The sequence below is a fragment of the Leptolyngbya sp. BC1307 genome (assembly GCF_002286735.1).
Taxonomy (GTDB): domain Bacteria; phylum Cyanobacteriota; class Cyanobacteriia; order Phormidesmidales; family Phormidesmidaceae; genus Phormidesmis.
In genome coordinates, this window is the sequence record NZ_NRTA01000009.1 from 57672 (window position 1) to 114233 (window position 56562).

The window sequence follows — 56562 nt, forward strand, 5'->3', positions numbered from 1 at the left end:
ATCGCGCGGGTTAGTCACCTGTACCGCTGCGATTTGCCGCTTGAGTGCACGCCCTAAGAGCCCAGAACTCAGCGGCGAGGTAAAAAAGTCAGGAAACAAGCTGACAATATCAAATCGCAGCGGCGTAGGCAGAGCGTCCATGAGCAATTTATCCGGGTGCGAAGCCCCTTAAACCCTCAGGATAATACCGCATGGGCTGAGCTAACGAAACCCGGTAAACGGCTCAATCTACCGTTAGCAGTGCTCAGTTGTTCATACGAGCGGATAGCGACAGCAGGCGGTTGGTGAGTTCTGCCTGAACCTGCTTGCGCTCCAGGGTGTGAGCAAGTGTTAGCGCCCGTTGAAAAGCGTCATAGGCAGCCGCTAGATCGCCATTGTCCTGATAGATCTCACCTAACGTGCGCAGGGTGAGCAGGTGCTGCCAATCGTCGCCAGTGCGCAGCGTCAGCGCAATCCGGTCATTGAGATAGGCTGATAGCTGAGCAGGCTCATCGCGCTGACGGTAGATGGCGATCAGCCCGTCAATTGCCCGTAGCTGAATGTAAGGATCGTCAATATCGCGGGCCAGGGAGAGCGAAAGGCGGTAGGCTCCAATCGCTGATCGAATTTCGCCAGTGGCGAGGTAGACATCGCCTAAGTTGCTATCGGTGTTGGCTTGCCCGGCGTAGTCGCGGGCTCTGGCCCGGTAGTTTGCGGCTATCTCGTAGTATTTGCGGGCGTCGCTAGTCTGCCCTTGGGCAGCGGCCACTAGGCCCAAGTTGCTCATGGATAGGCCGATGCCGCTCTCGCTGTTGATAGATTGAGCGATCGCCAGCCCTTCGGTAAAGGAAGCTTGAGCAACCGTTAGGTCACCACTTTGGAGGACGAGGGTGCCAAGGTTGTTGAGCGCTAGGATCTGATCGCTAAAGTTCAAGTTGCTGCGAGCAACCCCTAGCTGCTGCCGCACAATTCGCTCAGCTGCGTCATATTCGCCGAGGCGACTGTAGATTTTAACGAGCTGCTCATAAGCCTCGCCCATGCCGACAAAATCACCCAGGTAGTGATAGGCCTCGGCAGCTGACTGTAGGGCGGTAATTGCCGTCGGGTACTCCCCCTGGTTAATCTGCTCCCGGCCCAGCAGCAGAAACTGGTCAGCAATATCACGCTGCTCGCGGACTTCCTGTCGCGGACTGTGGAGTTGCTCAGTGAGGCTACTCGCAGCTTTTGCAGGAATGCCTGCGCTCAGTGACACTGCCAGCGCTATCGCAGACAGCGGCCCCAGACAATACCAGCGATCCGTATGCCAGCGATCCATCGTTAATTCCTCATCAGCCCAGCGATGTTGCCCGGTGGTGCCAGGCGGTGATGAGCCTAAGGTACCCAAATTAGCTGACGGGCAAATTCATCTCGTCAAATTCAATCGTCATCAGTCCTGTGAGAGCTGCTGAGGGCACTGGTGAGGGAGTTGGCGCGATCGCTGCCGGGCGGTCTAAATAGATAGACTTGATATCTGCGGGAATAGCCTGCTCCAGAGCGCTATAGGCCACTTCTAGCTCTGCCTGCACGGTTTGGGGAGAGATCTGCGATCCTTCTGCCTGCAGATAAGCTGCAATGCGAGTTTCGCTCCAGTGAAAGGTTTGGGCCATCAGCACCATCAGCCGGTGCGAGGGAGAGAGGCTTTCGAGGGCGCGCTCGGTGTAGCACCACAGCGGCGGCGGCGCGGCGCTCAGGGCGTAGTGAATAGATTCCACATCGGGCAGTATCGCCTGATTGATATGGGCGGCTGTAAGGTTGATTAGCCACTTTTGTAAAGAAAAATCGGCGCTGGGGCGATCGCTCGTAGCGGCAACTGGGTCATTCCAAAGTGACAGCTCAAGCCCGCCTAACTCGTTGAGAATATGCCGCCAGGTCAGTGCGAATAAATAGTCCGCTTGCACAGGCGATCGCGCTGAATGCCGAATCAGCGAATACACTACCGAGCTGTAGCGACAAAAAATCGCTGTGAAAAACCGTCCATCAGAGGGCGACTTTTGCAGTTTGTTTACCAGTTCGCGATCGCTGCAGTGAGCTAGCTTTTTAACCAAATCGCGATCGCATTCAGGAAAAGTAGGGATGTTCACAGGCTTTTCAATCAGCTTTTGTTGATATCTATCGTTGATTCAGCTTGCCCGCCTCTGGCCTCTGGCTATCATTGCGCATTATCTAGCGGGCATTCTGCTGGCCGACATACTCACAGGCATGTCGTTCTGTCAACGCACTTGGTAAACTAGGAGGCGAGCTGTTTGATTAGGCAAACCAAGCCTAGCTTTCCGCCCTCGTAGATATCACCCTTCACTGCTGCCTCACCATGATGACGAGTTTTTTCACCCAAATGCTAGCCGCCAGCATTTTTCAGGGGCTGCCTTTGGACGCGCTAGTGTCTACTCAAGGCATTATGGTGATGCTATTGGTTGCCTATGCCGGGGCAATGTGGGCGTTTTTGAGCAGTGCGCCCAAGGTGCATACGGTGATGGTGTCCGATCTAGATCTGGCGCGGCGCTTTTACGAGGGCGTGCTCAATCTATCGGCAGCAGAGGTGCCGCTGCACTACTACTACAACTATGAGCAAACCCTGGGGACGGCTGGCATGGACCCGATATTTGGCTCTCTCGGAACGATGGGGTCTGCTGGTTTGAGCGGTCCCGGTGGCGCTTACAGCAGCCCGGATGGTTTGTGGTATCAGCTCAAGAAAAATACCCAGATGCATGTCATTGCTGGCGCTAGCTTGGGCAACCGCGACCGGCAGCGCCACGTGTGTTTTGATCACAGCTGCCTGGAATATTTGCTCATGCAGATCCAAACTAGAGGCATTCGTCATAAGCTGAGGCGCGATCGCCCCCTGAACTTCTTGGTCAAAGACTTTGAAGGTGAAGTGATTGAGATGGCCGAAGTCGAAAACTAAAACCCTTACAGACACGCTAATGAATCAGTCTGTAATCAGTCTGCTAAGCGGGTTAGGCCATAAACGACTGATCTCGACTGATTTAAATAGATAGCATCTAGGTAAATCTCCCTATCGGTGCTGACTCAAATAGCGGATAATTTCGAGCATGAACATTTTGACAGCAGGTACGCCAGCCATCGGCGTCTTTCGATCTCCGGGGCCAGAAATTGTCAGCATCGGCCCTCTGACCCTGCGCTGGTACGGCCTGCTGATCGCCTCGGCGGTGCTAATTGGCGTAGCGCTCTCTCAATACATTGCCAAAAAGCGCGGTGTCGACCCTGAAAAAGTAGGCGACCTGGTCATTTGGCTGGTGGTGGCCGCTATTCCCTGTGCCCGCCTGTACTACGTACTGTTTGAGTGGCAAAACTATGTAGGGCGACCCGCTGATATCTTTGCTATTTGGAAAGGCGGGATTGCCATCCATGGCGCAGTCTTAGGAGGCACCCTGGCCACCTGGCTATTCGCCCGATTTAACCGGCTCTCCTTCTGGCAAATGGCCGACATCATTGCGCCATCGCTGATTTTGGGGCAGGCGATTGGCCGCTGGGGCAACTTTTTTAACTCCGAAGCCTTTGGTGACCCGACCAATCTGCCCTGGAAGTTGTTTATTCCGCTGGCTAATCGACCTGCTATCTATCGAGAGTTTGAGTATTTTCACCCGACCTTTTTGTATGAGTCGCTGTGGAATCTAGGCGTTTTTGCGCTGCTGATGGGTCTGTTCTTTTGGGGGCTTAAGCGACCGGGTCGGCTGCGAGTAGGGACCTTGTTTTTGGTCTATATGATTGCCTATGGGGCAGGCCGGGTGTGGATCGAAGGACTGCGCACCGATAGCCTGATGATTGGCCCCTTGCGCATTGCTCAGATCATCAGTCTGGGCGGTATCACACTGGGCGGGCTGGGGTTGATCTGGACCTACGGCCTGGGCAAGCGGTTGCCAGATACACGGGCAGAGAATAAGTCTTTGAGGCAGACAGAGCAACTTGGGCCGGGCGGATCCGGTCAGCAGCCCAATCGCGATACCAAAAAAGAGGACGGTGACTATTAGAAACGCGCTTACAAAGATAAAAAAAGCCCCGAGGACCTTGCGACCTCGGGGCTTGGAATCAGGGTGCATCTACATACCAAGATGCAGCATTTTTGCGACCTATTGGCAGATTCACTGGCCCCTTTATTCACTCTTCAAAAAGCAACCAGTGATAATAGTGAATTGATGAATATTAAAGTCTCATATCAATTTTGTTTGATCATTTTAGCGGCCTATTAATCCATCCTTAGCCTCTTCTTAGACCCCATTCTATTAAAGCCTTTATGAATTCCAGTAAATCCCCCGATGCTATCTCTTCCGAGCTTTCTGCAACTTTTTCTGCGAGGCTTTCCCCAGCGGTATACATTGTCGGTGCTGGCCCTGGGGATCCTGACTTATTAACAGTAAAGGCGCTGAAATTGATTCAGCAAGCAGATGTTTTGATCTACGCCAATTCGCTGATCCCTAAACAGATTCTTTCTGCTATGAGGGCAGACTCAGAAAAGATAGCGACGGCAAACATGACTTTAGAAGAGATTGTGCCGCTGATGGTTGATCGAGTGCGATCTGGGCAGTCGGTGGTGCGCTTACAGTCAGGCGACCCTAGTTTGTATAGCGCTATTCATGAGCAGATGCGGCAACTGAGTGAAGCCGCCGTGCCGTTTGAGGTGGTGCCGGGTATCAGTGCTTTTCAGGCTGCTGCTGCCAAGCTTCAGGTGGAGCTGACAATCCCGGGGCTGGTGCAGAGCATTATCTTGACGCGCATCAGTGGCCGCACTCAGGTGCCCCCAGCTGAAGAATTGGCCGGTCTCGCAGCACATCAGGCGAGCCTGTGCCTTTACCTGAGTGCCCGCCACGTGGAGGAATCTCAGACCCAACTGCTTGCTCACTATCCGCCGGAGACGCCGGTCGCTATCTGCTTTCGGGTAGGGTGGCCCGATGAACAAATTTTGGTAGTACCGCTCGCCCAAATGGCGCAAACTAGCGAGGCTGAGAACCTGGTGCGGACTACGCTATACATCATCTCACCGGCATTGGCTGCAGACGGCGGGCGATCGCGCCTCTATAACCCCGCCCACACCCACCTATTTAGGCCGAAAGGCGCAACTGCAAATTCTTTAGAATCGTTACCGGCAGCAGCTACGCCGGGCGATGCGCAGGATACTGCAAAGACGATACCCTCAACAGCGGGGCAAACGACCAGTCAACTTAAGCAAGAACGGGAGCAGGCCAGAAGATGAACTATTTAGTGGCTGTATTGGGCGATCGCATTCAAGCAGAAGAAGTATACTCCGCGCTAGAAGCCGCTAACCTGACAATGGATAAGGTGTCTATATTAGGCAGGGGCTTCAAATCCGCCGACGAATATGGCCTGATTGACCCTAACGAAGAAGCCTGGAAGCAAATCAAAAGACTGGTCTTTTGGACGATTCCGTTTGGCTTTGTTGGCGGCTTCGCTTTTAACTTCATTACCGAACTCAACACCTTTCCCTGGGCCGGAACTGTGGGGAACCAGATTATTGGGGGGCTGTTAGGGGCCGGGGCCGGTGCGATGGGCGGTTTCTTTATCGGCGGTGGCGTAGGTGTGGGTATTGGCAGCGGCGATGCGGTTCCCTATCGCAACCGGCTGAATGACGGCAAATATCTCATTGTTGTCAAAGGGTCAGAAGCCATAATTTCTCAAGCTACCCGAATCATCCGACCGTTTCGCCCCGAAAATATTCAGGGCTATACCGAGCCTCTCTCTTGAGCTATCGCTTGATCCGAATGAATTTTTAGGGCTATGCCAGCCAGGGAGACCCCTGTTGAGCAGCCGAGTCTAACTGTTTGAAGCTATGATAAATGTCTAACTCATAGTCATTGTGAGTTAGGTGCCAAGCTTGATGTCCGTCAATTGGGCAAGCCGCTTTTCTCTTCACTTTCGCCCCCACAGGTTTATCTATGAGCGCCATTTCTTCACCTGCTAAAGCCACCCCGATTAGCAATCCTCTACTCATAGGTGACGGCCTGCCGCCCTTTGGCGAGATTGAAGCTACGCATGTGGTTCCTGGTATTGAGCAACTGCTTAAAGAGCTGTCTCAGGCACTGGCACGGCTAGAAGAAACCCTGGCAGACAAGCTTCAATCCACAACCCCAATCACCTGGGAAGACACGGTGACGCCGCTGACGGCTATTACTGAGCGGCTGAGCTGGAGCTGGGGCATTGTTGGCCATTTGATGGGGGTAAAAAACAGCGCTGAGCTGCGATCTGCCTATGAGCGCGTTCAGCCACAGCTAGTTCAGTTTTCTAACCAGGTTGGGCAGAGTCAAACCGTTTATCAGGCGCTAAAGCAGCTACGCTCAGGCGCTGACTGGTCTCATTTAGCGTCCGCTCAGCAGCGAATTGTCGAAGCGGCGCTGCGAGACGCCGAGCTTTCGGGTGTGGGCCTCTCTGGTGAGCCAAAAGAAAAGTTCAATCAGATTCAGCAGTCTTTAGCAGAGCTGTCTACCCAGTTTTCTAACCATGTGTTAGATGCGACCAAAGCCTTTAGCCTGATGCTGACACAGCCGGAAGAGATTGCCGGACTGCCGCCGAGTTTGCTCAGCCTGACGGCCCAATCCGCTCGCGATGCGGGTGAACCCAACGCCACGGCTGAGGCTGGCCCCTGGCGAATCACGCTAGACATGCCGAGCTACGTGCCTTTTTTGCGCCACAGTCAGCGACGCGACCTCAGAGAGCAGCTCTACCGCGCTTCTATTACCCGCGCTTCGAGCGGAGACCTCGACAATACGCCGCTGATCGAAAAGATTTTAGATTTGCGACAGCAGCAGGCAGTGCTGTTGGGGTTTGAAAACTATGCTGAGCTGAGCCTAGCTCGCAAGATGGCCCCTTCCGTGGCAGCAGTTGAAGCGCTGATGGAAGAACTGCGCTCGGCCAGCTACGACGCGGCGGTAAGCGAATTGGAGGAGATCAAAGCCTTTGCCCAGGCGCAGGCCGCTTCAGAAGCGTCAGAAGAGACAGAGATTAAGCAGTGGGATCTGCCCTTCTGGACAGAGCGGATGCGAGAGACTCAGTTTGACCTGAACGACGAGGCGCTGCGGCCTTATTTTCCGCTGCCTCGGGTGTTAGAAGGACTGTTCGATTTGGCAGAGCGGCTGTTTGGTGTGAGCATCTCCGCAGCAGATGGTCAGGCTCCGGTTTGGCATGCGGACGTGCGCTACTTTCAGGTGGCCGATGCTGGCGGTGGTCGGGCGATCGCTCACTTTTACCTCGATCCCTACAGCCGCCCGGCAGAAAAACGCGGCGGTGCCTGGATGGATGAATGCATCGTCCGCGCCCGAGATGCTGATTCGGTGCGTCTGCCCGTAGCCTATCTGGTGTGTAATCAGTCGCCCCCGGTGGACGGCAAGCCCAGCCTGATGACCTTCCGTGAGGTAGAAACACTCTTTCACGAATTTGGCCACGGCTTGCAGCACATGCTCACCCAGGTAGACTACGCTGGCGCGGCTGGCATTAACAACGTGGAATGGGATGCGGTGGAATTGCCCAGTCAGTTTATGGAGAACTGGTGCTATGACCGTGACACCCTCTTTGGCATCGCCCGGCACTACGAAACTGGTGAGCCTTTGCCAGAAGCAGACTATCAAAAACTGCTGGCTGCCCGGCACTTTATGACTGGCAGTGCGATCTTGCGTCAGGTAAACTTTGGCTCGCTGGACATGGCGCTACATGCTCAATATCAGCCAGGGGGCAGTGAGTCGATTTGGGCGATACGCGATCGCATTGCAAAAACGACAGCGGTGATGGAGCCTTTGCCCGAAGACGCGACTCTGTGCAGCTTTGGCCATATTTTTTCAGGCGGCTACGCAGCGGGCTACTACAGCTACTTTTGGGCAGAGGTGCTCAGCGCCGATGCCTTCTCTGCCTTTGAAGAAGCTGGTCTTGACGACGAAGAAAAGGTAGCGGCTATCGGTCGCCGCTTTCGAGAGACTGTCCTTGCCCTCGGTGGGAGCCGCCATCCGATGATAGTCTTCAAAGCGTTTAGAGGGCGCGAGCCTAGTACGCAAGCCTTGCTACGCCACCGGGGGCTAGTCACAGCGGCTTGATCTTTAGCTGCGTCCTAAATGGGTAGGCGGTCTCGGGTCAGTTAGCCATCTGATGGCCAGTTAGCCGTTAAGATCGGTAAACTAGGCCGCTGCGCTAGTAGACTGTAAGCGTCGCATGGGGGGATCTAGCTTTGCCAAATAGCGAATCTACCGCTAAGTCTCAGACGGTCTCTCGTCATGAGCTGAGGGAGCTGGTGCGATCGCAGCTACAGGCCCTGCTAGAGCAAGAAAATCTGCGTGGGGCGAAGGCGCTATTGGTACCGGTGCAGCCCGCCGACATTGCTGAAGCGATTGAGGGACTGCCGGAGACCATGCAGGCGATCGCCTTCCGGCTGCTCTCTAAAAATGAAGCCATCGAAGTTTATGAAAACCTCGACTCTCCCGTTCAGCAAGCGCTAATTGAAGAATTTAAGCGGCAAGACCTGATCGACATTGTCGATAAAATGTCGCCAGATGACCGGGCGCGGCTGTTTGATGAACTACCGGCCAAAATCGTGCGGCGGCTGCTAGAGCAGCTCAGCCTCCAAGAGCGTCAGGCCACTGCCCTGCTGCTGGGCTACGAAGCGCAGACGGCAGGCCGGATCATGACGCCGGAGTACGTCTCACTTAAAGAAAACTGGACGGTCGCCAGAGCCCTAGAGCATATCCGCGCCCAGGCTGACCTGAGCGAAACGGTTTACTACCTGTTTGTCACCAACTTTGCCCGCCAGCTAACTGGCATTCTCTCGCTGCGGCAGCTTGTAGTAGGGCAAACTGAGCAGACCATTGGCGAAATCATGACCCGTGAGGTGGTCTCTGTACAAACCGGCGCAGATCAAGAAGAAGTGGCCCGAATCATCCAGCGCTACGACTTTTTAGCGGTGCCGGTCGTCGATACCGAAGATCGGCTGGTCGGCATTATCACCGTAGACGATGTGATCGATATTTTAGAAGCTGAAGCTACTGAAGATATCTATACGCTGGGCGGGGTACAGTCGGGCGGTGACAGCTACTTTCAGAGCAATCTGCTCGATGTTGCCCGCAAGCGGGTGGTCTGGCTCTCGGTACTGCTGATTACCAATACCGTCACCGCCGCTGTGATTACCAGTCAAAAAGACGTGTTAGAAAAGGTAGTAGCGCTGACGGCCTTTATTCCGCTGCTGATTGGCACTGGCGGCAATGTGGGAGCCCAGTCTTCAACGGTCGTTATTCGCGGGCTGAATACTGACGAGCTGAAGATCAAAAATGCCTTTCGGGTGATTCGGCGAGAGGCGATCGCTGGCGCATTCTTAGGCATGATGCTGGGCATTGTCGTGACCGTTTGGGCCTACTTTCTACAAGGGGGCTCACCCGCCGATCTGCCGGTAGCGATCACCGTCGGAATTTCTCTGGTCGGCATCTCAATTTTGGCCTCTAGCGCCGGGGCAGGGCTGCCTTTTTTGTTTCAGTCCTTCGGGTTAGATCCAGCGCTGATGTCAGCACCCTTTATCACTACGATTGTGGATGTACTGGGCGTTTTGATCTATCTCAACTTAGCCCGGCAGATTTTAAACATCTAAGTTTGGCTAGCTTCGGCTGAGCAGTGTGAAGGCGACAGACTGGATTTGTTAAACTTGATATAATCCCCGTAAAAGCAAGACAAAAGTTAGGGACTGTCACAAGGAGTGTAGAACCCGTCAATTGCCCAATCTAGCCCGTGAACTGCCCAACGGCTGGCAGGCTGACTGCGTTATAAATCGGCCCTTTATGGTCCTTTAATATAGCTGTCGCTAGAAGCGAGATCTGCCGCTAGACTGCCGGTAATCCGAAGCCAGGCATACGCGCTTTAGCACAAAGAAATTGTTTAAAATAGACGTTAATCTTAGCCAGTGTCTGTACTGGCAAATGGGAGCCTGTGCTGCAAAAATTTAAGCAAGATCTCAAAAACGACTTGATCGCCGGGCTGGTGGTCATCATTCCGCTAGCAACGACTATTTGGCTAACGCTGAATGTGGCCAACTGGGTAATTCGGTTTCTCACCAAGTTTCCGAAGCAGCTCAACCCCTTTACCGGGTTGAATCCCTTTTTAGTGGCGCTAATCAATCTGGGCATCGGCTTTGCCGTGCCGCTGCTGTCGATTCTGCTGATCGGTTTAATGGCTCGCAACATTGCCGGGCGCTGGCTGCTAGATGTGGGTGAGCGCATCGTCCAGTCGATTCCGCTGGCTGGCTCGGTCTACAAGACGATTCAGCAGCTTTTACAGACTGTTTTTCAAGATTCTAAAACCCGGTTTCGGCGCGTGGTACTGATCGAATATCCTCGGCGCGGGCTGTGGGCGATCGCCTTTGTCACAGGCGCAGCGGTCACCGGTTCCTCTAACAAAATGCTCAGCGTCTTCATTCCTACTACGCCCAACCCAACTAGCGGCTGGTATTCCATCGTTTCTGAAGACGACATTCTCAATCTTTCTATCTCTATTGAAGAAGCCTTTAAGGTGCTGCTGTCTGGCGGTATTGTCGGCCCTAATCTAGCGGTCGAAATTCCTATGCACAGGGCGGGTAGCGGCTCACTCAAGGCAGGTCAGCCCGGCGAAGAGACCTATACGCCTTCGGAACTGCCAGCTGATAAGATGGCTGAACCCCACGCTGACGGTATTGCATGAAGGCGCGTTCTATTGCCCGCGAATTGGCTCTTTTGGGCGCTAGCCAGCTCACCGATAGTCTGGATACAAAGACTGCTGCTGAGCGCGAGCCGCTCTCGAATAAACAGCTAGACGCGCTGCTGCTAAAGGCGCTAACGGCTCTGAGTGCCGATGCGCAAGAATCGATAGAAACCGCTGAGGGCGAACTGCAGCGCGGCGAGCGGCTGATATTAGAAAGTGAAACCCGCACAATTGAAACCGATAAGGTGCGATCGCGCATTCAGCTTACTGTGCCGCTCATAGAGACCGCCATCAACCGGGTAGGCAGTAATCTAGAGCTGCTAGTATTCGCCCGACAAGGCGGGAAAAGATCGGTCATGGCCGCGCAAAATGCCTTAGAATCTGCCGCTAGCCTGTTAGAAAAGGGCGATCAGCTGCTGCTCGACAATGAGCGCCGGGCGGCTGATATTAGCGAGGCTCGTCAGCAGATTCAGCAGGCGATCGCCGCTGTCAAAACAGCCATTGCCGAATTGAAACAGTCTCTAGAGCCCGCTACCTTCGCCAAATTTATCAGCCAGACAGACATCCGGGGCTATGCGGGCGATTTGCTGTATAGCTGGACCCGCTACTGGCAAGCAGTCGATGTCCGCCTAGATGAAGCCATGGAAAAATGGAACATCCGCCGGCTCGCCCGAGTAGACCGCGATATTTTACGGCTGGCGATGATCGAAATTATGCATCTGAGCGTACCCAAGCGGGTTGCAATTGACGAAGCGATTGAAATGGCTAAGCGCTACAGCGACGAAGAGGGCTATCGCTTTATCAACGGGGTTTTACGCCGCGCGACTGATAAGCTAGAGTCGACCAGCGCCGAAAACTAACTCGCTCAGATCTAGCCATTCGCCGTTAGTCACCTTAGTCGTCTGTAGAGTTATCAATAGCCACGCGCTAATCTTTATCAAGCAGTGAAGTCGAATCAAGTGAGTTTAGGGTAATGGCATTCAACTGGTTTAAGCGCAGCTATGAGGAGCCTGAAGAACCGGCCAAAGCATCCGAGCCCGAACAGGCCGAACAGACCGAACAGACCAAAGCTGCACCTGCTAGCTCGGAAGACTACCTGAACTGGGCCAAAGCTGCCTATCAAAACATCCAGGCCCGCCAGACTGAAGCGCCTGCTGAGATAGCCGATAGTGACGAAACGGTTGATAGTACTGATGCGGTTATTGATGCGGTGGTGGGCGATCGCTCATCAGAATCGCCAGCATCAGAGCCTGAGGAAGCAGTTGAAGATTTCCCAGCAGTCTCTTCAGAGGAGCTCACCCGCGAGATATCAGATGAAACGTCCGCACCCGAAGCGGCGCTAGAAACTTCAGAAGACAATGCCGATGTAGCACCAGAAACTATAGAACCAGAAACCGTAGAACCAGAAACTGTAGAAGCGTTACTCACAGAGACAGTATCTGACGATGCCGAAGCATCAGCCATCAGTCCTGAGGCAGCGTCTCCTACAGCAGCAGTTCCGCCGGTCGAAGCGGCAGCATCAGCGCCAGATACGGCCAGCGCCGATGGCAGCCCTGCAGAAACTGTCACAGATAGTCCTGCACCTGCCCAACCTTTCTGGGCTAAAGCGCAAGCAGAGCGAGAAGCGCGTCTAGAGCGCTTACAGGCCGAGGCCATTCTAGAGCCAGCGCCCGAACCAGAGCCAGCCGCTAGCCAGCCCGAATTTGAGCCGCTAGATATTGACCTGGACGAAGCCTTTCTCTGGTCGGCGGAAGTACTAGCAGCCCAAGGACGGCGAGCCGACCAAATTTCTCTCGAAGAAATCACTTGGCTCAACAAGCTACGTCAGGGGCTCGATAAAACCCGTCGGGGCTTAGTTAATCAACTCAAGGCAATTGTTGGACAGGGACCACTCAATGACGCAGCAGTTGACGAAATCGAAGCGCTCCTGCTCCAGGCAGATGTAGGCGTCAGCGCTACTGACTACATCATCAGCGCCCTGCAAACCCGACTCACAGAAGAAACACTACCGCCTGAGCAAGCCATTAGCTACCTGAAATCGCTGCTGCGTGACATGCTCGACGCGCCGCTTGCAGGCGGGCACAACCTCACCTTCACCCCCGAAAAAGACCGGCTTAGCATTTGGTTGATGACCGGCGTCAACGGCGCTGGCAAAACGACCACCATTGGCAAAATCGCCCACATTGCCACCAAGTCGGGCTTTAGCTGCCTGATTGGTGCAGCCGATACCTTCCGAGCTGCCGCTGTCGAGCAGGTGAAGGTATGGGGAGCCCGCAGCGGCGTAGAGGTGATCGCTAACCCCGGTCAAAACACCGACCCAGCGGCAGTTGTTTTTGATGCGATTAGCGCTGCGACCTCTCGCAATATAGAGTTGCTGCTGATTGACACAGCTGGCCGCCTGCAAAATAAGAAAAACCTGATGGACGAACTGTCTAAGGTTCGCCGAATCATCGATAAAAAAGCCCCAGACGCTAGCGTAGAGTCCCTGCTGGTACTCGATGCCACCCTTGGGCAAAACGGCTTGCGTCAAGCGCAGGTATTTTCTGAAGCCGCTCAGCTCAGCGGCGTGGTACTTACCAAGTTAGACGGTACTGCCCGAGGGGGCGTCGCCCTAGCAGTAGTACAGCAGTTAGGGCTACCTATCCGCTTTATCGGCGCGGGCGAAGGTATCGAAGATTTGCGGCCCTTTTCTAGCTACGAATTTGTTGAAGCGTTGCTAAGCGGCTAAAATTCCGGCTGCTTGTAGGCTTTGTCACTACACAGCCTGGTTGCACAGTCATAACCAAGCTAAAGCCAAATTTTATATCGCTCGAAGGGCCAATTCTGAGGAGCTTAATCTAAGTAGCCCATCAGTGTAAAGGGCTCTTCGTCAATATCGTTGCTAGCAATTGGGCGATGACCCGGCAGCGTATCGATATCGGAGATTTTCAGCCGACTGACGGCAACCGGGCGGTGGCCGGGCAGTGAATCAGTTGTCGCAATCTCAAACGAGTTGGACATAATCGGGCGGCGACCGGCTGATGAAAGAGAGTCAACTACATCGATATCGCTCAAAGTAATCGGGCGGTGGTTGGGCAATGAGTCCGATTCAAAAACGCGGGTGTGGTCGTGCAGCTCCAAGATTTCGTGTGTAGGTGCTTTGACCAGTCCACCTTTCGACCCGCTTTTGGAGCCACTTTTTGACTCTGTCGAAGCGGCACTCGCTGCTTTTTTCTGAGACTGAGCGGAGGTAGTGTCTTTTTCGGTGCCGTTTTCTGCGTTGCTGCTCATTTACATTAACCTTTTTGCTGTTAGCGGAACCCTGCCGGACCCAGCGTCTGAGGGGTGATTACTGACTACAGACGACTGGCTGGCTGATATGCTCGATAGCTCTCGGCTTCCAACCTAAGCTTCTCAGACAAGCGGTCGAAAGACTGAGTCAATCAAAGAATTTTCAATAACCTTAAGAAAATATTATAGGTGAAAACCTGTCTGATTCAGTTTACGAAAGGTAATGGCAGTGATAATCCAGACTACTGTGTACAGCAGCACAACCTGAGCGCTATAATAGAAATCGCACACGGGGCTGAAACGGTTTCGACGTTTTGACGAAAGTCGTGTTGTGATTCAGGTCGAGAGTGAGCCACCTCTCGTTAATCAAGACTCAAACTAAAGATAGATGCAAACAACATCGTACCTTTTGCTCGTAAGCGCGCTCTTGTAGCTGTCGCCTAACAACCTCTTATAGGTTCGAGCGTCTGAGCTGTGACTCCGTTAATCAGCCCGGACTAAACCCCCAACGGATGCGCCGACAAACTTTCTTTGATGGGTGCGTTGGCTAAGACTTTCATCAAAGCATCCTACTTCCGGGATAATGGAAGATTCCCGCCCTGAGGATTAGAGGGGCTATACCTGTGAACGAACGGCACGTGATTACTTAAAGCGGACACGGGTTCGACTCCCGTCAGCTCCATTAAAACTAACTGGGCCTAGCGCATTGCTAGGCCTTTTTGCTAGGAAAATTTGTTTGTGATGCTGATTCCCCGGCTGAATTATTGCAGAACCAGAGGGTGAAGCCTTTATGACGGTTCCCGGATGCACCCGTATGTCGCTATATAGGCAGTCAGACAAAAGGGAAGCGTACTGGGCTCCCCTCTATCGATCAAGCTTTTAGTGGCTCTTAAAGCTTCGCAGCTAGCTAGTGAATAGTGCTGATGGCAAATGTAACCAGTAGGACACTGACCGCATAAAACACGCCAACGACCTGAATTTCTGACCAGCCCGACAGCTCAAAATGGTGGTGTAGAGGAGCCATCTTGAAGAGACGTTTGCCTTTGCCGTCTGGGCCTTTGGTCGCTTTGTAATAACCTACCTGAAGAATCACAGAAAGCGTCTCGGCGAAGAATAATAGCGTGACTACCAGCAGGCCGAAGAGGTTGCCGCTAAGGATACCGGCTGCTGCAAGTGCGCCGCCCAAAGCCAAAGAACCCGTATCGCCCATGAAGACGTTAGCCGGATTGCGGTTGTGTACCAAAAAGCCCAAGCAGCCACCGCTGAGCGCTGCGCAAAAGACCATCAAATCGGGGTGGGTCGGTGCAATCAGTACGCCTAAGCCAAAGAGCGCGATCGCCCCAGCTCCGCCCATCAGCCCATCGACGCCATCGGTCAGGTTGGTTGCATTGCTCTCGGCTACCAAAACAAAGCCCGCTAACGGCCAAAAGAGGAAGCCCAACGGCAGCGTAAAGCCAAAGGGAATGGCCACTGACGTAATATCTGGCGATTGAGAAGCCATCACCCAAAGGCAAAAAGCGATCGCGCATCCCATTTGCAACATCAGCTTGAGCTTGGGGGAAATCCCTTTGTTAGAACGACGGCGGATCACCTGCCAATCATCTAGCCAGCCAATCGCCATGTAGGCCAGCGTCAGCAGACTTGCCGCCAGCACCGGAGAGGAAAACCCAGTCCAGACGAGGGCAACCAAAACCGCTGCGGGGATAAAGAAGATCCCGCCCATCGTTGGGGTACCTGCTTTTTTGAGATGGGCTCTAGGGCCATCTTCTCGCACAAACTGAGCAGCCTTAAGCTGATGCAACAGCGGTAGCACGCCGTAGCCCGCTAAAGCCGATAGCAGCGCCCCGACTAGCAGCGGCAGCGTCAGATTCACTCCCCAGCCAACACTACGCCCGGCTAGTATATCTAATCCAATGGCAGCGCTTAATAAACCAGCAGCCAATATTACTGAAAGCCTGGTTCCAGAGAGGCCCACAGACTTTGATGAAAACCTAGCATCCACGACATCATTCCTTCACTTCCACACACCTTTCCCATGTTTCACTGAGACCTATGCTACTAGGCAAACCGTCTGCCAACCCGGCAATCAGTCAGTGATTTCAGCGCTTCGGCAGGTTGGGAAGCCCAGCCGCACTGTATTCGATTTGCTCAACTCGGCATTTGCTAACCCCGATGTTCTCTTAGCAGGTTCAGCACTGGCGCTGAAACCCTGATGAAATCGACTCATCCGACGCCATCCTACGACAGCGGCGGAATATTTGATAGAGGATTTATCAAGAAAATTAGGTATTTTAGCGCTGCCTGCTCTGAAGCCTGCTAGCTATGCCTAAGACCGACTACAGAGAGACTACAGCTCAAGCGATCGCTTTTACGCTAAAAAAACAACTGATATAGCGCCTTGCCAGGTCACTTTTCAAACGTCCTCTAAAATAGCCCCTAAAATAAATAAAGGGCGACGGATAGGCACCTAGTCATCGTCATCGTCATCGTCGTCGTCATCCAACGACATATCGTCATCTTCGGCGTCATCATCTTTGTCTGCATTGCCCATGAGGTCGGCGAGTTCTTCGGGCTCGGGCTCATCGCCGACGCTGTCTATCGGTTCGCGAGGGATCATTCTGCCAGTGCCCTCTAACCAGCCTAAAATTGACGAATCCCGCTGTAGGGAGATAACGGCAGCAGGCTCACTGCGAGGGATTTGACGAACGGACGGATTGTAGTTGTTCATTTAAGTTTGGCTGAAAAAGGAACTCGGATTGAGGCTGCTAGCTGCCTGCTAGGTCTAGTCAGACGGACTGTCAGGGCGGATATACTACTTAATTTTATCCGTATACTTCTTAGTTTTAAGGTCAAGAAAAATACACTCGAAAACGCTAGGACAGTCAGCCGCTGCGAAATAGATTGGGAGATCTCCGGTAGCAATCTGACCATTGAGCTAGCAGAAGACCTTAATTTACATTACCACCGCATTACTTACCTCGAATAGTAGATAGTGTCAATCGCTGCCATATATTTCTTATGAAAGATCTCTTCTCGCTCGCCGCCGCCTAACTTATGCTAAACAAAACCGACTTGCGAAATGCGATCGCCCAGAAAAACCGGGGGCTATCGGCAACCGAAACCGACCGGCAGATGATCGCCAGTGCGATCGCCCAAGTTGAAGATCGCAATCCTACCCCAGATCCGCTCACAGCTCCTGAGCTTTTAGCTGGCGATTGGCGATTGCTCTACACGACCAGCCAGGATTTATTAGGCATCGACCGGCTGCCCTTCATTCAGCTTGGCAACGTCTATCAGTGCGTTCGGCCCGACCTATCGCGCATTTACAATATTGCTGAGATTAAGGGCTTGCCTTACTGCGAAGGGCTAGTGTCAGTGGCCGCTAACTTTGAGCCTGCGCCGTCAGACTACTCTACCCGAGAAGCGAATCAAGTACCGCTCTCAGAATCGCTCAGTCCTTCTGCGCCACCGCTGTCTAAACGGTGTGTCAATGTCAGGTTCAACCGAGCGGTATTAGGATTGCAGCGCCTGCTTGACTATCGATCTCCAGCTCAGTTTGTTGACCGGCTAAATGCCGCTGAAAAGATGAGTCCGCTCCAGGGCATCGATTTTTCTATCGATGCAGATCGTCAGCAGGGTTGGTTAGAAATTACCTATTTAGATCGCGACCTGCGGATTGGTCGAGGTAACCGAGGCAGCTTGTTTGTGCTGACAAAATAGGAGACGGCCTGAGTCGGCCCCCTCTCCGCAAATTGATCCGTTCACTACTCGTGCCCACTGTTTGCCCACTGCCTGCAGATGCTGCCTCTCTCCCAAAGCCACCTCACCTTGCTCGATGCCTGCCCGCGCAAATATCAATACGTTTTTTTTGACGCGCTCTCGGGGCCTTCTACCTATGAGCAGCAGACGACCGCTCAGTGGGGTAGCCAGTTTCATTTGCTCATGCAGCAGCGATCGCTCGATTTGCCCGTTGAGCTGCTCTCTCAGGCGAATGCGGAAATGGCTGCGAGCATGGCCGCATTGGCGAAGGCTGCGCCAGAGGTGTTTGAACATTTGCCAGCGTCTGGTGACCCTTCTGAAGCGCTGACCTTTAGCCAGAGTGAGCATCGCCGCACGCTGGCGTTTGGACGCTATCTGCTGACCGTGGTGTATGACTTGGTGGTGCTCTCTTCTCAGCAGGGCCAGATTTTTGACTGGAAAACTCACCAGCATCCGCCCCGTCAAAGCTGGCTGCAAAATGACTGGCAAACCCGGCTGTATCTATACGTGCTGTGTGAGACAACCGCGCTGAGCCCAGAGCAGCTCTCAATGACCTACTGGTTTGTCCGGTTGGGCGATGCCCCGCCGTCAGGTCAAGAACCTGGTTTTTACCGGTTTGGCTATAGCGCAGCGCAGCACCAGCAAACTCAGCGAGATTTGCAGCAGCTAACAGACCGACTGACAAGGATGCAGCAGCAGGCCGATTTTCCTAAAGTGGCGATTGAGAAAGGGCTGTGCGATCGCTGCCTGTTTAACGTGCGCTGCGATCGCGCTCCCGCCTCTGCGCCTTCACCATCTAGCCCGCAGCAACTGTTACAAGCAGCCAGCCAGCTTACCGCTGACAGCGTCGAAGAGATTCCGCTATAGTGAGTGCCTTAGTTAAAGTTAAGTGTCTGCTAGCCAGTGGGTAGCTAGTAAGACCCGCTACAGCTGATTGGGCCCTCAGCATTTTTCGCTTCGCTGTTCGTCCAAAACGCTATGCTGAATGACTCAGCTGGCTCGCTGACAATTTATTTCTGCCGGTTGCTACGCCGCCTTTGCTGCCGGTCACCTAATAACTCTATGGAAGCGCCTTTTGAAATTACCCTGCAAATTGTTCTGACTGTCCTAGCAGGAATTTCTGCTCAGGTCGTAGGGGCCTATCTGAAGCTGCCCAGCATCATTTTGCTGCTGATCTTCGGGATTGCCCTGGGTGCAGACGGGTTGGGCTGGATAGCGCCTCAGAGCTTGGGTGTAGGGCTAGAAGTAATTGTCTCGCTGTGCGTGGCGCTGATTTTATTTGAGGGTGGCCTCAACCTCGAACTCAAAGAGATTGGCAAAGTTTCGGGTAGTTTGCGCAATCTGATTACTATTGGCACGTTTATCACGCTAGTGGGTGGCGGCATGGCAGCGCACTGGCTGGGAGAGTTTCCCTGGTCGATTGCCTTTTTGTATGCCTCGCTAGTCGTCGTCACTGGCCCGACGGTCGTCACCCCTCTATTAAAGCAGGTAGGCGTAGAGCGTAAGGTGTCTACCCTGCTAGAAGGTGAAGGCGTTTTAATTGACCCGGTGGGGGCGATTTTAGCGGTCGTCGTGCTCGATATTATCCTCAACGGGGATGCTAACCCGGCTCTTATTCTGGGCGGGCTGCTAGCTCGGCTCGGCATCGGAGTTTTGATTGGCGGCGGCGGCGGTGCGGCGATCGCCCTATTTCTCAAACAAGCCGATTTTCTCTCAGAGGAGCTGCGCAACCTGGTGGTGTTGGCTGGCATCTGGGGGCTCTATGGCCTGGCGCAGAGCGTCCGGGGTGAATCGGGGCTGATGGCAGCGGTGGCCGCAGGCATTGTCGTGCGGGCTATTTCTATTCCGGAGGAGCGTTTGCTGCGGCGATTTAAGGGGCAGCTGACTATTTTTTCCGTGTCGGTGCTGTTTATTTTGCTAGCGGCCGATCTCTCTATTGCCAGTGTGTTTGAGCTAGGGCCAGGCTCGGTGATGACGGTGCTGGTACTGATGCTGGTGGTACGCCCATTAAACATCTGGGTCTGTACCTGGAACAGCGACCTCAACTGGCGGCAAAAGATGTTCATGAGCTGGATATCGCCTCGGGGGATTGTATCCGCTTCGGTGGCGTCTTTATTCGCGATTTTGCTAACCGAGCGGGGCATCAACGGGGGTGACTCGATTAAGGCGCTGGTATTTTTGACCATTATGCTGACAGTGTTTGCCCAAGGGCTGACCGCGCGGAGTCTGGCTCAGTTACTCAGCGTCACCTCTACGAGTGCGACTGGGGTAGTGATTGTTGGCTGCAATCCTCTGGGGCTGGCAATTGGTCGCTTGTTTAAGGACCGGGGCGAGTCGGTAGTGATGATCGACACTGACCAGGCAGCCTGTGAAAAAGCGGCGAGCGAAGGATTTGAGACATACGTTGGCTCGGCGATGAATGGGGAGATTTTAGAAGAGGCGGGTCTAAGCTCTATCGGCACGTTTTTAGCTATTACGAACAATGGCGAAGTCAATTCTGTCATTGCCGAGCGTGCCCAGGAAGAATTTCAGCCGCCACGGGTATTTGCGGTCATGCCGCGCATTGAAGTGGGTGAACCCGATGCCAAAGTTCGCGGCGATCTGCGCACGCCCCGGCTGCAGGTAAAGCAGTGGAATACGTTTATCACTGACGATGCGGTGCAAAAGGGCGTTTACGACTTTACGGCAGAGGCGATCGCTGCCCAGCGTGACCAGGTCAACAAACTCATCCGCGAAGGCGATATGGTGCCCTTAGTTACCGAGCAAAACGAAAAGTTAGAAGTTGCCCTTGGTGAAACGACCTGGCCGGTCAACAGCAAGCTGATCTACCTGCTGCATGACCCCACCCCGCAGTTGATCAAGCGTTTGTCAGGGGCACGCAAGCCTTCCAGACAGATTGTGAAACCGACTAAAGAAGAGCCCAAAGCCGCGCAGCCTGAGGTCAAACCAGCAGTTGAGACCGGCACGTCACCGGCACCGATGCCAGAAGCGCTGCCTGAGCCAGGCCAGTAGCGCCAGGCTGTGGTTAAGCTAACCACGAACTCCACTTCTCTACCACAGCTTTAGACCCGTACCAGAGCCGATCAGGTCGCGGCGAGTGAAAAACCTGATCGAGTACCAGAGGCGTCGCCCCGTTTAGCTGAGCGGCTGAGACGGGCACAATGCCATCGCCCCAGACAAATCCATCGCCCCCGGTGATCTTGTAGCTGTTAAAGGTAAACCAGTCAGCCTTGTTGCCCTCAATGGCCTTGCCAGCTACGCATACGTAGCTGACATCGTCATAGAATGCCCCTGGATAAGTCTGATTGACAAAGTCTAAGTTTTTGCGAGTCCAGCGCTCCTGGCTGGTGTGAGGCGTGCCGAGTGTGACCAGGGTGCTGACGTGAGTTCTCGCAGGTCGGGGGAGGGTGCGCTGGCGATCGCTCAGATGAACGTCATAAGGCACTTCGCCCAGGTAGATCCGCGCTATCCACCCGCCGGCCGAATGACCCACCAAATTAATGCTGTTGCAGCCGTGGTCTACCATGGCCCGCTGAGCGGTCGCATCTAGGGCCTGAATGATGCCGGTGACCGAGCGCCCACCGATGGTTGGTAGCCAATCGCGGCGGCGTAGCGGCACAGTTACCGCTGGGAACCCCTGTGCGGCTAAGGCGTTGACCATCTCCTGGTAAGGCAGTGCACTGGCGAGATATCCCGGTAAGATTACCGTGGGTAGGGGCATAGAGTAAGCGGCAAAAACTTGGGTTGAGGTGAATAGAGCGCGCTGAGCAATAATATTTGTTTACTATCTTAGCCGACTCAAAGTTTTGCAAAAACAATCGTTCCAGCAACCGGACAACCCAACAGGCACGCTCTACGGAATTGGCGTCGGCCCTGGCGATCCGGAGCTGATTACCGTTAAAGCGCTGAGACATTTGCAAGCAGCGCCAGTCGTTGCTTTTCCCTCGGGGATCAAAGGGCAGCCTGGCGTCGCTGAGCAGATAGTCGCGCCCTGGCTCTCGGCTGACCAGCAGCGGTTGCCCCTAGCCTTTCCCTATGTGCTAGACGCGCAGCAGCTAGAAGCAGCCTGGCAGAGAGCCGCTGAGAGCGTATGGCCCTATCTGCAAACCGGCGACGTTGTGTTTGCCTGCGAAGGAGATATCAGTTTCTACAGCACGTTTAGCTATCTGGCTCAAAGCCTACAGCAGCAGCAGCCGACCGCTAAAATAGAAGCGATCGCAGGCGTCTCTTCACCCATGGCCGCAGCGGCGGCTTTAGGCATTCCCCTCACCTGTCAGTCTGAGCGTCTGGTCGTCTTACCGGCTCTCTACACCGTCAATGAGCTTGCTGCCGCGCTAGATTGGGCAGAGGTTGTGGTGCTGATGAAAGTAGGCAGCGTCTATGCAGAGGTCTGGCAGATTTTGGCACAGCATCAGCGTCTGGAGCGGAGCTATGTCGTTGAAAATGCGACCAGAGCCAACCAAAAAATCTACGCCGGATTGCAGGATCATCCCCATTTGCAGCTACCCTATTTCTCCTTACTGATCGTCCAGAGCTAATAGCCACAGTTCTAATAAGTTCAGTTTGTATATGAGCGCCTTGTCCGCCTCAATCACTGGACGACTTAAAATTGTCATACAGCATGACCAGCAGTACCTGATCGATGGCCTAAGCTTATGTATTAGCACTTAGCTAACTCAGCCACGCCCATTGCGCCTCACGTTTACTCTTCTGCAAGCCTCACTACCCCGCTATGGCCCTTTCTCCTCAGGTAAAATCAGCAATTCGCCCCCTCGTCAAGTTGACTAAAGCGATCAGCCCTACCGGCGTTGGCGTGCTGTTATCGGTTGGTGCCCATGTCGCTTTTTTGACGTTAGGCCCCAAGACCAACCTCTCATTTGCGGCCCTCACCGAAGCCGCTCAGCAGGCAGACGCGGAAGAGACAATTGTGCCCCTTGTGCAGCTCACGCCCGCCGAGCAAAATCGCCTGCCCGACTTCGACGGTAGCCGCCAATCGCCAGAACTGACCGGGCTAGGTAGCTTAGCGCTGCCCTCTGGACTCCCTTTTGAGCCCAACACCAGCCTGCCAGAAAGGCGCACAGCAGCGGCTCCCTTTCCCTCAGCAACGCTGCCCCAGACCACTCAGCAGCGCATTAACTCGATTAATTCGCTATCTTCCGGTCGGCGACCGCTCACTCAGGGAACCAGCATTCCTTTACCGGTCAATCGTACCCCTACGCAAACGACTGAGCTTGTAGTGCCTCCTGCTGAAGTGCCGTCTTCTCTTCCTGACCTCAGCGACAACAGCGATGAGAGTGGCGATCGCCCTCCAACTGACTCAAATAGCGACCCAACTGGCACTGCAGACGATTTGCGAACACCAGAAGAGGGGGGGCGATCTCTAGACGAAATTTTAGCGGCAGCGCAAAGAGCCGGAACCAACGAGCCAGAGACAGACGCTCCGGCAGAGCCAGAATCGGCGGCGGCGGAGCCCACGTCACCCTCAGATGCCCCCACGCCGTCCAGTGCCCCTGCCGCACAGGGCAATCCCTCCCAATTGAGAGCTAGCCTGACCTATGACAGCACAGGCGTATCGGAAGAAGAGGCAGAAGCTAATACAGAAGCCTGGCTAGCCGCTATCTCTGAGGAGCAAGGCGAAATGCCGGCTGATACCGCCGAACTCACTATCGACTCTCAGTTCAAAGCCTGCCGAGAAGTGCCGCCAGCTGACGCTCTAGTCGGGGTCGTTGTCAATCCTGACGGCACCCAAGAAAATGCCACAATTCTCAAGAGCACTGGCTACGAAGTGCTCAACCGCCAAGCCCTTGAAGCAGTAGAGAATGCCGACTTTGACCGGCCAGAAGTCGCAACCCGGTATCAGGTTCAGATCGACGTTATTTACAAACCAGCCGGATGCGCGCAATCTCGACTGGAAGGAACCCAAGAGCAGGGATAGGGGCTATGAATGAACAGCGCTACGGATGCGTAGATCTCAACTAAGGCGCTGGCAATCGCCCCGTCGCCAGCGGGTCGATTTGTGAGAACTGGTTAACGCTTCTGTGTAGTTACGCGAACAAGTCCTCGGCGCAGCTGTGATCATTTGGCGATCCCAACTTGAATCTGTACCTACTCTCTACCGAAACAGCTTATAAACAGCTTATTGAGTTAATAGGGCGCTCAAAGCGGCTCGGCTAGTCTCCGTTATCTTTAAGTATCGTTGCTTTTGTTTACCAATTGTTCATTAAATGAAAAGCGCGGGGATCACCGCATTACTGTTATGAGGTATACGGTTGTCACGGCTCAATAGCCTGTCTTTACTATGAAAGTTTCACGTAAAGGTCTAGGGCAATCAGTCGGGTTAGGGCTACTCTTCGTAGCCGGATGTGTAGGGCTAATCATGCTGATGACCTCTATGACCATGTAGCTCCAGCAATTTAGCTGGGTGCTCACACGCTCTTACTTCCACGGGAATTCGGAGCAAATTCAAAAAAGCCGCCAGGTTTTCCCTAGCGGCTTTTTTGATCGGCAATAGTAGTATCAGTTGCTCCGAAGCTCGATTAGAGGCGTTTAGTTAGGATTTTGCCGTGGGTATCGGTGCCACAACTGCTGAGCAGGCTGTGCTCATGAGCCAAAGCTTGCACCCGCTCCGTTTTGCCGGGGCTCGGTCGCCAGGTTTTGGGATTGTCGTAGGCATAATACGTCTCGACGCCATCTATCCCTAGCTGAGCCGCCGCTTGAATTAACGTGACTTCGTCAGTACGATAGCGAACGGGATGCGCCAGTACAGCAATGCCCCCTGCTGTCTGAATCGCCTGAATCACCCGGCTGGCTTGCCTATCTTCGCCTTTGGGTGCGCTCCCTTGGGTGTAGGGCTTCATGCCTTCGTCAGTAGGCTTAAAGGCGTAGCCTAGTATATGAACGTCAGTATCAGCGAGAAAAGACGTAATTTCTATGCCCGCCCAGAGCTTGGGCAGTACTTTGGCTCCCTGATTGCGCTTACGACTCCAGCTAGAGGGGTTATGCCAGCGCCAGTCTTCCATCCATCGGCAGGCTCGGTGATAGCCTTTTACGCTGTGATGGTCGGTGATTGCCATACCGCTCAAGCCAATCTCTACAGCCTGAGCCATCAGCTCTGTGGGGGTGAGTTTCCCATCAGAGCAGTTGGTGTGCATATGAAAGTTGTAGGTTCTCGGGCAGCTTTGCGCGTTAATACTCTGTAATACTTCTCTGAGTAGCAAAGAATCCTGCGTCGCCGTCCGATGGGGAATTACCCAATCAGCAGGATTGACAGACATGGCTGTATAGCACTTATCTTACGACTTAACTTAACTATACCCAAACTACCGACCGATGGGGAGCTTTTACGAGCCGGTCGGCTGTAATCCAAGGCTGAGTAATGTCCGTGCTCGCGCTGGCTGGCTGGGCGAGAGTCAGCTGGGATCATGGCCCTGAGCTAGCCTGATCGATTTAATTAGCCATTTTGCTGAGCTGGTCTAGTGGGTACAGATAAATCAAGTCGTCTGTCAAGCTTGACAATAAGCGGACGGCTATGAGCAGACCGGCTAATGAGCGTAGTCAAAGAGCGTGTCTAAATACACTCGTGATGGGGTGCGATCGCCCTGGCTCTGACCATTCTGAAGCAAAAATAGTGAAACTGCCGCCGCATAGACACGGTCTTGATCCCAGGCAGGATGAGTTTCGAGAAAGCCTTTCAGAGATTCGTGAAGTTCTTCAGGTATCTCGGCCAGGATGCTTACGGTTACTTGCATTTAGAACCTCATAGGTGGTCTCTGCGCTGCTGGCAGGTAGTCCGACTATTTTGAGCAGATGGGTAGGGTTTGTCAATGATAAAAAAACTTGGAATGACTATTTTGGGTTAATTGTGAAAAACGATAAATCAGGCTTTCGAGCGCTTTTTTGTTACAAAAATATTTATTAATCCCGGCTATTCTCATACTTTTAGAGCCTGCTATACAAAATCCCAAGAAAACCGTGAAGTCACTGACTTTGCGTTAAAACCTGTGGAAAACTCTCCTCAACCTGTGGAAAACTTTTGGGAAATCGGTGGATAACCTGTGGAAACTCTCCGAGGAAGATTAGAAAGCAAAAAACCGTCGCGATGTTGGCTAACTGATTTTTTGGGTTGCGTCTGTTGACATTTACCGCTATGAGCAATTTCCCAAGCTTATGTTTTCTAAGGGTTTCAGGCTGATACCTAGAAAAGTCATAGTCCGCAAGTTAACAATGAGCGAATCTGCTCAGGCTCAATTTGGTAGCTGTGGGCGTAAAAATCTGGCTCCGTTTTGAGATTTTGCGCGGCTTCTGGTCCTGCGTCGGGCTATTGGCATAGCCTGGGGAAAACTTATCCATTCCTCACAGTGAGCGATCGCTGACTACGCAAGCAAAGAATTGACCCTATCGCCCTTAAGGAGGGTTTATGCAAAAGCCTATTGATGTCTTCTGCAAAAGTTGATAGTCTCAGATTCCGCTTCAATTCCGAGCAATTTTTTCAATGGCTAAAACTGTCTTTCGGAGCCGCCGCTCTGTCGTTGCTGGGCTGTGTGGTCTGCTGCTGTTTGCGGCCGTGGGCTGTGGCGCTCGCGGACCCAGTGAGGCTGACGCAGGTGCAGGTGATACGGCGGCTTCAACTTCAATAGAGCCTTTGTCTGTAGGCGCGATCCCCGATCAGGATCCGGAGAAGCTACAGCGGCTTTATAGCAAGCTAGCGGACTATCTGAGTGCAGAATTGGGGGTACCGGTGGAATATCAGCCAGTGACTGATTACACAGCGGCGGTGACGGCGTTTAAGGTAGGCGATCTGGATTTGGTGTGGTTTGGCGGGTTGACTGGCGTGCAGGCTAGATTGCAAGTGCCGGATGCGGAGGCGATCGCCCAGCGCGACATTGACGCTGAATTTCACAGCATTTTTATCGTCAATACTGCCAGCGGGCTCACCCCAATTGAGAATTTGGACGATTTGGTTAGTCTCAAGGGCAAAACTTTTACTTTCGGTTCAGACTCTTCGACATCAGGCCGGTTGATGCCGCAGTATTTTTTATCACAGGCCGGGGTAGAACTGTCAGACTTTAAGGGCGATCCGGGGTTTTCAGACTCGCACGACGCGACGCTCAAGCTGGTTGAGTCCGGTAGTTACGATGCAGGTGCTCTGAACGAGCAAGTGTGGCTAGACCGGGTAGCTGAGGGCGAGGTGGACGAGAGTAAAGTGCGAGCCATTTGGCAGACCCCTGCTTACTACGACTATCACTGGGTGGTGAATAGCGATCAGCTCAACGAACAATACGGCGAAGGCTTTACTGCAAAAGTGCAGGCGGCACTGCTGAAGCTCGATGCGAGCAACCCTGAGCAGGCCGAAATCCTGGAGCTATTTGGGGCTGAAAAGTTTATTGAGACCCAAAATGGCAACTATGCCCAGATTGAGGCGGTAGGCCGTGAGATCGGCAAGATCAAGTGAACTAGATAACCCTGTTCTCAGCCTAAATAACGTCACCTGTCGGTTTGGTCAACTGGTGGCACTGCAGGCGGTGAGTTTGGTGGTCGCCCCCGGTGAGCGCGTTGCTTTAGTGGGGCCTAGCGGGGCCGGCAAAAGTACGCTGCTGAGCTTGCTAAATGGGTCATTGAGTCCGACCAGCGGAGAGGTGAGGGTATTGGGGCGATCGCTGCAAAATCTCCACGGTGATCGCCGTCGTCAGGTACAGCGACAGGTCGGCATGGTCTATCAGCAGCACCATTTGGTCAGCAATCTGCCGGTGATTCACAACGTCAATGCGGGTCATTTGGGGCGCTGGCCGCTGTGGAAAGCGCTGTGGTCTCTGGTGTGGCCTCAGCAGGTGAATGTCGCTCAGCAGGCACTGGCTCAGTTGGGGTTAGCCGACAAGCTCTATGCGCGAACAGATCGGCTCTCGGGCGGTCAGCAGCAGCGGGTGGCGTTGGCGCGTGTGCTTGTGCAAGATCCGGCCATTGTGCTGGCTGATGAGCCGGTGGCTAGCGTAGACCCGGCGCGATCGCACGACATGATGAATCTGCTCAGCCAGATCGGTCAAAACAGAACGCTGCTGGTGAGCTTACACGATGTGGATTTGGCGAAGGCTTATTGCGATCGCATTATTGGTTTGCGGCAGGGACGGCTAGTTTTTGATCGGTCTAGCACGGCAGTCAGCCAACAGGATTTAGCTGAGCTTTATGACTTAAAGGCAGATGCCTTTTAAGCGATCAATTTCTCGAAGTCAAGGTGGCTTGCTGCTGTGGATCGGGCTGGTCGTTTGGTCGCTGTGGCTGGCTGGGCTCGGTCGCAGTCCGATCATTAACTGGGCGGGTCTGCCGATTTTGGGTCAGTTTTGGGCAGCGATGTTTCGTCCTGCTCTGGACGGCGAATTTGTCCGGGTGATTGGCGATGCCACCTTGACGACGCTGGCTTTTGCGGTTTGCGGCACGGCTTTGAGCTTGGTAATGGGTCTGTTTGGTGGGGTGGCCTGCTCGCAGGTTTGGTGGCAGGTGTGCTGGCCGGGCACAGCGGGGCAAAGCCTGTGGATAGCGCTGCGGGGAACGTTGGTAATTCCTCGGGCGATTCATGAGCTGATCTGGGGGCTGCTGCTGCTGAATGTGCTGGGGCTAGATCCGCTGGTGGGAGTGCTGGCGATCGCCATTCCCTTTGGTGCCATCACCGCCAAGGTTTTTTCCGAAATTTTGGACGAGACGCCAACTGCGCCCTTGCAGTCTCTAATCAACAGTGGCGTTCGACCAGGCATTGCTTTTGTCTATGGCCATTTGCCTCAGGCCCTGCCCAACCTAATTTCCTATGGGTTCTATCGGTTTGAATGCTCGCTGCGGTCGGCGGCAGTGCTGGGAGTAATTGGCGCTGGCGGGCTGGGCTATCAGATCTTTTTGAGTCTCAAGTCTTTGCAGTATGCGCAGCTATGGACGGGGTTTTACGCGCTGATTTTGCTCAATGGGCTGGTGGATGCGTGGAGTGGTTGGTTGCGGCGGCGGATGGGGTTTGTCAGTCGGATGGATTTGGTGGGGAGGCAGGATGAGGGAGAGGGGGAGAAGGGAGAAAAGGGGAAAGGGGGAAAGGGTTGGTTTGTGAGGCTTTCGTGGGGGGCGATCGCCGCAGCCTTCCCGCTGTGTTTGGCCTATTTAGATATCGACTGGAGTCGGTGGGGACGGGCGCGATCGCTTCTCTCAGAACTCGCCGCTCAGGTGACGCCTGCTCAGGTGCTGCCAGAATTTTCTTTTTCGCTGGTGCCGATGGCGCTGCAAACGGTGGCGATGTCGGTGATCGCCATTACGCTGGCGGGGCTGGGCGGGGTGGCTTTTTCATTTCCGGCGGCGCAAAACTTTTTTTTGCCGGGGGGGATACTGCGCTCAGCGGGTGAAGGGGGGCGCTGGGGGATGGGGCATTTGGCGCTGCTGCTCGCTCGATTGCTGCTACTGGGGGCGAGGGCGATTCCGGCTCCGATTTTAGCTTTGGTGATCTTATACGGGATGTTTCCTAGCATTTTGCCGGGGGCGCTGGCGCTGGGAATTCATAACTTTGGCATTTTGGGGCGGCTAATGGCGGAGGTGAATGAGAACTTGCCGGATGGGCCGGTGCGGGCGCTGCGATCGCTCGGAGCTTCTAGCGGTGGCCTGGTTTTCTATGGCATTTTGCCTGCGAATCTGGCCCGTTTTTTGGCTTACATTCTCTATCGCTGGGAGGTGTGTCTGCGGGAGACGGTGATTGTCGGCCTGGTCGGGGCTGGCGGCTTAGGGCGGCTGATGATGGAGCAGCTCAGCAGCTTTGACTACAGCGGACTAGCGGCGACTTTGGGCGTATTTATTGGCCTGACGATGGGTGTGGATTGTGTCAGCGGCTGGCTGCGTTCGGCGGTGCGCTAAATGAATATAGAGACGCAGGGAGTGATTAAATGAGGTCTGACTAATTTTAAAAGCTGGAAGGGAGCGCTTCAGGCTTGATTTCAGAAGGTAGCCAGCCGAGCGGAGGTAGGTAGTTTTGGGTAAGCGATCGCTAGCGGGAATTGCGGGAATTGTGGCGGTAGCTACTCTGCTCAGTAAGGTGTTTGGCTTGCTGCGGGAGACGGCGATCGCGGCGGCTTTTGGTACGGGGCCAGTGACCGATGCTTACAGCGTCTCCTATGTCATTCCTGGCTTTTTGCTGATCTTGCTAGGTGGCATCAATGGCCCTTTTCACAGCGCCATTGTCAGTGCGGTCTCCAAGCGCAAAAAAGAAGAGATTGCGCCTATTGTCGAAACGGTGACGACCGTTGTAGGGATTGTCTTAGTCATTGCTACGATTGCGCTGGTGATTTTTGCGGGGCCGGTGATTGATCTGCTCGGGCGAGGCTTTCAATCTACTTCTTTGGGATTGGAGAGTCGGGCGATCGCTATCACTCAGCTACGCATCATGGCCCCGATCACGGTTTTCGCCTGCTTCATTGGCATTGGCTTTGGCACGCTTAACGCTGCCGATCAGTACTGGCTACCGTCCATTAGTCCGCTGCTTTCGAGTACAAGCGTAATTGCGGGACTGGGCGTTTTGTGGCTGGTGCTGGGCAGCAATATTAGCGATCCGAGCTATGCCATGGTGGGCGGCATGGTCCTGGCCGGAGGCGCACTGGTCGGGGCAATTTTGCAATGGCTGGTTCAGGTGCCGGCTTTGTGGAGTTCGGGGTTGGGTCGGCTAAAGCTGCGGTTTAATCTTAGCGATCCGGGCGTGCGCGATGTGCTCAAGGTGCTGGGGCCAGCGACATTTTCCTCTGGCACCATGCAGATTAATGTATACACCGATCTGTTTTTTGCCGCGTTCGTGCCCGGTACGCTAGCAGCGCTCAATTTTTCTAACCTGTTGGTACAGACGCCGCTTGGCATTGTCTCCAATATTATTCTGGTGCCGTTTTTTCCGATTTTTTCTCGGCTGACCGACCCGGAGCAGTGGCCCGAACTCAAGCAGCGCATTCGCCAGAGCCTGATGCTGGTCGCCCTGACGATGCTGCCGATTAGTGCGCTGATTATCACCCTGGCTCAGCCGATTGTCACCGTGGTTTACAAGCGCGGTGCCTTTGATGAAGAGGCGGTACGGCTGGTGACGACAATTTTGATTGCCTACGGGGTAGGTATGTTTGTCTACCTGGCGCGAGATGTGATGGTGCGAGTATTCTACGCTCTGGGCGATGGGCAAACGCCCTTCAAAATCAGCGTAGTGAATATCGCGGTCAATGCCGTCTTGGACTATTTCTTTTTTAACCTGATGGGACCTGCGGGCCTGGTCGTAGCGACCATTGGCGTCAATGTTGTTTCGCTAGTGGCGATGACTGTCTTTCTTAGTCGCAAGCTAGGCGGGTTACCTATTGCCGATTGGGCAGGCACCATTTTTACGCTAACGGCGGCGAGTGCTCTGAGCGGGACCTTTTGCTGGCTCACCCGCTACGGATTGGCTAGCTGGATAGGGACAGAAGGCTTTTTTATTAACCTTATACAGCTATGCGTAGCGGGCGCGGTGGGCTTAGTGACCTTTGCATTACTGACTGTAGTTTTGAGAATTCCTGAGGCGGGGCTGCTGGCTCAGCGCATTCGTCAGCGGCTAGGACGTTAGATATGGCGCTAGAACAGGGCCGATTCTAGACGTGAGCGGCCGGATCTCGCTGCCAGATAGAGATCACTTCATCAGCACTGGCGGTGATCAGGGTTTGGCCATCGGGAGAAAAGGCGATCGCCACCACACCCCAATCGTGAGCCAGTTTAGCTACGCAGTCCCCCGTCTCTAGTCGCCAAAGCGTGAGCGTTCGATCTTCGCTGCCAACAGCGAGATAGCCGGTGCTGCTGAGCGCCAGAGCGGTAATTGGGCTGGCGGACTGATAAAACGATGCTGGCGGCGCTGGGTTGAGCTGAGCATCTAAGTCATAGCGCTGCACTTCATTAGTGCTGGTGGCGACAACTAGCTGTTGATAGGGCCGGTTTTGATGAGGGGTATGGAGGAGAGCGGCGATCGCTCCTTTCCCAGATAGATCAATGGTTTTGGCAAGCTGAGGGCGGTCTCGCTGATAGCGCCAGAGCTTCACTGTGCCATCGTCACTGGCGCTAGCGAACAGATTGCCTTGAGCGGATAGCGCGATCGCATTCACCCGCTGCTGGTGCTGGCTCAGCCGAACGATGGGCATCAGCGTCGCAATATCCCACAGCACTATCTGGCCGTCGCTATTCGGGCTGATTAGCTGCGTCCCGTCTGGCGTGACTGCTAGCGCTGTGGGTAGCCAGCCAGCAGTGGACAATGTATTCAATAAGCAGCACTCGCCACTGTCCCACTCTTTGATCGTGCCGTCGGCACTGGCACTATAGAGCGCCCGACCGTCGGGGTGAAACTGCAGTGCCGTCACCTCAGCCGAATGTCCCTCACCGATCAGGCGTCGCCGATGAAACGTATGAACTAGCTGACCGCTCGGCAAATGCCACAGACGGATGGCTCCATCGGTACCAGCCGTAGCAAAAATAGGGCGCTGGGGGCTTACGGCGATTGCCCGAATGAGGCCGACCGGCTGTGTCAATCGCTGGCGGCGCTGCCAGGACTGCGGGGCCGTGACCACAACAGGGCGAATCGATGAGTCGGGGCGATCGCTCTGCAGTACATTTTTAAGTGCAGGCATGGTTTCTTTAGCGCGAGCTAGCAGCTTCTTGGGCGCATAGATCAGCGGATTTTGTGAAAACTGCAAGTCCAGGGCGACTTGATCCATGCTTTCGTAGCGCTGCTGCAAAGAGCGGACGACCATCTGATCGAGCACTTGTGCAAAGCGAGGCTCTACCGGCTGCGTCAAATAGTCTTGCCACACCCAGCGATCTTCAGCCGCTGAATAGAGCGAAAACGGATGAATGCCCGTGAGCAGATGCAGACAGGTGAGCCCCAAGCTGTAGATGTCGCTGGCAAAGGTAGCCTGACCCATCGACTGCTCTGGCGCGGCGTATCCGGCACTGCCAATCACCGTCTTAGCGGGTGTCAGGCGCACCCATTTAGCCGCGCCGAAATCGACCAGCATAGGCAGATTTTGAGGTTCGCTGCTAGTCAAGCTGCTTTTTAAGACAATATTGGCAGGTTTGATATCGCGATGGATGATGTCAAACCCGTGGACGTATTGCAGCACGGGCACAAGGGAGGTGAGCAGCGATCGCACCTTACTTTCTGCCCACGGCCCATCCGCTTCTATCTGCTGTTCTAAGTTTTCACCCGGCGCAAATTCCTGCACCAAAAACTGCCCCAAATCATTCTCTATTGCCGCGAGCAGCCGAGGAATTTGCGGATGTTCTCCCAACTGACGCAGTCGCTCAGCCTCGCTGTGAAAGCCCTCCTCAGCCAGAGAATCGCTGTAAATTTGCTTGATGACGCAGCGAGATGGGCTACCACCATCTGCCAGCAGGTCTTCTGCCAAAAATGTGCGCCCAAAGCCCCCTTTGCCCAGCAGTGATTTCAGTCTATAACGACCTGCCAGCGCTAGCGGTGTGCCGCAGGCCTGACAAAAATTTGCCGTCAGTGGATTTTGCGGCTGCGGGCAACCTGGATTAAGGCAATAGGCCATGACCTTTGAGCTGTAGAGAAAGGCCCTCTCGAACTTTAGCACCGTAGAACGGCCCTACTCTAAAGTTCGGTTCGGGCTGATGGCTCAGGTAGGAACTGCTTCACCGGGCCTTAGCTTTGCCCATTTACCCATTTCTTCAGCAAAGCTGTTGCAGCCCACCACGTCATATTCAAATCCAAATTCGCTGGACTGCACTATCTTCTGACCGCTGACTTCTACTTTTGGCAAGGAGATGTTTGCATTAATAGTCGGGTTGTCAGGTTCAAAAACGGGCGCATCGGTCAGATGCGGCTGCTGATGGTTAGTTTCCACTGCATGATAGGTAATGCAGCTATCAACGTAGTGGCAGTTTACACAAATACACATGGGCCAAACCTCGGTGTAGGACTACAGCTGAACTGAGGATGTTTGTTTGCTATAGATGGCTTTGCTTTACTGTAGCGTAGGATTTTGACAGTGATTTCTTCTCCAAAGGAGAAAACCACGAAATACGCTCGGCAGAGAATTTCATGGTCTTCTTCGGAGAATAGCTGTGATCCCTGTTCGAGCGAGGGCTGAAGCATTCGCTTCTAGCAGCAAGACTTATACCCCCTTGTGGCTTTGCGCGGAGGCAAAGTCTATAAAATGCACTGAGGAAATATGGTTAGGAAGATATTTTGAGACTCTGTTCATGAGTCTATTCATCAAGATGGCCGTAACTTTTGTGCGAAAGCTATTGGGATCGTTTGATCTCAGCTGACATGATTCAGCCGTGGCTTTTGCTTTCTGCCCGCGCCAGTGCGGGCTTATTGATGTCTGCCTATGTCTGCTTTTACGCCCGAAACTTGGCCGTTTTCGCTCGATCTGCTCCCTGATGAAGCTCATATAGTGGGGGGTAGCGTGCGCGATCGCCTACTCCATCGCCAGTCAGCCTACCTCGATCTCGATTTTGTGCTGCCTCAAGACGCGGTGAAAACAGCGTCGATGATCGCCAGGTCTTGCGATGCAGGGTTTGTCGTGCTGGATCAGGCGCGGCAGATTGCCCGGGTTGTCTTTGAGCAGATGACGGTAGATTTTGCGCAGCAGCAAGGCGATAGTTTGGAGGCCGATCTGCGGCGGCGAGACTTTACGGTGAATGCGATCGCCTACCACCCCCACAGCCAAACCCTGGTCGATCCGCTAGAGGGCAAAGCCGATATCGCTAGCAAAACCATTCGCATGGTGAGCTATGAAAACCTGGCCGCCGATCCGCTCAGACTCATGCGCGCCTACCGCCAGGCCGCTCAACTCGGGTTTACGCTATCGCCCGCTACCCAATCGGCGATCAATCAGTTGTCACCTCATCTAGCCGCTATTTCAATTGAGCGGGTGCGCCAGGAGCTAGACGCCTTGCTCAGCGTTCCGGCAGGCACCGACCAGCTCACGCCAATTTTGCACAGTCAGCTGCTGCAATTTTGTCTGCCTCATTTCAATGCCAGCAACATAGAGCAGATAGCGGCGATTGACCAGGCGACAGAGCGACTTACAAAAGACCTTCCTGCTTACGCTAAGAGGCTCAGGGGCTGGCTCAAGCCCGTACCTGCTGGCTTTTATCGCAGCTGGATTAAGGTGACTAAGCTGAGCCGATTGATCGGGCAAGATGGGGCCACCGCCGAAGCCGACCTAGCAACGCTTAAATACAGTCGCACTGAGGCTCAGATTGCGCTGACCCTAGTTCAACTACAGCCCGAGATCGAGATGATGCACCGAGAACCACTGAGCCAGGCGCAGCAGTTTTTTCTCTTCAAAGCAGCTGGAGAGAGTTTCCCGGCGGTGTCTTTGCTGGGGCTGGCTCAAGGCGTGAGCATGATGGTGCTACAGCCAATGATCAAGAGGTTTTTAGATCCCAATGATCCGATCGCTCACCCGCAGGTGCTGATTACTGGTCGCGCGCTGATCAAACGTCTGGGCATGAAACCCGGCCCCGAGATTGGGAATCTGCTAAAAGCGGTAGAGCTGGCTCAAGCGAGTGGAGAAATTAGCGATCAAGAAGAGGCGATCGCCTGGGTCAAACAGCTCAAACCCTACGAGTTCAAACCCTAAAGCGAAGAGACTGAACGCTGAGGCCGCACGTCCATCTTGTGGGCCAAACTGCCGTCTGTCCAATCGAGAGGATGCGCCTCACTAGCCGGAACCACACTGACCACCGACTGGCGGCTAACAGCCTGGGCGGCTACTCGTTTGACCGGCTGCGGTCTAGAGACACGGCTAGTCGGTGCCGCCTGCTGAGCGGTAGATCGGGAAACCAACACGCGGCCAGCAGTAGATTTGGGCGGAGCGGCCATGACTCGCTGCGGACGCGGACGACGCTTTTTAGGCTTGCCCTGGGATGCAGGGCTGTGAGCTGCCGGGCGAACGGCTGGTATAGCTGCTGGCTTAGCGATCTTTTGGGCTGCTTTAGTCAATCTAACGGCAGGCGATTGGCTGCCACGAGCTTGTGCTGGGTGAGCCGCTGTCCGAGGCGTCGCTGTCTTGACTGACTTGTGAATGGCTCCTTTTTGGGCAGGTTTGTTTGACCGGCCCGGCGCTTCAGCGTCGAAACGTACTTTACGCACTTGACCGCGCGATTCTCCCCGGGAGACGCTACGCGAACGCGCTGCCGCTAGCCGCACCCGAGCCCGCTGCCTTGATATAGCTAGGCAACCAGCTGCGCAAGTCCCTACCAATGCTCCGACAGACCAAGCCGGAAAATTTGAATCGTTCTCAGCATTAGCCACTGTACTGGAGCCCGCAGCAGATGGGGCCGTCTCGGTATCCGCCGAAGCCATATCGTCAGTGCCCTGTTCGATATTGATAAACGAATCCTTGGCTACTGAAGTGATTTCGGCTTTAGGTTCAGGCAACTCCATCGTCAGCCTTCTCGGGCTAATCATGCCTTCTAGTGCCACTGCCGCGCCTAGAATAGATACTAGCCACAGGCCAGCTACCAGCACCCAGGGCCTTACCAACAAAAGGTTAAATGCTATCTGAGTTCCTTTCGACCGCTTTAAATTTGACTGCTTTAAATCTGGCTGCTTTACATCAGCCTGAGGAATACTGACATTAGGAGCGCTTGCCTGCGGCCTGTTTTTCTGGGGGGGCTTTCCTTGCGGCAGCTTGTTCGATAGTTGCTTGAGAGGATTAATGTTTTGAAGCTTCAAATGCTTGAGCGAGGCCATAGGCAGCTTCACCTTGCTTAATCTCTCTGACGAACTATTCATGTTAAAGGATTCCCCTTGAGAGCCTTTTGTCCAAAAGATACCGGAATTGTAGAGGCATCTTAAACGATTGGCTAGCTTTAGGCCAGTTTTTCTTTGAGCCTGGTCCACAAACCTACATTTTTTCGTCTTATTAGAATCGCTTAAGTCAGTTGCTGAATGCCTCTATCCCTGTATTCATAGTCTGATCTGACCAGCGCTTGGGTAGGTCAATTTAGGTAGGTTACTATCGACTATCGCAGCTCTAGGGCCGGTAAATACTTCCCAGGGTCTTGAGCAACCCAGCCCGCCGCAGAGTTAGTGCGCACCTCAAAATATAAAAATGTGGGTGCATCACGCCCCAACCTGCCCACGACTGCCGCCTCCGCTACCGACTGCCCCGCCGATACTGTAACCTCGCTCAAGTTGACATAGCGCGTTTGCAGACCCTGCGCATGGTTGATCACCACCATCAACCCATAACCGGCTTGCTCACCGGCAAACGCAACTGTGCCACTCTCTACAGCCAGCACCTCGGTAGAGTTAGGAACGGCAAAGGCAATGCCACTGTTGAAAACCAGCTCGTCTCGGGTGGAGTGGGGCTGCCAACCATAGCTGCTAGCAATGCCTGCAGGCTCAGATAAAGGATAGCCCGGTAGTGCCGCTGTTTGGGGGCGGCTAGCTACGGTGGTGAGCGCGCCTGGAACAAAGATACGGCCGGGCAATTCGGCAGCGCAGCCATTGACTTCAAATAGCAAATCGGCGCGACTACTGTATCGCTCAGCCAGCGACTGCCAGCTTTCTCCGGGGCTCACATTGACGACCATGCCATTGAAAGGGGGAATTTGCAGATCTGTCCCGGGAGAGAGACTGCTGCCAGGGTTGAATCGGGTTAGGGTCGATGGCTGCAGACGATAGGCGATCGCTATGCTATCGAGGCTATCACCTGCGACTACTCGATGAGTGCGCATCTGGTCTAGCGCAGCAGAACAGCTAGTGCTGGCTACGGCGGGTTGGTAAATTCCCATCGTGATCGGGGCTATCAGCCCAGCAACCATCATTTTTATTACTTTGAAGGGAGCTGCTTTGAAGAGATTTGATGAGGTATCTGCGGTCTGGCTGTGCTGGAAGAAATGTGCCATTGATTATAGATAAAGATCTGCTAAATTTAGTGCGCCCGGCATTCGCGAAAGGCCCAACCGACCGAGTTAGATAGAATAGAGACCCGGTTAGAGCACTGTTCTACGGATACCATCGGCTATCTGGAAATTTTACGCTGCCACTAATTTAGCGAATCGAATGGGCTGAGCGAATCGAGTGAGTCAATTAACTGAGTCAATCGACGGATGAATTGAACAGGGCAGTCTTTATCTGAGCAAACAATACTAAGAAACTGACCCGGCTGATTGCGACTATCTTTTCAGTGGCTTTTCAGCGGGTAGAGACCGTCAAAGTAGTGGAAACGTCTCTATACTTTGGGAGGGGAGCTGATTTTTGCGGGTTATTTATAAAAGGACGATGGAACATGGGGGTTTCTCCTAAATACCTGGGGCTGGGTGGAGTCATGCTGCTGCTGGGCACGGGGGCCGGCTGGGCCGGGCATACCTATTTTTCTGATCAAGGTGCAACAGCGCTTCGCTCTGAGCAGCTTCTACCCGCTGTAATTCCCGCTTCTCAGGAGGCAATAGCCCAGGCAGCGCCACCCCCCCCTAGCCTCCCGGTTGACTCCAATTTTATTGCGACGGCTGCTAACCGGGTGGGCCCTAGCGTCGTGCGCATTGACGCCTCTCGCGCTGTCAGTGGCTCATCTGACCCGATGGAGCGACGCTTGTTTAAACGATTTTTTGGCGAAGACTCGCCGCAGCTGCCAGAGCAACCCGAACTGCCAGAGCACATGGAACGCGGAACAGGGTCTGGGTTTATTCTCAGCTCTGATGGCAAACTGCTCACCAATGCCCACGTGATTGAAGGCGCAGATACGGTAGAGGTGACGCTCAAAGATGGCCGTAGCTTTACGGGAGAAGTGATCGGCGCAGATCCGGTGACCGATGTAGCGGTGATCAAAATTGAAGCAACCGATTTGCCAGTTGCACCGCTGGGTAACACAGCAGATCTCTCACCGGGGCAGTGGGCGATCGCCATTGGCAATCCGCTCGGGCTAGACAACACGGTCACTGCTGGCATTATCAGCGCCGTAAATCGCTCCAGTACTCAGGTAGGCATTGCCGATAAGCGGGTGCAGTTTATTCAAACCGACGCGGCAATCAACCCTGGCAACTCTGGCGGGCCACTGCTCAATGCTAGCGGCGAAGTGATTGGTATGAATACAGCCATCCGCGCTAATGCTCAGGGGCTAGGGTTTGCCATTCCGATTGAGACGGCCAAGCGCATTTCTGATCAGCTGTTTGCAACGGGCGAAGTGCAGCATCCCTATCTGGGGATTCAGATGGTCAATCTGGATAAGGAAATCCGCGATCGCATCAATCAAGACGAAGAAATTGGCGTCAAAATCAGCGAAGACCAGGGTGTCGTCATCGTCAGAGTGATGCCGGGTACGCCTGCCGAATCTGCTGGCCTACAGCAGGGCGACGTGATTAAGCGGATCAACAACGAGGCAGTCCTCACCGTGACTGACGTGCAGTCTCAAGTCGAAAATAGCGGTATTGGCGAAGACCTGCAGGTAGAGGTCATTCGTGCTGGCAAGCTGCAAAAAATTGATGTTCAGCCCACAGCCTTGCCGCCTGAACTCCAGTAGATCGCAAACGTATAGTTTCCTCCCGCTGAAGGCTAGCAAACCGGGCTTCGTAGCAGGAAGGTAGTGAGTTCGGAGGGCAGCGCCGATGGAGGGCTGCGGCTACTCTTCTGTTTTGAGAGAGTCCAGCTCTAGATCGAGCGAACCAGAGAGGTTAGTTTCTAGCTCCATCCGCTGTTCCATCTGCCTGAGAAAGTAGCCGGTCATCATCGCAGAGGCTAGCAGCCCGGCTAGGTTCTCCCGGTCAGTGCTGATCTGTACATTAAAGCCGTCTGCCGGGAGGACACCGACCAAACCTTGCACGTTGTGAGAAATAATCTGCTTAATTTCGCTGCTGACTGATTGCGCCACCCGAGTGAGCACTTCAGGGGGTTGGTGCTGCAAATAGTTCAGAAGCTCGTTGGATTTGCTGTCCTCTGAATTCAGGCTGATAAAGTCTGCACTTTCAGGATTAAAAACCATTAGAGATATCGCATAGCGCCTTTAGCTTGACCGCCAAAACCTAGATTGAACGGGATAACTCTCCACCCGTGTGGACCGGCCCGTTCCGTCACAACCTATAGTTTCCAGCGATGGCTAGGGACAGCTTAGCGAATAATTGGTCAATTCGTCATTTTCTCAAGCTTTAGCAGGACTATTCAGGCGGCAATTGGGGGGCAATCTCGCTCACGTCGCTCTCTGCGGCAGGCGTAGCGACGACCTCAGGCAAGGCTGCCGCTGGCTCTGCTTCACCGGGCGCTGCGGCAGGCGCTGCGGAGGCTGTGGCTTCGCCATCGGCAATGGGCTGGGGCAGTCTGAGATTGCTGATTTGCGGCAGCTTGTCAATTTCAAAGTGCTGATAAAACTTTTCGGTGATCTGCAGCCATGAAGATCGCCCATCGGCCTGGCGACGCTTCCGCACAAAGCCTTGATCGACTAAGTCAGGCACATGCTGGTAGACGCCCGATCCGCGCAGTTCGACCAGATCGCTCTGAGCGATAGGGCCGCGCAGGGCAATGGCTGCCAGCGTCCGCAGCGCGCCTAGTCCAATATCTAGAGGTACTAAAGTATCGACTAAGGGCTTGTAGATTTCCCGCAGCTGGAGAGCGTAGCCTTCTTCGGTTTCGGCAATCTCCAGGGCACCTTCTCTATGGGCGTAGTCTCCCATCAGTTCGATTAACCCTTCTTCTGCGGTATCGCGATCGCACCGGGCAAATTCTGCAATCTGGCCGATCTTTAAAGGCTGCGCTTTGAGATAGAGAATTGCTTCAATCGTATTGGCCAGCCGAGTCATATATAGTGTTCCGTTGCTCGTCTATTCCTCTCAATCTAGATTGCGGCCTGTCAGTTCGACAAAGATATCTTCTAGATTGGCCGGTCGCGTCATCATACCGGTTTTGTCTGGCTGCTGATCGAGATACTGATTGGCCTCAGCCAGGGTAGGAAAAAAGAGATACTCCCAGCGATTATCTGCTGCCGCGTCGCCAGTAGCGCTCTGCTGCTTCATCACTAGCCCTTCCCCATGCTTTTGCCGCAGCTCTGAGAGCGTGCCGCTTTCGATCAGCCGGCCTTGATCCATAATGCCAATGCGATCGCACAAATACTCCACTTCTTCCATATAGTGAGTCGTCAGCAGCATCGTCATGCCCTGCTCCCGGTTTAGCTCAAGGATAATTTCCCAGAGCCGCCGCCGCGTCTGTGGATCGAGCCCAACGGTCGGTTCGTCTAAAAATAAGATACTGGGCCGATGCAGCAGTGCCCGCGCAATTTGCAGCCGCCGCTTCATGCCACCAGAGAGGGTTTTGGCCTTGTCTTGAGTGCGATCGCTCAAGCCCACGTAGCCCAACCACTGGCGAATATCAGCCTGCCGCTGAGCCGCCGGAATGTGGTGCATACGGCCATGGAACTCCATATTTTCCCAAACCGTCAGATCAGCGTCTACACTCACCTGCTGCAGTACTACCCCAATCTTGCTGCGAACCTGCGCTGGCTGCTGAGTGACATCGTAGCCCGCCACTACAATATGGCCCTGAGTCTGCTGCGCTAAAGTGGTCAACATGCGAATCGTGGTAGATTTTCCGGCTCCATTTGGCCCTAAAAGCCCAAAAATCTCACCCGGATGAATCGCCAGCGACAGATCGTTGACCACGCAGGTATTGTTATAAACTTTGTGAACGTTTTGCAGAGAAACTGCTGCAACCATCGACTTCGCCCCAAACTGCTGACTCCATCCAGCCTATAGCAATCTCTCCTTTCCTAGACAAGTCCACCCTATAGTTCACCCATGCGCGCCCGAATCGATAACCAGGTCCTGTTCCTTCGCAATGAAGATGTGCCGCCCTACAAAAAAAAGGGGTCGATTGTTCGCAACAGCTACTTCTGGGCGCTCAAATCGATTGCCGACCGTGCCCCCTTTGAAAAAGAGTGGGAGTTTGAAGAAAGTGTCTGGATCGCCCTGACGCGGATGCTCACCTCTTTTGCAGAATCAGGCTACCTAGGGCTAAAAGAAACGCAACTAGAATTTTTGCCTGACGACGAAATTCCACCAAGGCTCAGACCAATGGCGACCTGGTACGACCCGGCAGACTACGATGAAGCGACAGATGACTGGGAATAGCGGCTACCGGCCAGACAAGCCAGCTTAAAAAAACAGCTAAAAAAAGGGCCAGATAAGCGATGCCTGGCCTTTTCATCTAAAAAATGCAACATTCGCTACCACCAACTTCGATAGCAAGATATTGGGTTCTTTGGCCGACTACATCAGCCCTAGCTGAGCTAAAACGCCTTGACCAGTTACGTACTCAGTGATCAGAGCGGCTACGAAGCCAATCATCGCCAATCGTCCGTTCCAGGTCTCAGCAAATTCAGTGAATCCTACCTTGGGAGCGTTGTCGTTCATTGTCGGTATCCTCATGGGGTTAACACATAGCCTTTCTACCGGGCACCCTTCGCAACCGTATAAAAACTATGTAAACAAATGTTAACTGATCCCAAACAGATGTCCATCTTTTCAGCGCTGTTTGCCCAAAGATCCGTACAGCGGCAGGCTGTGGGCCGTATTCCTTTACACTTCTAAACCCTAGCGCTCATTTGAGCATCACAGAGTTTCATCAGCTGCTTATCATTCAATTCGTCAGAACTTGCCCCCTGCAAACATCACCAGGCACTATGAATTTTGCAGCACTTGGTCGCCTGAGGCGATCGCCTGCCGCTCTTTATCCAGCCGGCGCTTGCGCGCATATAGCTGAATGGTCACGACAAAAGATAGGACTAACCCGGCCATCAACCAGGTCGTAGCCCCCGTCGGAAAGCTGTTTTGGAAAATAACCAGCAGCACGATCGCCACTAGCAGCAGAGTAGGTGCTTCATTTAAAGCCCTCAGCTGCTTTGGCCCCCACTGGCACTCGCCCCGCTCCAGCTTTTTCATCAGCCGCGAGCAGTAGTGGTGATAGCCCAAAAGCAGCGCCACGAACCCTAGCTTGGCGTGCATCCAGCCTTCGTGCAGCACATCAGGGCGCTGCCACAGCAAGCCAGCAGCCATCGCCACAGTCAAAATCATCCCCGGCGTGGTGATAATTCTCAGCAGACGCTTTTCCATCAGGCCGTACTGCTTTTTTAAAATGCTGCGAGCAGGTTCGGGCTCTTCATCGGCCTCCACATGGTAGATAAACAGGCGCACCAGATAAAACAAGCCTGCAAACCAGACCACCACGCCAATAATGTGAAACGATTTGAACCAGTAGTAAGCCATCCAATCCATCGAAAGTAGCAATTACTCTATTTTCCGCTAGCAGCTTATATTTTGATCGCCTAGCTCATAGGTTCTTAACGTTATTCCTGATCCAGTTGGATCTATGCCCATGTCTATGCCCATGAAAGTCACCTGGCAGCCCGTCAAAGATTACGAAGACATCCTTTATCACAAAGCCGACGGCATTGCCAAAGTCACTATCAACCGCCCTCATAAGCGCAATGCCTTTCGGCCTAAAACCGTCTTTGAAATGTATGACGCCTTTTGCGATGCCCGAGAAGACACGACGATTGGGGTGGTGCTGCTGACCGGCATGGGGCCTCATAGCGATGGTAAGTATGCTTTTTGCTCAGGCGGCGATCAGAGCGTGCGTGGCGCGGCGGGCTATGTCGGTGACGATGGGGTGCCCCGGCTTAATGTGTTAGATCTGCAGCGGCTGATTCGCTCGATGCCTAAAGTTGTGATTGCCCTGGTCGCTGGCTATGCCATTGGCGGCGGTCATGTGCTGCATTTGATCTGCGATCTGAGCATTGCTGCCGACAATGCTGTTTTTGGCCAGACCGGTCCTAAGGTTGGCAGTTTTGACGGTGGATTTGGGGCTAGCTACCTGGCGCGCGTAGTCGGCCAGAAAAAGGCGCGCGAGATCTGGTTTTTGTGTCGCCAGTACGATGCGCAGCAGGCTCTGGATATGGGGTTAATCAATACTGTAGTGCCGGTTGAGCAGTTGGAGGCTGAGGGCATTGAGTGGGCGCAGGAAATTTTGCAAAAAAGCCCTATTGCCATTCGCTGTCTCAAGTCAGCTTTTAATGCAGATTGTGATGGGCAAGCGGGGCTACAGGAGCTAGCTGGCAATGCAACTCTGCTCTATTACCTCAGTGAAGAAGGAGCCGAAGGCAAGCAGGCTTTTTTAGAAAAACGTCAGCCAGACTTTAGGCAATATCCTTGGCTACCTTAAACAAGTTTTGCAACCGTGAGGAATGTGCAATACAGATTGATAGAAGGTTGTAGAAGCGATCTTGATCGCTCTCATAAAAATGCAGCACACCAGCACAGTGGCTGGGCAAAGAGTCAGCGTGTTTCTTGATTTTTGAAGACACTTTTAAACACTTAACCCTGAGGGCGATCGCCAACAGCAACCCTCTTGTGGGATCGTCAACACCGATGCTTTCTAAGACTGATTAGCGGGCGACCCCTGCTGGGGCTTGAACAGGCGAGGCAAGGGTACTGGTGATATGCGCTGAGGCCGACCATGCCGTGATCCCAGCTATAGGCTTAAGCGTAAGTTGAGAAGTTTCCTCAAACGGTGAGGCTGCCAGGCAACAAGCTTTCCACTGAGAATTCACAGGTGCACTAAGCTGACTGCACTGGCCACCGCGTCGCCCTTCGTGACTATAGAAGCGACAGAGTCCGCAGCGAGATGCTCCACACTTTAAAGCAGTCATAATCGGTATTTCTTAATTTCTTAGGTTGCTTATTCATGATGACTTAACTGAGAAAAACAATTCTGAATGTTACGAAACCTAGATCTATTGGTAGGAAAGGCCGAACAAGAGACATTCACTTGCTCTTGCCTTCAGGTTTTCTTTAGGTTCTCTTTAAGAAGCGATACACGATGTCTACCAGTGCTTTAGTGAATTTTACTGAAAAGATATGTTTGGGGATCGCTGGTCTAAAGTCATGTTGTGCTTTTAACTGGCCGCCGCTTGGAAACGATAGATCCGTAATCTTTCGTAGTCGATGAAGATGCCTTTAAAAAGTTTTCTAAAGACAGATCTTTGAAACCGCAAATTGAGGTGGCTGCGATCGCACAGATTCTTAGCCCACTGCGCTAGCCACTGCGCTAGCTAGTGCCACTGCTTGGCCGCACATAGGGCGCAAACAGCCCAACGACCCAGTTCACCCTCAGGACAGCGGCAGCGACATTGCGGGCATAGCGCCTGAGTAGACTGCATTTGCTGGATGGCGATCGCCCAGCGCTGAAAGGCGGCATCAGGCGTTTGCGCGATGACCGTAGGCAAACTGGGTACATTACCTACGTAGCTAGGGTGCTGCTGGCTTTCTTTGTCAGCAGTGATCAAGTTATTAGTTTGCGCCCACTGCGCAGTCGAAAAGCGAATGTTTTTTAGCGGTTGCCGCTGGTAGTGGTTGAGCTTACGCAAAATCTTAAGGCGCTCATAGGAGAGCGTTTGCGCCCAAACCGCTGTCGCTGTCGCCACATAGAGAACTGAGCGCTGAATGCTAATGGGGCGAGTCTGCCTGGCCACAGCAAATCCGACCGCGCTCTGCCAGTGCTGTAATACCAGCCGAAACTGTTTCTGTACCTGCCAGCTCTGCTGTCCTTCTAGTCCCTTAATGAGTCCATTGAGGTCTTCTAATGCCATTTTTCTGTTGCCACGAGCGGTAGTCTGCTGACCTGAATTTTGGGGTTTACGTGTTATCGCGCAGTATATGAACTATTCATGTCGTCATGACAACATTCAGTAGTTATCCGTATTGACCTTAGCTATTCTCCCTGATTAACATACTTTGATTCATTTGCTGACCTATCAATGACCCTTACTCAAGCGTCCGTTATGACACAGCAGCCAGCCTCTAGTAGCCTTTCCCCTCAGCTGCGGGCTGTCTTAGGCAGCCTCACCATCAGCTTAGAAGCTGAGCTTAACCGCTATCGTCGTAATTGCTTTAAATCGGGCTCAGCTAGCGGTGATTTATTTGCCGATTTAGAAGATGCCGCTTTTGATCGAGATTCGGTTGAGCTGCCTGTCACTGTGCCCTATATGGCTGCACCCGTTCCTCTGCCAGCACTTCCGCCCAATCGAAGGTTATTGGCAGCGCAGGCTGCTAGCGCTGATTTGTCAGCGCCCATCGTCAAAGATGAAACCCCTCAAGTGGCTATCACCAGTGCTGCCCTGTCGGGTTCCTTGGTTAAGGCGCTATCAGGGTCTGCTGATGGCCAGGGGCTGATCGAAAATGGCGGTGCTACCATCGCCAGCGGCTATATGGTCTCTTCTGAAAAGCTAATTGAGAGCTTAATAGAGGTGCCCGACCTGCCTGAACCAGTCAACCCGGCTATCAAACCTAACCGTCAGACGGTTTCACTGTTAGCAGGGGCGGTCTTGGGCTTTTTTGGCTTAATCGCGGGACTTAGTGCCAGCTATCTTATGTCTAACCCAGCGGTGGCTCAGCAGCTAGCCGATAGACTTCAGGGTCATGAATTGGCGATCGCTACCACCTCTCAGCTAGCCTTCGATCCGCCCGGTCCTGACCTATCAGCCAGCGAATTTGTCTCTCTCGACCTCGCCAACCTCAGCTCTCTGAAGATGCCTCAAACAGCAGTTGATCCGCAGTCGCTGCCCATTGGCCCATCTGCCACTACAGCGCTCCCCCCGATTGCCAGTGAGAGTACCGGTGCCAACACCCCAGGACTCAATTCTGCTAGTGCTGAGCAAAGTGCGTCAGGCCTCCAGGCGTTGGCGATTCCCGCTGGTGTGACTTATTACGTCACGGTGCCGTTTACAACCGAGCAAGGTCTGCTTGAAATCCGTAAAGCAGTGGATGCTGCCTTTGTCCGCCAGTTCGCTGATGGCAATCGTATCCAGCTGGCTGCTTTCAATAATCCCGAGTCGGCTCAGCAATTTATTAAAGATATTAAAGCCCGAGGGATTGACGCCCAGGTCTACGGCCCTACGGCTGAGTAAGGCGGTTTGTATAGCGGGTCCGCATCCAGGTCTGGGTTCCTAACTAAGCGTAAAGCGGTGAGCCGCCAGTCGCATCAGAAGCTTGCTATGCTGCTAGCTAGGTGTTATTAAATCACTCGCTGGCTTATGGGACTGCTAGATCGGATTTCTCGCCTGGTTCGAGCCAATTTTAGCCAGGCTGTTAGCGGCGCTGAAGACCCCGAAAAAGTCTTGCAGCAGGCGGTGATAGATATGCAAAGTGACCTGGTCTCACTGCGACAGGCGGTAGCTCAGGCGATCGCCACCCAAAAGCGCACAGAGAGACAGTCTGAGCAGGCCGCTCGCACCGCGCAAGAGTGGTACAACCGCGCCCAAATGGCTCTGCAAAAAGGCGACGAGACGATGGCCCGCGACGCCCTGACGCGACGGCAAACCTACGCCCAAAGTGCGCATACGCTGAGCGCCCAGATCGTTGAGCAAAAAGATATTGTTCAAAGGCTCAAGGCTAATATGAGCACCTTGGAGGGCAAGATCTCCGATGCTCGCACCCGCAAAGATATGTATATCGCCAGAGCCAGGGCCGCTCAGTCAAGCGCTCGGATTAACGAAATGATTGGTCAGGTAGGGACAGCAGGGGCACTAGGTGCCTTTGAGAAAATGGAGACGCGCGTACTTGATCTAGAAGCCCAGGCTGAGGCGATGAACGAATTGAACTCAGGTTCAGTAGAAAGTCAGTTCGCTCAGTTAGAAGGCCAAGAAGGTCAGAGCACTATTGACGCTCAGCTAGCCGAAATGAAAATCAATCTGCTCGAAGATCCCGGTTAACACCCATTAGCCTCTATAAACCGGCAAAGTAAAGTGGAAACAGCTGCCTTCTCCCTGCTTGGAATCTACCCATAATTTAGCCGTAATGAGCCCGAACGATGCGCTAACACAGGGTTAGCCTCAAGCCATAGCCGTCATTCAGCCTCCTGTCAGATAATTTGAAAGTCAAGTAATCACAGCACCCTTTGACAAATTCTTTGCACAAGCTAGATGCTTTACACAATCTATATTTAGGCGATCTCGTTCTGATTGACCGACGCTGCGACATTCAGTATCGCGAATTGCCGACGGTGATCAGGTCAGCTTTTAGTATTTTGGGGTTAGGGTTTTCGGTTGCTTATGTGACGGTGCAGCTATCTACGGCAAACGCCCACAGCGACTTTGTCCACAGCGACTTTGTCCACAGCGACTTCAAAGAGCATAGATAGCGTTTGCGATTGGGGTGATCCTCCTTAGCGGCACAACGGCCAAAATCGTCAGCAATCTACCTCAGCAATCTACCGAGATTACCAAACCGACTACCGAGATTACCAAACCGAGCTACTGGCCCCAATGCTCGTCACAGGTTGTTTGGAAATCTTATTACCATAACTTGAAATGGTCATGCTGTCGCCCTCAACGCGCACTAGAGTTACACACTCTTAAAAGCCTGTTGACTTATAACAAGAGATATTAAGGCTTCTTGTGAAGAGGTTTCTTAGCGCTGACTGACCCGCTTACATTGGGTATAGGAGATTTTGGTGGATGGATATTAGAAAATTTGGTGAGCTGTAGTTCTGAGCTTTTAATTCTGAGCTTTTAATTCTGAGCTTTCGGTTCCAATCTTCTATTTCTACATCTTATTTTTAATTTGTATCTGGTAATACTAGCGACCGTTTGTGCCTGTCTCAAAAGCTGGGCAGCATGGCTAGAAGAGCAAACGGTTACCTACTTTGCTTATTTTTAGAGATGAAGGGTTTGATCAATGGTGGTGTCACTGAAAACGCAAGGCGCAAAGTTAGCGATCGCGCAGCGACTCTCTATACCGACTGAAGCCCCGCAGATCTATATGTTGGGAAATCAGCGCTGTCGGTGGGGCACCCTTCTGAGCCGGGCGAGTTTGTTAGCGGGGTTGCTAGCTGTACTAACGGGTGTCAGCACGCCTGCTCGGGCGAATGCCGAGGCAGTCATCAGCGAATCTGCTGTCGTCTCACCTACCTCACTGCTGACGGCTCTTCAAAAACCAGACTCAGCCGACAAGACTACCGCTCAATTTGAGCAGACTCATTTTGAGCGAATTAGGCAGCAGGCCACTCAAAGTGAGACAGCCCAGGCTGAACAAGCCCGCATCGAACGGCTTCGGCTTTTACAAGCTCAGGCCAGGCAGTCTAGAGGTGAATGGCTTCAGCAAGAGGTTGCTCTCCCTGCCACATTACCCTCCTCTGCAGCTCCGCTGACAGCCGATGGGGTTTATCTCTATGGGCAGCAGCCCATTCGTGACCAGCTAGAAACCGCCTATTTTGTCTTCGAAGCTTTAGCAGGCAACGTGACTGGCGCGTTTTACATGCCCTCCTCCTCTTTTGACTGCGCTCAGGGCCGTATCAGCAACGAGCAAATAGAGCTAGCGATCACCAACAGTCATTCTCAAGAAACCTACCGCTATGCCCTCGCACTCGATACCTCTGCTGCTAATGTGGCCAGCCAGCAAGGAGCAGTGACAGCGCCGCTCGGTATCTCCGGGTTCCATCCGCTGCCGGTGAGTGAGGGCGATCGCGCTATCTTAGCGACCTGCCAGGCCCTGTAGCTGCTACAGCGCAGCCCTAACGGCTGAGTACTGGCGGATGTCAGCAGGTTTTGATGAGGACAGGCGTTTCATCAAAATTTGGCCGCTACAATAAAAAGGCAGTGCTTGGTGAAGTGGGGTGAACGCAGCAGAACAAGCATTAACCATTGAGTTTGCTAGCAAAATTGCGGCAACGGTAGGGCTGTTTAAGTCTGAACTGCCAGACTTGCGGGCTGACCTGAAGCCCTGGGCAAATGATCCAGAGACCCGAGACCTGATCGATCCTCACTCGGTCGATATCGGGTTTCACTTCCCTGGTGTCAGTCGGCTGTTTCAGTGCCGGAGTCTGCTCATTCAGATCCGTTTACATCAAGACAGTGAAACTCAGCAGCGGCGAGCTATCGGTCTGGAAGTGGCTGGATTCGACCATCGCGGTCAGCAGTGGCGGCTCTCAACTATCGACGATTGGCGCTTTGAAGGCGATATTACGCCCGAACCGACCTCGGGTGAATCGCTGCGCAGCTGCTGTCGCCGAGTCTTCGAAGTTTTCAACCACTGAAGTTTTTAGCCGCTGAAGGGTTTCACCATTCTGGGGTGGGTCTGAAGCCCCGGACTTTTAGTCTGCTGCTTCTTCTTGTTGTAATCTTTATATACCAATGGGTCAAGCCTTCCTTTGAGTGTTAAAATAGATGTGGGACGAATACATAAACCCCCACCGTACGTTTGCAGTCGATAGGCCCGATAACGGGTTGAAACCGAGCCTGAACTAGAACCGGGAAGCGGCAAGGGCAATGGTCTAAAATCCAACCTGGACGCACTTTCAAAAAACTAAATAGATTTGGTTCAATCAGTCGCCGAGGATACTCGGAGACTCTAAACAGACGACGGAGGGCGTGTTAGACATTTCGATGCAGTGCCCGTTGATGCGTCTAGCCCATTCAGCGATCCTCCTTCTGGGTGGACGTGGTGAAGAATCCCTGCTGCTTTAGCACGGGGAGCATGTCAATACTTACCCTATTAGCGCTGAGCTATGCGGGAGGAGTTCATTACTGGCAGCCGCAGCCTAGAGCCGTTGGCCCCGCCCGTGGTAATCGATAGCGTGATAATTTGTGCATCTATCAGCCGGGTAGCTCCGGGCTGTGCACCAGTGCCTGGATTTACAGGATAGGCCGGAAAGCAGGCGGCGCTGAGGCTAAGACGCAAGGCTTCACCCGGATCTAAGCTAAAGCAGGTGGGGTGCAGCTTGAGCGAAAAGGTGGGCTGTTCTGTCGTCTCTGCGAATTCACGCTGATCTATCCGATCAAATCGCCGGTAGCCTTGAGTGAGGTTATAGACTTTGCCATTGCGCACTCGGGAGAGGACAGCGCAAAGGTCGTAGCTAGGAGTAGAAGCCGCGATCGCGCAGTCAACTTCTACCACCCCGGCCACTCGTAGCTCCGCTGTCAGAGGCGCAGTGGTATAGGTCAGCACGTCGCCCCGACTATCTACCGCCGTCCGCTCAAAAACGCCTGCTGGTATAGCGCTATGGCCACCCAGGGCTGGGGCCGGATTCCACGGGTCATGTACAATCATGTCCTGGTTTAGCGCACTCAGCATATTGGCTGTCTCTACCAATGCGCCGCTATCTTCTCGAATATTGGCTAGGCCGTCGCTCTGCAAAAAGTAAGTCTTCATCAGCGGCTCCGGCCAGTCTGCGAGCTGTCGCCACTGGTTACGGCCCATCTCAAACAGACACACTGGCAGATCTATGCCTGGCTCACCACCTATTAAGTCTTCTACCTGCCAGGTTTTTCCCTTGAGTACCCGGTCAAACCAGCGAATTTGCAGCGAGTCTATCGGACTGATCGCCGCTGGGCCAAAATCCACTGCGCCGACTTTGCGCCCCCAGGGAATATGTCCCCACGGCCCTATCCAAAGCGGATGCGGGTGCGAGCTGCGAGCGGACATTTCCTGATACAGCCGCAGATCGCCACGCAGGTACGGATCAAACCAGCCGCCAATGTGAAGCATGGGTAAATCGACTGGGTCTAGCTGCGGTGTTAGCTGTTGCCAGTAGCTGTCCGGGTGAGGGTGCGCTACCCAGTCATGAAAAAAAGAGTCTATGTCTGCAAGAATGTCTGGACGGGCGGGCACCGGGTCGGACAGCGGCAAATGGTGGGCGGCGGCAACCAGCTCCTGGTGGGTCGCTGTGGCTGTTTCTAGGCGGGCGGTCTCAGCCGCAAGCTGCAGTGCCCAGGTAAGCCCGAGCTGCAGGCACAGCGCTCCATTTTCGTAGGCCCAGTCTTCGTAGAGATAGTAGCCAGTCATGGCTGGGGCAATGGTTTTCAGCGGTTTTGGCTGAGCCTGGGCAGCCTGTAGCTGAGTCATGCCCTGGTAAGAGAAGCCATACATGCCTACTCGTCCGTTGCTGCCGGGTAGCTGAGCGGCCCACTCAACTGTGTCTTCGCCGTCTTCTACTTCATGGGCAAACAGGTGAAACGTGCCCTCAGAGGTGCCGCGCCCTCGCACATCCTGGATGACAACGATGTAGCCATGGGCCGCATACCAGCGCGGATGAGCGTAGACGACGGTGGAGGCGATCACCCGGCCATAGGGCTGACGCATCAGTAATACTGGAAAGGATTCTGCGTCTACCGGCCCGGCTGTGGGATAGTACACATCTGCGTCTAGCCGCACCCCATCTCTTGTCCGCATAGAATGGGTTTGCCGGGTCTGAGGAAAAAGCATAGTTGGTTGGAAAAAGTGGCGATTAAATCGGTTGATATTTTAGAGAAGGATTGAGGCAAGGGGCGATCGCATGGAACCCATTCTGATTATTAGCAACCTGATGTTAGTCGGTCTAACCGGTGCCTATGCCTGGTTCACCCACAAAAATGTCAAACAGCACCAGCAGCAGAGCGAATACTATCGCGGCGTGATCGAGCGGCAGCTACGGCTCACTGCCTTGCCCCATCTCTACTGGGACTTACGCCCGGCTACGGGCAGCGACGGCCTCACCATAGAAGCCTTTAATATTAGCAATGCGCCAGCTTACGATGTCCATGTCAGTATGATCGGAGCTTATACCGAAGAAGGGTTAGGAATTGCTACCTTCATGCGGACCCATGTGCAGCCTCGCCACCGTAAGTATCCGCTACAGCCCGATAAAGTCGGCTACTATGGCGTGCGCAACGCCGTCCGCCTTTCGCTATTGCCCACCCAGCAAAAAATCGTACTCTCTTTGCCCTTTCCCTTACAGCCGGTCGATGTCTATACCCTGGTGCAGTACCGCGACCTATCGGGCGCAAACTACTATCAAGTATGTTGCTTCAGCGCCGTTGACGAATCAGGTACTTACCGGGCCAATATTCTTGAGCCTGCTGAAATTCAGACGATGGCACGCCTTCACCTGTTTGATCTAGAAGACTTTGCGCTACCAGAAGAGCCCTCTGAGGCCGCATCAGACCTGCCTTACTACCTGGCCGATTTTATAGATCTGTGGAATCATTCCATTTCTAGTCGCCTGATTTTAGACGCACCTGTTCCTTCAGAGACAGAGGTGCCGGTTAAAGCAACCTATGACTTTTAGACCCCCCTTTTCGTCGCCATCCCAGCCGCCTGACAAGCAGCCCAATCAGCAGCTCGGCAGCCTCTGGTCATCGGTTCGCGGTGGCCGCAGTCCAGATGACCAGCCCTCTAGCGTCATCGACATTTTGGTGATTGATGATGACCCGATTGTTTTGCAAAGCTTGCAGCGGCTTCTGCAAAAGCGAGGATACCGGGTGGCAACTGCCATTGATGCAGCCGCCGGATTACAGACAGCCATCCGACTTACGCCCTCTGTCATTGTCTGTGATTGGCTGCTGCCAGGCGATATGAGCGGCCTGGATATCTGCCATCGGATCAAGCAAGATCCGCAGCTCTCAACCACCGCATTTTTGATCATGACCGGTCATACCGAGATTGCTAATCGGGTAGAAGCGCTAGAAGCAGGCGCTGATGATTTGCTGATCAAGCCGGTGGATACCGCTGAGCTGATTGCCCGAGTCAAGTCCGGGCTACGGCTACATCAGCTCACTCAAGCGCTCAGGGCGCAGACCCGGCGGCTGGAGGCGGAGTTGGCAGAAGCAGCGACCTATGTGATTTCGCTACTGCCCAAAGATACGCCCAAAGATACGTCTGGAGGGTTATCCGACAGCTACCCCACTACAGATCAGGGTAAAGACACCACCGACCTGCAGTCAGAGCAGCCCGTTTCTATCGCCTCCTGCTTTATTTCTTCTCAGGAGCTGGGCGGCGACTGTTTTGATCACTACTGGCTCGACCCGAACTATCTGGTGATGTATCTGCTAGATGTTTCTGGCCATGGATTAGGGGCAGCGCTGCTCTCGACTTCGGTGCTGAATGTATTGCGATCGCAGTCTCTCCCCGGCGCTGACTTTTATCGCCCTGAAACCGTCCTAACCAGTCTCAATGAAGCCTTTCAAATGAACGGCCAAAATGACAAATACTTCACCATTTGGTACGGCGTCTACAATCGGGAAACCCGCCAACTCGCCTATGCCAGTGCGGGGCATCCCCCGGCCCTGCTGGTCTCGCCAACCGCTATCGCGACCGGCAGCGCGACCGGCAGCGCCACTATTGAGCGGCTGCGCACCCCCGGTATGCCTGTCGGTATGATGCCCGACGCTGTATACCAATGGCAGCGCTGTAGCATTGCGCCTCACAGCCGCCTCTATATTTTCAGCGACGGCGTCTATGAGATTCAGCCTGCTGGCAGCACGTCTTATGCCGAAGGCCCACTGCTCGGGCTAGATGGCTTTGTTCAGCTGCTCACCCGCTTAGAGTCTAATCATCAGCTCAACCTCGATACGCTCATTCAGCAGGTGAGCGCTTTTGGCGGCAGTCGCTTTGAAGACGACCTCTCGCTATTAGAAATCAACTTTAAAGCCGCGTCTTAAGACCGACGAGGTGCAAAAGACGCCCATGAATCAGGTAAGGGCCGCTGCGAAAAGGTTAGCTGAAACACCTGCTCAAACTGCTCAATCAGTACCTTTTGAACCGCCGCCAGACCGATGCCTGGCAAAAACTCTGCCAGCGAACCGACGGGTTTCCCGACAATGCCGCAGGGCACGATCTTTTCAAACCCGCTGAGATCTGGGCACACGTTCAAGGCAAAGCCATGCATCGTAATCCAGCGGCTCACCTTAATCCCAATAGCGGCGACCTTACGCCCTTCTAGCCAAACCCCTGTGAGCCCTTCGACGCGATCGCCCGGCAACCCAAATGCTGCCAGCGTCTGGATCAGCACTTCCTCTAGCGCTCTGAGATACCAGTGCAAGTCCAACCGATGATGGTGAAGATTTAAGATCGGGTATCCCACTAGCTGCCCGGGGCAGTGATAGGTCACTTCACCACCGCGTTCTACCCGGTGAATTTCGGTATCGCTCTGGTCAGGGTCAAACCGCAAAAACTGAGTATCTGCGCCCTGCCCCAGTGTATAGACCGGCGGGTGCTGCAGCAGTAAGAGGGTATCGCGCGCGCTTGCTGCCGTTGATTCGGCTATAGATAGCTTGGCCTTGTGATGACTGACTAATTGCTGCTGCCACCGCCAGGCAATCTGATAGGGAACCTCGCCCAGCAGATATAGATCGCTTGCTCTGCCTACAATTGGGCGCGGCGCAGCTGTTTTTAGAGAGAAATTGTCCATCAGGTTTAAAGGCAGGTTAAGAACTGTCAACGGATGCTTAAAATCTTGACAGTTCCCCTGCGGGTAAAAGCCGCAGTGCTAGGCTTGAAGAAGTACGCATACACTAACCGTCTAGGAGGGCTGCTCTATGAAGCTAGTAATCCAGGGTAAGAATATTGAAATCACAGACGCGATTCGTAGCCATGTACAGCAAAAGATTGAGAAAGCAACCGCTCATTTCCAGACACTGATCAATAAAGTAGATGTCAATCTATCCGTCGAAAACAACCCTCGGATCGTCCCCAAACAGGCGACAGAAGTCACGCTCTATCTTAACAACGCGGTGGTACGCGCTGAGGAAAGCAGCGAAAACCTCTATGCCAGCATCGATATGGTGACAGACAAGATCACTCGTCAGCTGCGCAAGTACAAAGAAAAACGTCGTCACCAAGACCACGCCTCGGTTCGCCCCACTGATGTAGACGTATTGAGCGACCCAAATATCGCAACAGTTGAGGGTAGCCCAGATATTTCCGAAGTCCTCAGCCATCAACCGTCACTGCCTGCTGAGGTCGTCCGTACCAAATATTTTGCGATGCCGCCCATGACAGTCGAACAAGCTTTAGAAAATCTAGAGCTTGTCGGCCACGACTTCTATATGTTCCGCAACATTGAGACTGGCGAAATCAATGTGATGTACGAACGTAACCACAACGGCTATGGTCTGATACAGCCGCGTAACCGCGACCAAACCCATCAGAACGGTCATAAAGAGGGTCATAAAGAGGCCGCTGCGTCGCGAGTTTCGTAGGCAGGAGGAGTCAGGCTGCAGATAACAGCTAGGTTTGCACGGCATTGACCATATCTCACGCAGCTAGCCAAGCGATATGGCCAATGCTATCTAAGCTTGTGAGCAATCAGCTAGCTGCTATGAGCCCGTCTAGCTTGCCCTGACGGTCTAAATAATGCAGATCGTCACAGCCCCCAACGTGTTCGCCATTGATGAAAATTTGCGGGAGAGAGCGTCTGCCTGCCCGCTCGGCCATTTTGTCGCGGGCGGCTTCGTCGCCGTCGATGCAATATTCAGTATATTCAGCGTTTTTTTGATCCAGCAGAGACTTTGCTCGAATGCAAAATGGACAGCGGCTCCACGTATAGATTTCGATGTTAGGCTGCATCCTTTCCCTCCTAATGTATTTATGCGGTCTCGGGTAATGAAAGGTCTTCTGGCCCTTTCAGTTCCTCCACAAGATAGCTCTATGCCTGGTGAGTAGCCACATACTATCGGTATGACTAATCGACACGCAATCGACAAGGGCTAGTCAGGCAGGCTTATTCTGCTTCATCTGTCGGTGAGATTTGCACTGTAAAAGATACTTCATCAACAGTAACGACATCCTGGTCATAGAGCTTGCGGCCTCGCCGAAGTTCCATTTCTCCGTTGACAGATACTTCGCCACTGCGGATGAGTAGCTTAGCTTCTCCGCCCGACTGTGCAACGTCAGTTACTTTCAAAAACTGATCGAGCTTGATAAATTCTGCTGTCATAAGCCTCAAACTAGGAAGATATAGTTTCCTAGTTTAGAGCGATCGCCCTGCTCGCATTGCTCACAATCTGAAATAAAGTCAACCCAAGTAAAACCGCCTATACCGGCAGCGGGCTATTAGCTTCT

54 protein-coding genes, 1 other RNA gene and 1 pseudogene (2 of these 56 running past the window's edge) are annotated in these 56562 nt (G+C 53.6%); 31 read left to right on the forward strand and 25 right to left on the reverse strand.

Going from position 1 to position 56562, the window contains the following annotated elements:
- The 3 genes from trmD to CKL79_RS07515 all read right to left on the reverse strand — a co-directional run.
- Window positions 1–141: the 5' end (the start) of a tRNA (guanosine(37)-N1)-methyltransferase TrmD gene (gene trmD / locus CKL79_RS07505; protein WP_121968965.1), read on the reverse strand. It extends 597 nt beyond the left edge of the window; only the first 141 of its 738 coding nucleotides appear in the window; the start codon lies at window positions 139–141; the stop codon falls past the left edge of the window.
- A 103-nt stretch (window positions 142–244) separates the two neighbouring features.
- Window positions 245–1294, reverse strand: coding sequence for a tetratricopeptide repeat protein (locus CKL79_RS07510; RefSeq protein WP_141242173.1), 1050 nt, complete (start codon window positions 1292–1294; stop codon window positions 245–247).
- A gap of 70 nt (window positions 1295–1364) precedes the next feature.
- Window positions 1365–2099 carry a sigma-70 family RNA polymerase sigma factor gene (locus CKL79_RS07515; protein WP_205879030.1) on the reverse strand — a complete coding sequence of 245 codons (735 nt, stop codon included), beginning with the start codon at window positions 2097–2099 and terminating at the stop codon, window positions 1365–1367.
- 227 nt (window positions 2100–2326) lie between these two features.
- On the opposite strand from CKL79_RS07515, the gene CKL79_RS07520 reads away from it, so the two are divergent.
- From CKL79_RS07520 to ftsY, 9 genes are all read left to right on the forward strand, one after another.
- A complete protein-coding gene (locus CKL79_RS07520) occupies window positions 2327–2920 on the forward strand; it encodes a glyoxalase-like domain protein (RefSeq protein ID WP_121968967.1) in 594 nt (197 codons plus the stop codon).
- A 148-nt stretch (window positions 2921–3068) separates the two neighbouring features.
- On the forward strand, window positions 3069–4007 hold the full coding sequence (lgt, locus tag CKL79_RS07525; RefSeq protein WP_121968968.1) for a prolipoprotein diacylglyceryl transferase: 939 nt from the start codon (window positions 3069–3071) through the stop codon (window positions 4005–4007).
- Window positions 4008–4270: 263 nt separating this feature from the next.
- The gene (gene cobM, locus CKL79_RS07530) at window positions 4271–5227 is read left to right on the forward strand and encodes a precorrin-4 C(11)-methyltransferase (RefSeq protein WP_121968969.1); all 957 of its coding nucleotides are present in this window, start codon (window positions 4271–4273) and stop codon (window positions 5225–5227) included.
- A complete protein-coding gene (locus tag CKL79_RS07535) occupies window positions 5224–5736 on the forward strand; it encodes a hypothetical protein (protein WP_121968970.1) in 513 nt (170 codons plus the stop codon). The genes cobM and CKL79_RS07535 overlap by 4 nt, the downstream gene beginning before the upstream one ends.
- Window positions 5737–5927: 191 nt before the next feature.
- The gene (locus tag CKL79_RS07540) at window positions 5928–8072 is read left to right on the forward strand and encodes a M3 family metallopeptidase (RefSeq protein WP_121968971.1); all 2145 of its coding nucleotides are present in this window, start codon (window positions 5928–5930) and stop codon (window positions 8070–8072) included.
- Between the two features lie 131 nt (window positions 8073–8203).
- Window positions 8204–9610 carry a magnesium transporter gene (gene mgtE / locus CKL79_RS07545; RefSeq protein ID WP_121968972.1) on the forward strand — a complete coding sequence of 469 codons (1407 nt, stop codon included), beginning with the start codon at window positions 8204–8206 and terminating at the stop codon, window positions 9608–9610.
- Window positions 9611–9945: 335 nt separating this feature from the next.
- Window positions 9946–10692 (forward strand): DUF502 domain-containing protein, encoded by a 747-nt coding sequence (locus CKL79_RS07550; RefSeq protein WP_121968973.1) that lies wholly within the window; start codon window positions 9946–9948, stop codon window positions 10690–10692.
- Window positions 10689–11552 carry a transcription antitermination factor NusB gene (nusB, locus tag CKL79_RS07555; RefSeq protein ID WP_121968974.1) on the forward strand — a complete coding sequence of 288 codons (864 nt, stop codon included), beginning with the start codon at window positions 10689–10691 and terminating at the stop codon, window positions 11550–11552. Before CKL79_RS07550 ends, nusB begins: the two co-directional genes overlap by 4 nt.
- A gap of 113 nt (window positions 11553–11665) precedes the next feature.
- Window positions 11666–13420, forward strand: a complete 1755-nt coding sequence (ftsY, locus tag CKL79_RS07560; protein WP_121968975.1) for a signal recognition particle-docking protein FtsY — start codon at window positions 11666–11668, stop codon at window positions 13418–13420.
- A 104-nt stretch (window positions 13421–13524) separates the two neighbouring features.
- Here the strand turns inward: ftsY and CKL79_RS07565 are convergent, their stop codons facing one another.
- Entirely contained in the window at window positions 13525–13962 is a 438-nt protein-coding gene (locus tag CKL79_RS07565; protein WP_121968976.1) for a hypothetical protein, read from the reverse strand.
- Window positions 13963–14253: 291 nt separating this feature from the next.
- Here CKL79_RS07565 and ssrA point away from each other — a divergent pair.
- Window positions 14254–14647: a transfer-messenger RNA gene (gene ssrA / locus CKL79_RS07570) on the forward strand.
- A gap of 222 nt (window positions 14648–14869) precedes the next feature.
- Here the strand turns inward: ssrA and mraY are convergent.
- Together mraY and CKL79_RS07580 are read right to left on the reverse strand one after the other, a co-directional pair.
- Window positions 14870–15964 carry a phospho-N-acetylmuramoyl-pentapeptide-transferase gene (mraY, locus tag CKL79_RS07575; protein WP_121968977.1) on the reverse strand — a complete coding sequence of 365 codons (1095 nt, stop codon included), beginning with the start codon at window positions 15962–15964 and terminating at the stop codon, window positions 14870–14872.
- 465 nt (window positions 15965–16429) lie between these two features.
- Window positions 16430–16690 (reverse strand): DUF3134 domain-containing protein, encoded by a 261-nt coding sequence (locus tag CKL79_RS07580; RefSeq protein ID WP_121968978.1) that lies wholly within the window; start codon window positions 16688–16690, stop codon window positions 16430–16432.
- Between the two features lie 326 nt (window positions 16691–17016).
- On the opposite strand from CKL79_RS07580, the gene CKL79_RS07590 reads away from it, so the two are divergent.
- From CKL79_RS07590 to CKL79_RS07600, 3 genes are all read left to right on the forward strand, one after another.
- Window positions 17017–17682, forward strand: coding sequence for a PAP/fibrillin family protein (locus CKL79_RS07590; RefSeq protein WP_121968980.1), 666 nt, complete (start codon window positions 17017–17019; stop codon window positions 17680–17682).
- A gap of 78 nt (window positions 17683–17760) precedes the next feature.
- Window positions 17761–18588 (forward strand): PD-(D/E)XK nuclease family protein, encoded by an 828-nt coding sequence (locus tag CKL79_RS07595; protein WP_121968981.1) that lies wholly within the window; start codon window positions 17761–17763, stop codon window positions 18586–18588.
- Window positions 18589–18783: 195 nt separating this feature from the next.
- Complete coding sequence (locus tag CKL79_RS07600) at window positions 18784–20733, forward strand: sodium:proton antiporter (RefSeq protein WP_121968982.1); 1950 nt, start codon at window positions 18784–18786, stop codon at window positions 20731–20733.
- Window positions 20734–20746: 13 nt separating this feature from the next.
- Here the strand turns inward: CKL79_RS07600 and CKL79_RS07605 are convergent, their stop codons facing one another.
- Window positions 20747–21442: a lipase gene (locus tag CKL79_RS07605; RefSeq protein ID WP_121968983.1), complete on the reverse strand. Its 696-nt coding sequence runs from the start codon at window positions 21440–21442 to the stop codon at window positions 20747–20749.
- Between the two features lie 85 nt (window positions 21443–21527).
- On the opposite strand from CKL79_RS07605, the gene CKL79_RS07610 reads away from it, so the two are divergent.
- Together CKL79_RS07610 and CKL79_RS07615 are read left to right on the forward strand one after the other, a co-directional pair.
- Window positions 21528–22259 (forward strand): precorrin-2 C(20)-methyltransferase, encoded by a 732-nt coding sequence (locus CKL79_RS07610; RefSeq protein WP_121968984.1) that lies wholly within the window; start codon window positions 21528–21530, stop codon window positions 22257–22259.
- A 194-nt stretch (window positions 22260–22453) separates the two neighbouring features.
- Window positions 22454–23656 (forward strand): energy transducer TonB, encoded by a 1203-nt coding sequence (locus CKL79_RS07615; protein WP_121968985.1) that lies wholly within the window; start codon window positions 22454–22456, stop codon window positions 23654–23656.
- 601 nt (window positions 23657–24257) lie between these two features.
- Here CKL79_RS07615 and CKL79_RS07620 read toward each other — a convergent pair.
- Window positions 24258–24995, reverse strand: coding sequence for a PHP domain-containing protein (locus CKL79_RS07620; protein ID WP_121968986.1), 738 nt, complete (start codon window positions 24993–24995; stop codon window positions 24258–24260).
- 267 nt (window positions 24996–25262) lie between these two features.
- Window positions 25263–25469 (reverse strand): DUF2811 domain-containing protein, encoded by a 207-nt coding sequence (locus CKL79_RS07625; RefSeq protein WP_121968987.1) that lies wholly within the window; start codon window positions 25467–25469, stop codon window positions 25263–25265.
- 743 nt (window positions 25470–26212) lie between these two features.
- On the opposite strand from CKL79_RS07625, the gene CKL79_RS07630 reads away from it, so the two are divergent.
- The 4 genes from CKL79_RS07630 to murJ all read left to right on the forward strand — a co-directional run bounded on the left by CKL79_RS07630 (window position 26213) and on the right by murJ (window position 31309).
- Window positions 26213–27172 (forward strand): putative selenate ABC transporter substrate-binding protein, encoded by a 960-nt coding sequence (locus CKL79_RS07630; protein WP_121968988.1) that lies wholly within the window; start codon window positions 26213–26215, stop codon window positions 27170–27172.
- Window positions 27150–27926: an ATP-binding cassette domain-containing protein gene (locus tag CKL79_RS07635; RefSeq protein ID WP_121968989.1), complete on the forward strand. Its 777-nt coding sequence runs from the start codon at window positions 27150–27152 to the stop codon at window positions 27924–27926. The genes CKL79_RS07630 and CKL79_RS07635 overlap by 23 nt, the downstream gene beginning before the upstream one ends.
- Entirely contained in the window at window positions 27916–29595 is a 1680-nt protein-coding gene (locus CKL79_RS07640) for an ABC transporter permease subunit (RefSeq protein WP_121968990.1), read from the forward strand. The genes CKL79_RS07635 and CKL79_RS07640 overlap by 11 nt, the downstream gene beginning before the upstream one ends.
- A gap of 115 nt (window positions 29596–29710) precedes the next feature.
- Entirely contained in the window at window positions 29711–31309 is a 1599-nt protein-coding gene (gene murJ / locus CKL79_RS07645; RefSeq protein ID WP_121968991.1) for a murein biosynthesis integral membrane protein MurJ, read from the forward strand.
- 25 nt (window positions 31310–31334) lie between these two features.
- Here the strand turns inward: murJ and CKL79_RS07650 are convergent, their stop codons facing one another.
- Both CKL79_RS07650 and CKL79_RS07655 read right to left on the reverse strand, forming a co-directional pair.
- The gene (locus CKL79_RS07650; protein ID WP_121968992.1) at window positions 31335–33281 is read right to left on the reverse strand and encodes a serine/threonine-protein kinase; all 1947 of its coding nucleotides are present in this window, start codon (window positions 33279–33281) and stop codon (window positions 31335–31337) included.
- An 84-nt stretch (window positions 33282–33365) separates the two neighbouring features.
- Window positions 33366–33647, reverse strand: a complete 282-nt coding sequence (locus CKL79_RS07655) for a Ycf34 family protein (RefSeq protein WP_121968993.1) — start codon at window positions 33645–33647, stop codon at window positions 33366–33368.
- Between the two features lie 435 nt (window positions 33648–34082).
- On the opposite strand from CKL79_RS07655, the gene CKL79_RS07660 reads away from it, so the two are divergent.
- Window positions 34083–35342 carry a CCA tRNA nucleotidyltransferase gene (locus CKL79_RS07660; protein ID WP_121968994.1) on the forward strand — a complete coding sequence of 420 codons (1260 nt, stop codon included), beginning with the start codon at window positions 34083–34085 and terminating at the stop codon, window positions 35340–35342.
- Here the strand turns inward: CKL79_RS07660 and CKL79_RS07665 are convergent.
- Window positions 35339–36250: a hypothetical protein gene (locus CKL79_RS07665; RefSeq protein WP_170943998.1), complete on the reverse strand. Its 912-nt coding sequence runs from the start codon at window positions 36248–36250 to the stop codon at window positions 35339–35341. The genes CKL79_RS07660 and CKL79_RS07665 overlap by 4 nt on opposite strands.
- A gap of 479 nt (window positions 36251–36729) precedes the next feature.
- Window positions 36730–37536, reverse strand: coding sequence for a M23 family metallopeptidase (locus CKL79_RS07670; protein WP_205879031.1), 807 nt, complete (start codon window positions 37534–37536; stop codon window positions 36730–36732).
- Window positions 37537–38000: 464 nt separating this feature from the next.
- Between CKL79_RS07670 and CKL79_RS07675 the strand changes: the two genes are divergently transcribed.
- Complete coding sequence (locus CKL79_RS07675) at window positions 38001–39230, forward strand: HhoA/HhoB/HtrA family serine endopeptidase (protein WP_121968997.1); 1230 nt, start codon at window positions 38001–38003, stop codon at window positions 39228–39230.
- A gap of 99 nt (window positions 39231–39329) precedes the next feature.
- Here CKL79_RS07675 and CKL79_RS07680 read toward each other — a convergent pair whose 3' ends face one another.
- The 3 genes from CKL79_RS07680 to CKL79_RS07690 all read right to left on the reverse strand — a co-directional run bounded on the left by CKL79_RS07680 (window position 39330) and on the right by CKL79_RS07690 (window position 41409).
- Window positions 39330–39689 (reverse strand): DUF760 domain-containing protein, encoded by a 360-nt coding sequence (locus CKL79_RS07680; protein ID WP_121968998.1) that lies wholly within the window; start codon window positions 39687–39689, stop codon window positions 39330–39332.
- A gap of 172 nt (window positions 39690–39861) precedes the next feature.
- Window positions 39862–40500 carry an SMC-Scp complex subunit ScpB gene (scpB, locus tag CKL79_RS07685; protein WP_121968999.1) on the reverse strand — a complete coding sequence of 213 codons (639 nt, stop codon included), beginning with the start codon at window positions 40498–40500 and terminating at the stop codon, window positions 39862–39864.
- Window positions 40501–40530: 30 nt separating this feature from the next.
- Window positions 40531–41409 (reverse strand): ABC transporter ATP-binding protein, encoded by an 879-nt coding sequence (locus tag CKL79_RS07690; RefSeq protein WP_121969000.1) that lies wholly within the window; start codon window positions 41407–41409, stop codon window positions 40531–40533.
- Window positions 41410–41490: 81 nt separating this feature from the next.
- On the opposite strand from CKL79_RS07690, the gene CKL79_RS07695 reads away from it, so the two are divergent.
- Window positions 41491–41823: a hypothetical protein gene (locus CKL79_RS07695; protein ID WP_121969001.1), complete on the forward strand. Its 333-nt coding sequence runs from the start codon at window positions 41491–41493 to the stop codon at window positions 41821–41823.
- Window positions 41824–41961: 138 nt separating this feature from the next.
- Here the strand turns inward: CKL79_RS07695 and CKL79_RS07700 are convergent, their stop codons facing one another.
- Both CKL79_RS07700 and hemJ read right to left on the reverse strand, forming a co-directional pair.
- On the reverse strand, window positions 41962–42105 hold the full coding sequence (locus tag CKL79_RS07700) for a chlorophyll a/b-binding protein (protein ID WP_121969002.1): 144 nt from the start codon (window positions 42103–42105) through the stop codon (window positions 41962–41964).
- 267 nt (window positions 42106–42372) lie between these two features.
- The gene (gene hemJ / locus CKL79_RS07705) at window positions 42373–42957 is read right to left on the reverse strand and encodes a protoporphyrinogen oxidase HemJ (RefSeq protein ID WP_121969031.1); all 585 of its coding nucleotides are present in this window, start codon (window positions 42955–42957) and stop codon (window positions 42373–42375) included.
- Window positions 42958–43078: 121 nt separating this feature from the next.
- Between hemJ and menB the strand changes: the two genes are divergently transcribed.
- Window positions 43079–43912 carry a 1,4-dihydroxy-2-naphthoyl-CoA synthase gene (menB, locus tag CKL79_RS07710; protein WP_121969032.1) on the forward strand — a complete coding sequence of 278 codons (834 nt, stop codon included), beginning with the start codon at window positions 43079–43081 and terminating at the stop codon, window positions 43910–43912.
- A gap of 889 nt (window positions 43913–44801) precedes the next feature.
- Here the strand turns inward: menB and CKL79_RS07720 are convergent.
- Window positions 44802–45338, reverse strand: coding sequence for a DUF721 domain-containing protein (locus CKL79_RS07720; protein WP_121969004.1), 537 nt, complete (start codon window positions 45336–45338; stop codon window positions 44802–44804).
- Window positions 45339–45530: 192 nt separating this feature from the next.
- On the opposite strand from CKL79_RS07720, the gene CKL79_RS07725 reads away from it, so the two are divergent.
- Window positions 45531–46655: an SPOR domain-containing protein gene (locus CKL79_RS07725; RefSeq protein WP_121969005.1), complete on the forward strand. Its 1125-nt coding sequence runs from the start codon at window positions 45531–45533 to the stop codon at window positions 46653–46655.
- 126 nt (window positions 46656–46781) lie between these two features.
- A complete protein-coding gene (locus CKL79_RS07730) occupies window positions 46782–47459 on the forward strand; it encodes a PspA/IM30 family protein (protein WP_121969006.1) in 678 nt (225 codons plus the stop codon).
- A 6-nt stretch (window positions 47460–47465) separates the two neighbouring features.
- On the opposite strand, the pseudogene CKL79_RS24355 reads toward CKL79_RS07730, so the two are convergent.
- A pseudogene (locus CKL79_RS24355) lies at window positions 47466–47595 on the reverse strand (ATP-binding protein); the annotation flags it as partial.
- A 49-nt stretch (window positions 47596–47644) separates the two neighbouring features.
- Here CKL79_RS24355 and CKL79_RS07740 point away from each other — a divergent pair.
- The 3 genes from CKL79_RS07740 to CKL79_RS07750 all read left to right on the forward strand — a co-directional run bounded on the left by CKL79_RS07740 (window position 47645) and on the right by CKL79_RS07750 (window position 49780).
- Entirely contained in the window at window positions 47645–47887 is a 243-nt protein-coding gene (locus CKL79_RS07740) for a hypothetical protein (RefSeq protein ID WP_121969007.1), read from the forward strand.
- 536 nt (window positions 47888–48423) lie between these two features.
- Window positions 48424–49242 (forward strand): hypothetical protein, encoded by an 819-nt coding sequence (locus CKL79_RS07745; RefSeq protein ID WP_121969008.1) that lies wholly within the window; start codon window positions 48424–48426, stop codon window positions 49240–49242.
- Window positions 49243–49360: 118 nt separating this feature from the next.
- A complete protein-coding gene (locus CKL79_RS07750; protein WP_121969009.1) occupies window positions 49361–49780 on the forward strand; it encodes a hypothetical protein in 420 nt (139 codons plus the stop codon).
- 458 nt (window positions 49781–50238) lie between these two features.
- On the opposite strand, the gene CKL79_RS07755 is transcribed toward CKL79_RS07750, so the two are convergent.
- Window positions 50239–51948, reverse strand: a complete 1710-nt coding sequence (locus CKL79_RS07755) for a CocE/NonD family hydrolase (RefSeq protein ID WP_170943999.1) — start codon at window positions 51946–51948, stop codon at window positions 50239–50241.
- Between the two features lie 70 nt (window positions 51949–52018).
- Between CKL79_RS07755 and CKL79_RS07760 the strand changes: the two genes are divergently transcribed.
- On the forward strand, window positions 52019–52789 hold the full coding sequence (locus CKL79_RS07760) for a hypothetical protein (RefSeq protein ID WP_121969010.1): 771 nt from the start codon (window positions 52019–52021) through the stop codon (window positions 52787–52789).
- The gene (locus CKL79_RS07765) at window positions 52779–54161 is read left to right on the forward strand and encodes a SpoIIE family protein phosphatase (protein ID WP_121969011.1); all 1383 of its coding nucleotides are present in this window, start codon (window positions 52779–52781) and stop codon (window positions 54159–54161) included. Before CKL79_RS07760 ends, CKL79_RS07765 begins: the two co-directional genes overlap by 11 nt.
- Here CKL79_RS07765 and lipB read toward each other — a convergent pair.
- Window positions 54158–54910, reverse strand: coding sequence for a lipoyl(octanoyl) transferase LipB (gene lipB, locus CKL79_RS07770; RefSeq protein WP_121969012.1), 753 nt, complete (start codon window positions 54908–54910; stop codon window positions 54158–54160). The genes CKL79_RS07765 and lipB overlap by 4 nt on opposite strands.
- A 127-nt stretch (window positions 54911–55037) precedes the next feature.
- On the opposite strand from lipB, the gene raiA reads away from it, so the two are divergent.
- Window positions 55038–55700 (forward strand): ribosome-associated translation inhibitor RaiA, encoded by a 663-nt coding sequence (gene raiA, locus CKL79_RS07775; protein WP_121969013.1) that lies wholly within the window; start codon window positions 55038–55040, stop codon window positions 55698–55700.
- Between the two features lie 106 nt (window positions 55701–55806).
- Here the strand turns inward: raiA and grxC are convergent, their stop codons facing one another.
- The 3 genes from grxC to hmpF all read right to left on the reverse strand — a co-directional run.
- The gene (gene grxC, locus CKL79_RS07780; RefSeq protein ID WP_121969014.1) at window positions 55807–56067 is read right to left on the reverse strand and encodes a glutaredoxin 3; all 261 of its coding nucleotides are present in this window, start codon (window positions 56065–56067) and stop codon (window positions 55807–55809) included.
- Between the two features lie 154 nt (window positions 56068–56221).
- Window positions 56222–56437 (reverse strand): RNA-binding S4 domain-containing protein, encoded by a 216-nt coding sequence (locus CKL79_RS07785; protein ID WP_121969015.1) that lies wholly within the window; start codon window positions 56435–56437, stop codon window positions 56222–56224.
- Between the two features lie 97 nt (window positions 56438–56534).
- On the reverse strand, window positions 56535–56562 hold the 3' end of the coding sequence (gene hmpF / locus CKL79_RS07790) for a pilus motility taxis protein HmpF (RefSeq protein ID WP_121969016.1). Its footprint extends 1718 nt past the window's final position; 28 of the gene's 1746 nt are visible here — the last part of the coding sequence; the start codon falls outside the window, past its right edge; it ends in the stop codon at window positions 56535–56537.

Excerpts from the sequence above, each read along its gene's own strand:
- CKL79_RS07510 (WP_141242173.1), bottom strand. The coding sequence starts at position 1,294 with ATGGATCGCTGGCATACGGATCGCTGGTATTGTCTGGGGCCGCTGTCT.
- CKL79_RS07520 (WP_121968967.1), top strand. The coding sequence starts at position 2,327 with ATGATGACGAGTTTTTTCACCCAAATGCTAGCCGCCAGCATTTTTCAG.
- lgt (WP_121968968.1), top strand. The coding sequence starts at position 3,069 with ATGAACATTTTGACAGCAGGTACGCCAGCCATCGGCGTCTTTCGATCT.
- cobM (WP_121968969.1), top strand. The coding sequence starts at position 4,271 with ATGAATTCCAGTAAATCCCCCGATGCTATCTCTTCCGAGCTTTCTGCA.
- CKL79_RS07535 (WP_121968970.1), top strand. The coding sequence starts at position 5,224 with ATGAACTATTTAGTGGCTGTATTGGGCGATCGCATTCAAGCAGAAGAA.
- CKL79_RS07540 (WP_121968971.1), top strand. The coding sequence starts at position 5,928 with ATGAGCGCCATTTCTTCACCTGCTAAAGCCACCCCGATTAGCAATCCT.
- nusB (WP_121968974.1), top strand. The coding sequence starts at position 10,689 with ATGAAGGCGCGTTCTATTGCCCGCGAATTGGCTCTTTTGGGCGCTAGC.
- ftsY (WP_121968975.1), top strand. The coding sequence starts at position 11,666 with ATGGCATTCAACTGGTTTAAGCGCAGCTATGAGGAGCCTGAAGAACCG.
- CKL79_RS07565 (WP_121968976.1), bottom strand. The coding sequence starts at position 13,962 with ATGAGCAGCAACGCAGAAAACGGCACCGAAAAAGACACTACCTCCGCT.
- CKL79_RS07580 (WP_121968978.1), bottom strand. The coding sequence starts at position 16,690 with ATGAACAACTACAATCCGTCCGTTCGTCAAATCCCTCGCAGTGAGCCT.
- CKL79_RS07590 (WP_121968980.1), top strand. The coding sequence starts at position 17,017 with ATGCTAAACAAAACCGACTTGCGAAATGCGATCGCCCAGAAAAACCGG.
- CKL79_RS07595 (WP_121968981.1), top strand. The coding sequence starts at position 17,761 with ATGCTGCCTCTCTCCCAAAGCCACCTCACCTTGCTCGATGCCTGCCCG.
- CKL79_RS07600 (WP_121968982.1), top strand. The coding sequence starts at position 18,784 with ATGGAAGCGCCTTTTGAAATTACCCTGCAAATTGTTCTGACTGTCCTA.
- CKL79_RS07605 (WP_121968983.1), bottom strand. The coding sequence starts at position 21,442 with ATGCCCCTACCCACGGTAATCTTACCGGGATATCTCGCCAGTGCACTG.
- CKL79_RS07615 (WP_121968985.1), top strand. The coding sequence starts at position 22,454 with ATGGCCCTTTCTCCTCAGGTAAAATCAGCAATTCGCCCCCTCGTCAAG.
- CKL79_RS07620 (WP_121968986.1), bottom strand. The coding sequence starts at position 24,995 with ATGTCTGTCAATCCTGCTGATTGGGTAATTCCCCATCGGACGGCGACG.
- CKL79_RS07625 (WP_121968987.1), bottom strand. The coding sequence starts at position 25,469 with ATGCAAGTAACCGTAAGCATCCTGGCCGAGATACCTGAAGAACTTCAC.
- CKL79_RS07630 (WP_121968988.1), top strand. The coding sequence starts at position 26,213 with ATGGCTAAAACTGTCTTTCGGAGCCGCCGCTCTGTCGTTGCTGGGCTG.
- CKL79_RS07640 (WP_121968990.1), top strand. The coding sequence starts at position 27,916 with ATGCCTTTTAAGCGATCAATTTCTCGAAGTCAAGGTGGCTTGCTGCTG.
- CKL79_RS07650 (WP_121968992.1), bottom strand. The coding sequence starts at position 33,281 with ATGGCCTATTGCCTTAATCCAGGTTGCCCGCAGCCGCAAAATCCACTG.
- CKL79_RS07655 (WP_121968993.1), bottom strand. The coding sequence starts at position 33,647 with ATGTGTATTTGTGTAAACTGCCACTACGTTGATAGCTGCATTACCTAT.
- CKL79_RS07660 (WP_121968994.1), top strand. The coding sequence starts at position 34,083 with ATGTCTGCTTTTACGCCCGAAACTTGGCCGTTTTCGCTCGATCTGCTC.
- CKL79_RS07670 (WP_205879031.1), bottom strand. The coding sequence starts at position 37,536 with ATGATGGTTGCTGGGCTGATAGCCCCGATCACGATGGGAATTTACCAA.
- CKL79_RS07675 (WP_121968997.1), top strand. The coding sequence starts at position 38,001 with ATGGGGGTTTCTCCTAAATACCTGGGGCTGGGTGGAGTCATGCTGCTG.
- CKL79_RS07680 (WP_121968998.1), bottom strand. The coding sequence starts at position 39,689 with ATGGTTTTTAATCCTGAAAGTGCAGACTTTATCAGCCTGAATTCAGAG.
- scpB (WP_121968999.1), bottom strand. The coding sequence starts at position 40,500 with ATGACTCGGCTGGCCAATACGATTGAAGCAATTCTCTATCTCAAAGCG.
- CKL79_RS07690 (WP_121969000.1), bottom strand. The coding sequence starts at position 41,409 with ATGGTTGCAGCAGTTTCTCTGCAAAACGTTCACAAAGTTTATAACAAT.
- CKL79_RS07695 (WP_121969001.1), top strand. The coding sequence starts at position 41,491 with ATGCGCGCCCGAATCGATAACCAGGTCCTGTTCCTTCGCAATGAAGAT.
- CKL79_RS07700 (WP_121969002.1), bottom strand. The coding sequence starts at position 42,105 with ATGAACGACAACGCTCCCAAGGTAGGATTCACTGAATTTGCTGAGACC.
- hemJ (WP_121969031.1), bottom strand. The coding sequence starts at position 42,957 with ATGGCTTACTACTGGTTCAAATCGTTTCACATTATTGGCGTGGTGGTC.
- menB (WP_121969032.1), top strand. The coding sequence starts at position 43,079 with ATGAAAGTCACCTGGCAGCCCGTCAAAGATTACGAAGACATCCTTTAT.
- CKL79_RS07720 (WP_121969004.1), bottom strand. The coding sequence starts at position 45,338 with ATGGCATTAGAAGACCTCAATGGACTCATTAAGGGACTAGAAGGACAG.
- CKL79_RS07725 (WP_121969005.1), top strand. The coding sequence starts at position 45,531 with ATGACACAGCAGCCAGCCTCTAGTAGCCTTTCCCCTCAGCTGCGGGCT.
- CKL79_RS07730 (WP_121969006.1), top strand. The coding sequence starts at position 46,782 with ATGGGACTGCTAGATCGGATTTCTCGCCTGGTTCGAGCCAATTTTAGC.
- CKL79_RS07745 (WP_121969008.1), top strand. The coding sequence starts at position 48,424 with ATGGTGGTGTCACTGAAAACGCAAGGCGCAAAGTTAGCGATCGCGCAG.
- CKL79_RS07755 (WP_170943999.1), bottom strand. The coding sequence starts at position 51,948 with ATGCTTTTTCCTCAGACCCGGCAAACCCATTCTATGCGGACAAGAGAT.
- CKL79_RS07760 (WP_121969010.1), top strand. The coding sequence starts at position 52,019 with ATGGAACCCATTCTGATTATTAGCAACCTGATGTTAGTCGGTCTAACC.
- CKL79_RS07765 (WP_121969011.1), top strand. The coding sequence starts at position 52,779 with ATGACTTTTAGACCCCCCTTTTCGTCGCCATCCCAGCCGCCTGACAAG.
- lipB (WP_121969012.1), bottom strand. The coding sequence starts at position 54,910 with ATGGACAATTTCTCTCTAAAAACAGCTGCGCCGCGCCCAATTGTAGGC.
- raiA (WP_121969013.1), top strand. The coding sequence starts at position 55,038 with ATGAAGCTAGTAATCCAGGGTAAGAATATTGAAATCACAGACGCGATT.
- grxC (WP_121969014.1), bottom strand. The coding sequence starts at position 56,067 with ATGCAGCCTAACATCGAAATCTATACGTGGAGCCGCTGTCCATTTTGC.
- CKL79_RS07785 (WP_121969015.1), bottom strand. The coding sequence starts at position 56,437 with ATGACAGCAGAATTTATCAAGCTCGATCAGTTTTTGAAAGTAACTGAC.